The 57,671-nt window shown below is 71.8% G+C and carries 48 protein-coding genes (1 of these 48 running past the window's edge); 30 read left to right on the forward strand and 18 right to left on the reverse strand.

All coding sequences use genetic code 11. The features are described 5' to 3' along the window. The 4 genes from POF73_RS23185 to POF73_RS23200 form a co-directional block, all read left to right on the forward strand. Positions 1-709: alpha-glucosidase C-terminal domain-containing protein (locus POF73_RS23185; RefSeq protein WP_272118567.1), on the forward strand; the 709-nt coding region annotated here is incomplete at its 5' end. Between the two features lie 34 nt (positions 710-743). Beyond that, a complete protein-coding gene (locus tag POF73_RS23190; RefSeq protein ID WP_272118569.1) occupies positions 744-2,105 on the forward strand; it encodes a maltokinase N-terminal cap-like domain-containing protein in 1,362 nt (453 codons plus the stop codon). 4 nt (positions 2,106-2,109) lie between these two features. Continuing rightward, positions 2,110-4,317, forward strand: coding sequence for a 1,4-alpha-glucan branching enzyme (gene glgB, locus POF73_RS23195; RefSeq protein ID WP_272118571.1), 2,208 nt, complete (start codon positions 2,110-2,112; stop codon positions 4,315-4,317). A gap of 133 nt (positions 4,318-4,450) precedes the next feature. Continuing rightward, entirely contained in the window at positions 4,451-6,355 is a 1,905-nt protein-coding gene (locus tag POF73_RS23200) for an AMP-dependent synthetase/ligase (RefSeq protein ID WP_272118572.1), read from the forward strand. Between the two features lie 6 nt (positions 6,356-6,361). Here the strand turns inward: POF73_RS23200 and POF73_RS23205 are convergent, their stop codons facing one another. Both POF73_RS23205 and POF73_RS23210 read right to left on the reverse strand, forming a co-directional pair. Next, entirely contained in the window at positions 6,362-6,913 is a 552-nt protein-coding gene (locus tag POF73_RS23205) for a hypothetical protein (protein ID WP_272118574.1), read from the reverse strand. A 7-nt stretch (positions 6,914-6,920) separates the two neighbouring features. Next, the gene (locus POF73_RS23210; RefSeq protein WP_272118576.1) at positions 6,921-7,523 is read right to left on the reverse strand and encodes a hypothetical protein; all 603 of its coding nucleotides are present in this window, start codon (positions 7,521-7,523) and stop codon (positions 6,921-6,923) included. Positions 7,524-7,845: 322 nt separating this feature from the next. Here POF73_RS23210 and POF73_RS23215 point away from each other — a divergent pair, with 322 nt between their 5' ends. From POF73_RS23215 to POF73_RS23230, 4 genes are all read left to right on the forward strand, one after another. Further along, positions 7,846-9,231 (forward strand): NAD(P)/FAD-dependent oxidoreductase, encoded by a 1,386-nt coding sequence (locus POF73_RS23215; RefSeq protein ID WP_272118578.1) that lies wholly within the window; start codon positions 7,846-7,848, stop codon positions 9,229-9,231. An 84-nt stretch (positions 9,232-9,315) separates the two neighbouring features. Continuing rightward, positions 9,316-11,559 carry an FUSC family protein gene (locus POF73_RS23220; protein WP_272118580.1) on the forward strand — a complete coding sequence of 748 codons (2,244 nt, stop codon included), beginning with the start codon at positions 9,316-9,318 and terminating at the stop codon, positions 11,557-11,559. A 35-nt stretch (positions 11,560-11,594) separates the two neighbouring features. Then, positions 11,595-11,837: a hypothetical protein gene (locus POF73_RS23225; RefSeq protein ID WP_272118582.1), complete on the forward strand. Its 243-nt coding sequence runs from the start codon at positions 11,595-11,597 to the stop codon at positions 11,835-11,837. A 304-nt stretch (positions 11,838-12,141) separates the two neighbouring features. Then, positions 12,142-12,597, forward strand: a complete 456-nt coding sequence (locus tag POF73_RS23230; RefSeq protein ID WP_272118584.1) for a cyclic nucleotide-binding domain-containing protein — start codon at positions 12,142-12,144, stop codon at positions 12,595-12,597. 18 nt (positions 12,598-12,615) lie between these two features. Here the strand turns inward: POF73_RS23230 and POF73_RS23235 are convergent, their stop codons facing one another. Continuing rightward, complete coding sequence (locus POF73_RS23235) at positions 12,616-13,914, reverse strand: MFS transporter (RefSeq protein ID WP_272118586.1); 1,299 nt, start codon at positions 13,912-13,914, stop codon at positions 12,616-12,618. 86 nt (positions 13,915-14,000) lie between these two features. Further along, the gene (locus POF73_RS23240; protein ID WP_272118588.1) at positions 14,001-14,615 is read right to left on the reverse strand and encodes a LysE/ArgO family amino acid transporter; all 615 of its coding nucleotides are present in this window, start codon (positions 14,613-14,615) and stop codon (positions 14,001-14,003) included. A gap of 66 nt (positions 14,616-14,681) precedes the next feature. Between POF73_RS23240 and POF73_RS23245 the strand changes: the two genes are divergently transcribed. After that, complete coding sequence (locus POF73_RS23245; RefSeq protein ID WP_272118590.1) at positions 14,682-15,590, forward strand: LysR family transcriptional regulator ArgP; 909 nt, start codon at positions 14,682-14,684, stop codon at positions 15,588-15,590. Positions 15,591-15,657: 67 nt separating this feature from the next. Here POF73_RS23245 and POF73_RS23250 read toward each other — a convergent pair whose 3' ends face one another. Then, complete coding sequence (locus POF73_RS23250; RefSeq protein WP_272118592.1) at positions 15,658-16,380, reverse strand: TetR/AcrR family transcriptional regulator; 723 nt, start codon at positions 16,378-16,380, stop codon at positions 15,658-15,660. A 109-nt stretch (positions 16,381-16,489) separates the two neighbouring features. Between POF73_RS23250 and POF73_RS23255 the strand changes: the two genes are divergently transcribed. Together POF73_RS23255 and POF73_RS23260 are read left to right on the forward strand one after the other, a co-directional pair. Then, positions 16,490-17,707, forward strand: coding sequence for a saccharopine dehydrogenase family protein (locus POF73_RS23255; RefSeq protein ID WP_272118594.1), 1,218 nt, complete (start codon positions 16,490-16,492; stop codon positions 17,705-17,707). 106 nt (positions 17,708-17,813) lie between these two features. After that, complete coding sequence (locus POF73_RS23260; RefSeq protein WP_272118596.1) at positions 17,814-18,047, forward strand: WhiB family transcriptional regulator; 234 nt, start codon at positions 17,814-17,816, stop codon at positions 18,045-18,047. A gap of 33 nt (positions 18,048-18,080) precedes the next feature. On the opposite strand, the gene POF73_RS23265 is transcribed toward POF73_RS23260, so the two are convergent. The 3 genes from POF73_RS23265 to POF73_RS23275 form a co-directional block, all read right to left on the reverse strand. Next, positions 18,081-19,904: a sensor histidine kinase gene (locus tag POF73_RS23265; protein WP_272118598.1), complete on the reverse strand. Its 1,824-nt coding sequence runs from the start codon at positions 19,902-19,904 to the stop codon at positions 18,081-18,083. Next, positions 19,901-20,596, reverse strand: a complete 696-nt coding sequence (locus POF73_RS23270) for a response regulator transcription factor (RefSeq protein ID WP_272118600.1) — start codon at positions 20,594-20,596, stop codon at positions 19,901-19,903. Before POF73_RS23270 ends, POF73_RS23265 begins: the two co-directional genes overlap by 4 nt. Before the next feature lie 92 nt (positions 20,597-20,688). Next, positions 20,689-21,444, reverse strand: a complete 756-nt coding sequence (locus POF73_RS23275) for a L,D-transpeptidase family protein (protein WP_272118602.1) — start codon at positions 21,442-21,444, stop codon at positions 20,689-20,691. Positions 21,445-21,503: 59 nt separating this feature from the next. Between POF73_RS23275 and POF73_RS23280 the strand changes: the two genes are divergently transcribed. Then, positions 21,504-21,854, forward strand: coding sequence for a DUF488 domain-containing protein (locus POF73_RS23280; RefSeq protein WP_272118604.1), 351 nt, complete (start codon positions 21,504-21,506; stop codon positions 21,852-21,854). Between the two features lie 22 nt (positions 21,855-21,876). On the opposite strand, the gene POF73_RS23285 is transcribed toward POF73_RS23280, so the two are convergent. Both POF73_RS23285 and POF73_RS23290 read right to left on the reverse strand, forming a co-directional pair. Beyond that, positions 21,877-23,550, reverse strand: a complete 1,674-nt coding sequence (locus tag POF73_RS23285; protein ID WP_272118606.1) for an FAD-binding dehydrogenase — start codon at positions 23,548-23,550, stop codon at positions 21,877-21,879. Positions 23,551-23,566: 16 nt separating this feature from the next. Further along, complete coding sequence (locus POF73_RS23290) at positions 23,567-24,193, reverse strand: TetR/AcrR family transcriptional regulator (protein ID WP_272118607.1); 627 nt, start codon at positions 24,191-24,193, stop codon at positions 23,567-23,569. A gap of 115 nt (positions 24,194-24,308) precedes the next feature. On the opposite strand from POF73_RS23290, the gene POF73_RS23295 reads away from it, so the two are divergent. The 4 genes from POF73_RS23295 (at position 24,309) to POF73_RS23310 (ending at position 28,298) form a co-directional block, all read left to right on the forward strand. Continuing rightward, a complete protein-coding gene (locus POF73_RS23295; protein WP_272118608.1) occupies positions 24,309-24,935 on the forward strand; it encodes an alpha-ketoglutarate-dependent dioxygenase AlkB in 627 nt (208 codons plus the stop codon). Between the two features lie 109 nt (positions 24,936-25,044). Further along, complete coding sequence (locus tag POF73_RS23300; protein WP_272118609.1) at positions 25,045-26,226, forward strand: acyltransferase family protein; 1,182 nt, start codon at positions 25,045-25,047, stop codon at positions 26,224-26,226. Between the two features lie 49 nt (positions 26,227-26,275). Beyond that, a complete protein-coding gene (locus POF73_RS23305; protein WP_272118610.1) occupies positions 26,276-27,022 on the forward strand; it encodes an MBL fold metallo-hydrolase in 747 nt (248 codons plus the stop codon). A 40-nt stretch (positions 27,023-27,062) separates the two neighbouring features. Then, on the forward strand, positions 27,063-28,298 hold the full coding sequence (locus POF73_RS23310) for a DUF4032 domain-containing protein (RefSeq protein ID WP_272118612.1): 1,236 nt from the start codon (positions 27,063-27,065) through the stop codon (positions 28,296-28,298). Positions 28,299-28,589: 291 nt separating this feature from the next. Here the strand turns inward: POF73_RS23310 and POF73_RS23315 are convergent, their stop codons facing one another. Beyond that, on the reverse strand, positions 28,590-29,471 hold the full coding sequence (locus POF73_RS23315) for a universal stress protein (RefSeq protein WP_272118614.1): 882 nt from the start codon (positions 29,469-29,471) through the stop codon (positions 28,590-28,592). A 61-nt stretch (positions 29,472-29,532) separates the two neighbouring features. Here POF73_RS23315 and POF73_RS23320 point away from each other — a divergent pair, with 61 nt between their 5' ends. The 5 genes from POF73_RS23320 to POF73_RS23340 all read left to right on the forward strand — a co-directional run bounded on the left by POF73_RS23320 (position 29,533) and on the right by POF73_RS23340 (position 36,477). Then, positions 29,533-29,889, forward strand: coding sequence for a VOC family protein (locus tag POF73_RS23320; protein ID WP_272118616.1), 357 nt, complete (start codon positions 29,533-29,535; stop codon positions 29,887-29,889). A gap of 133 nt (positions 29,890-30,022) precedes the next feature. Beyond that, entirely contained in the window at positions 30,023-31,699 is a 1,677-nt protein-coding gene (locus POF73_RS23325; protein WP_272118618.1) for an FAD-dependent oxidoreductase, read from the forward strand. Continuing rightward, positions 31,696-33,135, forward strand: a complete 1,440-nt coding sequence (locus tag POF73_RS23330) for an ATP-binding protein (protein ID WP_272118620.1) — start codon at positions 31,696-31,698, stop codon at positions 33,133-33,135. The genes POF73_RS23325 and POF73_RS23330 overlap by 4 nt, the downstream gene beginning before the upstream one ends. Next, the gene (locus POF73_RS23335; RefSeq protein WP_272118622.1) at positions 33,132-33,485 is read left to right on the forward strand and encodes a UBP-type zinc finger domain-containing protein; all 354 of its coding nucleotides are present in this window, start codon (positions 33,132-33,134) and stop codon (positions 33,483-33,485) included. The genes POF73_RS23330 and POF73_RS23335 overlap by 4 nt, the downstream gene beginning before the upstream one ends. A 52-nt stretch (positions 33,486-33,537) precedes the next feature. Next, entirely contained in the window at positions 33,538-36,477 is a 2,940-nt protein-coding gene (locus POF73_RS23340; RefSeq protein WP_272118624.1) for a helix-turn-helix transcriptional regulator, read from the forward strand. Here the strand turns inward: POF73_RS23340 and POF73_RS23345 are convergent. From POF73_RS23345 to POF73_RS23360, 4 genes are read right to left on the reverse strand one after another with little or no spacing between them, the layout of a single operon-like run. Beyond that, on the reverse strand, positions 36,452-37,687 hold the full coding sequence (locus tag POF73_RS23345) for an SGNH/GDSL hydrolase family protein (protein ID WP_272118626.1): 1,236 nt from the start codon (positions 37,685-37,687) through the stop codon (positions 36,452-36,454). The two genes, POF73_RS23340 and POF73_RS23345, sit on opposite strands and share 26 nt — an antisense overlap. Further along, on the reverse strand, positions 37,684-40,059 hold the full coding sequence (locus POF73_RS23350) for a glycosyl hydrolase family 95 catalytic domain-containing protein (RefSeq protein WP_272118628.1): 2,376 nt from the start codon (positions 40,057-40,059) through the stop codon (positions 37,684-37,686). Before POF73_RS23350 ends, POF73_RS23345 begins: the two co-directional genes overlap by 4 nt. A 25-nt stretch (positions 40,060-40,084) precedes the next feature. After that, positions 40,085-41,893 carry an alpha-galactosidase D gene (locus POF73_RS23355; protein WP_272118630.1) on the reverse strand — a complete coding sequence of 603 codons (1,809 nt, stop codon included), beginning with the start codon at positions 41,891-41,893 and terminating at the stop codon, positions 40,085-40,087. 31 nt (positions 41,894-41,924) lie between these two features. Continuing rightward, positions 41,925-43,103, reverse strand: coding sequence for an ROK family transcriptional regulator (locus tag POF73_RS23360; protein ID WP_272118633.1), 1,179 nt, complete (start codon positions 43,101-43,103; stop codon positions 41,925-41,927). A 225-nt stretch (positions 43,104-43,328) separates the two neighbouring features. On the opposite strand from POF73_RS23360, the gene POF73_RS23365 reads away from it, so the two are divergent. From POF73_RS23365 to POF73_RS23395, 7 genes are all read left to right on the forward strand, one after another. Beyond that, positions 43,329-44,579, forward strand: a complete 1,251-nt coding sequence (locus tag POF73_RS23365) for a serine hydrolase domain-containing protein (RefSeq protein WP_272118635.1) — start codon at positions 43,329-43,331, stop codon at positions 44,577-44,579. A gap of 89 nt (positions 44,580-44,668) precedes the next feature. Continuing rightward, positions 44,669-46,081 carry a CAP domain-containing protein gene (locus POF73_RS23370; RefSeq protein ID WP_272118637.1) on the forward strand — a complete coding sequence of 471 codons (1,413 nt, stop codon included), beginning with the start codon at positions 44,669-44,671 and terminating at the stop codon, positions 46,079-46,081. 105 nt (positions 46,082-46,186) lie between these two features. After that, entirely contained in the window at positions 46,187-46,864 is a 678-nt protein-coding gene (locus tag POF73_RS23375) for an AIM24 family protein (RefSeq protein ID WP_272118639.1), read from the forward strand. Positions 46,865-47,065: 201 nt separating this feature from the next. Beyond that, complete coding sequence (locus tag POF73_RS23380; RefSeq protein ID WP_272118814.1) at positions 47,066-48,172, forward strand: tetratricopeptide repeat protein; 1,107 nt, start codon at positions 47,066-47,068, stop codon at positions 48,170-48,172. A gap of 353 nt (positions 48,173-48,525) precedes the next feature. Further along, a complete protein-coding gene (locus tag POF73_RS23385) occupies positions 48,526-49,461 on the forward strand; it encodes a polyprenyl synthetase family protein (protein WP_443049616.1) in 936 nt (311 codons plus the stop codon). 151 nt (positions 49,462-49,612) lie between these two features. Further along, positions 49,613-50,572: a threonine/serine dehydratase gene (locus POF73_RS23390; RefSeq protein WP_272118643.1), complete on the forward strand. Its 960-nt coding sequence runs from the start codon at positions 49,613-49,615 to the stop codon at positions 50,570-50,572. 157 nt (positions 50,573-50,729) lie between these two features. Further along, entirely contained in the window at positions 50,730-52,358 is a 1,629-nt protein-coding gene (locus POF73_RS23395) for a serine/threonine protein kinase (protein WP_272118645.1), read from the forward strand. On the opposite strand, the gene POF73_RS23400 is transcribed toward POF73_RS23395, so the two are convergent. Continuing rightward, positions 52,359-53,795, reverse strand: a complete 1,437-nt coding sequence (locus POF73_RS23400) for a serine hydrolase domain-containing protein (RefSeq protein ID WP_272118647.1) — start codon at positions 53,793-53,795, stop codon at positions 52,359-52,361. 119 nt (positions 53,796-53,914) lie between these two features. Here POF73_RS23400 and POF73_RS23405 point away from each other — a divergent pair, with 119 nt between their 5' ends. Further along, complete coding sequence (locus POF73_RS23405; RefSeq protein ID WP_272118649.1) at positions 53,915-54,958, forward strand: hypothetical protein; 1,044 nt, start codon at positions 53,915-53,917, stop codon at positions 54,956-54,958. A gap of 28 nt (positions 54,959-54,986) precedes the next feature. Here POF73_RS23405 and POF73_RS23410 read toward each other — a convergent pair whose 3' ends face one another. Together POF73_RS23410 and POF73_RS23415 are read right to left on the reverse strand one after the other, a co-directional pair. Next, entirely contained in the window at positions 54,987-55,469 is a 483-nt protein-coding gene (locus POF73_RS23410) for a DUF6328 family protein (protein ID WP_272118651.1), read from the reverse strand. Positions 55,470-55,554: 85 nt separating this feature from the next. After that, a complete protein-coding gene (locus POF73_RS23415) occupies positions 55,555-56,538 on the reverse strand; it encodes an aldo/keto reductase (RefSeq protein ID WP_272118653.1) in 984 nt (327 codons plus the stop codon). 138 nt (positions 56,539-56,676) lie between these two features. Here POF73_RS23415 and POF73_RS23420 point away from each other — a divergent pair, with 138 nt between their 5' ends. Continuing rightward, on the forward strand, positions 56,677-57,671 hold the 5' portion of the coding sequence (locus POF73_RS23420; RefSeq protein ID WP_272118655.1) for a cholesterol oxidase substrate-binding domain-containing protein. It continues 697 nt past the right edge of the window; the window shows 995 of its 1,692 coding nt (coding positions 1-995); the start codon lies at positions 56,677-56,679; its stop codon lies off the right edge, out of view.

The raw sequence follows: 57,671 nt of genomic DNA on the forward strand, positions 1-57,671 counted from the left end.
TGAAGAGCGCGACTACATGTGGGCCGAGTACGCCAAGGACCCGCGAATGCGCGCCAACATCGGCATCCGGCGCAGGCTGGCTCCGCTTCTCGACAACGACCGCCATTCGATCGAGCTGTTCACCGCGCTGCTGCTCTCCCTGCCGGGCAGCCCGATCCTCTACTACGGCGACGAGATCGGCATGGGCGACAACATCTGGCTCGGCGACCGCGACGCCGTCCGCACCCCCATGCAGTGGACCCCCGACCGCAACGCCGGCTTCTCCTCCTGCGACCCCGGACGGCTGTTCCTGCCCACGATCATGGACCCCGTCTACGGCTACCAGGTCACGAACGTCGAGGCGTCCATGGCGTCCCCGTCCTCGCTCCTGCACTGGACCCGCCGCATGATCGAGATCCGCAAACAGAACCCCGCCTTCGGACTCGGCACCTACACGGAACTCCAGTCCTCCAACCCAGCCGTACTCGCCTTCCTGCGCGAATACGAGGACGACCTCGTGCTGTGCGTGCACAACTTCGCGCGCTTCGCACAGCCCACCGAGCTCGATCTGCGCGAGTTCAGCGGACGTCACCCGGTGGAGCTGTTCGGCGGGGTGCGATTCCCGGCGATCGGCGAACTGCCGTATCTGCTGACCCTCGGGGGCCACGGCTTCTACTGGTTCCGGCTCTCCCGAGTCGCATCCCGCATCGGCCAACGGCTTTCAGCCTGAGCTTCGAGCGAGCGCCGAGGAAAGGAAGCGTCCCATGCAGAAGATGGCATCTCCCCGACCGAGCCGTACGGTCGACGCCGGCCCGATGGCGTCGCTCACCGGGCTGCTGCGCGAGTGGCTGCCACGGCAGCGCTGGTTCGCGGGCAAGGACCGGCCCGTCACCGATCTCGCGCTGCTGTCGATGACGGAGCTCTTCCCGGGCTGTCTGCATCTGCTGGTGCACGCCGGTCACTCTGCGGTGCCCTCACCGGGCAACACTCCCCCGGCCGGCGACTGCTACCAGCTGCTGATCGGCGTACGGCAGCATCTGTCGCCGCGGCTGGGCCGGGCGCTCATCGGCCGTGCCGAGGAGGGGCCGCTGGCCGGTCTGACAGTGTTCGACGCGCTGCAGGACCCCCGATCGGCCCAGCTGCTCCTGGAGCGGCTGCGGCATCCCGGTACGGCGGGCCCGCTGCGCTTCGAGGCGGACCCCTCGGTGTCGGTGCCGGCCGGACTGGTGCCGCGGCTGCTGGACGCCGAGCAGTCCAACTCCTCGCTGGTGTACGGCGACGCCTTCATCCTGAAGCTCTTCCGGCGCATTCAGCCCGGCGTCAACCCCGACCTGGAGGTGCCGGGCGCGCTGGCCGAGCAGGGCTGCCGCCGGGTGCCGGCCCCCGTGGCCTGGTTCCGCACGACGCATCCCCGGGAGGCGACGCTCGGGGTGCTGCAGCCGTTCCTGCGGGACGCCTCCGACGGCTGGACGCTGGCGCTTCAGGCACTGGCCTCGGGCGGTGACTTCACGGCGGAGGCCCGTCAGCTGGGGCGGGCGACGGCCGAGGTGCATCTGGCGTTGGCGTCGGCCTTCCCCTCCCGGGGGCGCGGGGAGAACGGCCGTAACGCGGCCGCGATGACCGAGCGTCTGGAGAACGCCGCGCACTTCGTGCCCGCGCTCCAGCCGTACGTCCCCGGCCTGCGCACCGCGTTCGGCGCCCTCGCCGGCTGCGATCCCGGTCCGCCGGCCCAGCGCATCCACGGCGACCTGCATCTGGGTCAGGTGCTGCGGGCCGGGCGTGAGTGGTTCGTGATCGACTTCGAGGGCGAGCCGTCCCGGCCGCTCGCCGAGCGGCGCGGGGTCCACTCGCCGGTGCGGGACATCGCCGGCATGCTGCGCTCCTTCGACTACGCCGCCCGGCAGCGCCGCCCGTGGCGTCCGGAGTGGGCGCGCCGCTGCCGGGAGGCCTACTGCGCGGGCTATGCCGCCCTCGCGGGGTGGGACCCGCGCAAGAAGCACGGGTTGCTGCGTGCTTACGAAACCGACCGTGCCGTGTACGAGGTGCTGTACGAGGCCCGGCACCGACCCGACTGGTTGCCCGTACCCATGGCGGCGATCGAACGCCTCGCCGTGAGAGGAGCCTGACCGCATGGCCCTGCACGAGACCTCGCGCCCCGAGTCGGCCGGACCGGGCCGGTGCGCTGCCGCGCCCGCCCTGGACCCCGGCGACCGTGATCGCCTGCTGTCGGGCGCCCACCACGATCCGCATGCGCTGCTCGGCGCCCATCCGGTGCCGGGCGGGATCGCCTTCCGGGCGCTGCGTCCCTTCGCGCGTGCGGTGAGCGTGGTGGTGGACGGCGAGCGCACCGGGCTGGTCTCCGAGGAGGGCGGCCTCTTCTCGGCCGTACTGCCACTGGACACGGTCCCCGCGTACACACTGCTGGTGTCGTACGCGCAGGACGGGTCCGACGAGCGCGAGATCCACGACCCGTACCGCTTCCTGCCCGCTCTCGGCGAGCTCGACCTGCACCTCGTCCGCGAGGGTCGGCACGAGGAGCTGTGGCGGGCGCTCGGTGCCGAGCCGATGACCCACCAGGGCGTGGCGGGCACCCGCTTCACCGTGTGGGCGCCGAACGCCCGGGGGGTGCGGGTCGCCGGGGACTTCACCTGCTGGGACGGGACGGCGTTCCCGATGCGCTCGCTCGGGGCGTCCGGGGTGTGGGAGCTGTTCCTGCCGGGCATCGGCGAGGGCACCCGGTACAAGTTCGAGATCACCTCCCGGCACGGTCACCGCTTCCTCAAGGCCGATCCGATGGCCCGCCGGGCGGAGGTCCCGCCGGACACGGCGTCGATCGTGCACGCCTCGCACTACGAGTGGGGCGACGAGCACTGGATGGCCCACCGCGGCGACGTCCCGGTGCACCAGGCGCCCTTCTCGGTGTACGAGGTTCACCTGCCGTCCTGGCGGCCGGGGCTGACGTACCGCCAACTCGCCGACGAACTGCCCTCGTACGTCAGCGACCTCGGCTTCACGCACGTCGAGTTCATGCCGGTCGCGCAGCACCCCTTCGCCGGTTCCTGGGGCTATCAGGTCACCGGCTTCTACGCGCCGACCTCGCGGCTGGGCACGCCCGACGACTTCAAGTACCTGGTCGACGCCCTGCACCGGGCCGGCATCGGGGTGATCGTGGACTGGGTGCCGGCCCACTTCCCCAAGGACGACTGGGCGCTGGCCCGGTTCGACGGGGAACCGCTGTACGAACCCGGGGATGCCCGGCGGGCCGAGCATCCGGACTGGGGGACCTTCGAGTTCGACTACGGACGTACCGAGGTGCGCAACTTCCTCGTCGCCAACGCCACGTACTGGTGCGAGGAGTTCCACATCGACGGGCTGCGGGTGGACGCCGTGGCGTCGATGCTCTACCTCGACTACTCGCGGGACTGCGGGCAGTGGGCGCCCAACGAGTTCGGCGGGCGTGAGGACCTGGACGCGATGCGGTTCCTGCAGGAGATGAACGCGACCGTGTACCGCCGCAACCCGGGGGTCGTCACGATCGCGGAGGAGTCGACCGCCTGGGACGGGGTGACGCGGCCGACCGACAGCGGGGGTCTCGGGTTCGGGCTGAAGTGGAACATGGGGTGGATGCACGACTCGCTGGAGTACATCGCGAAGGAGCCGGTGCACCGCAAGTACCACCACAACGAGATGACCTTCTCGATGGTGTACGCCTACAGCGAGAACTACGTCCTGCCCATCTCCCACGACGAGGTCGTCCACGGCAAGCAGGCGCTGGTCTCCAAGATGCCGGGCGACTGGTGGCAGCGCCGCGCCAACCATCGCGCGTATCTGGGCTTCATGTGGGCGCATCCGGGCAAGCAACTGCTCTTCATGGGGCAGGAGTTCGCCCAGGGCGCCGAGTGGTCGGAGGCGCACGGTCCGGAGTGGTGGCTGCTGGATCCCGGGTACGCGTCCGCGGGTGACCATCGGGGCGTGCGGGACCTGGTGCGTGACCTCAACGCCTTCTACCGGGCGACCCCGGCCCTGTGGGAGCGGGACACCGATCCCGGCGGCTTCCAGTGGGTGCTGGGCGACGCGGCCGACGACAACGTCCTCGCCTTCCTGCGGTACGGCGCCGACGGCGACGTCCTGCTCGCCGTCTCGAACTTCTCGCCCGTCGTCCGTCACGACTACCGTCTCTGGGTGCCGGACCACATCGACATCTGGCAGGAGACCCTCAACACGGACGCCGCGCACTACGGCGGGAGCGGGGTCATCAACCCCGATCCCCTCAAGCCGGAGGACGGGCACCTTCGGCTGACGCTGCCTCCGCTCGCCACGGTGTGGCTGTCGCCCTGACCACGCCGAGATCACCGATCGGGGTCAATTGTCAGTTCTCGACACCATGCGCTCTGCACTGGGCTAGATTCGGGCACCGCCGATAACGGAACTCATCGGCAATGTCACACCCGGTACACAACAGGAGCAGCGCATGCGCGACCTCGGCCTCGCTCCCCCGCCCGTCACGACCCAGACCGGTGGGCTCGCCGACAGCGTCTTCGAGACGGCGGTCCTCGATCCCACGCTGCCGATGCTCGCGCGCCGTCCCGATCCCTCCTCCGCTCTGTGGGAGGAGGTGACCGCCGTCGAGGTCCGCGACGAGGTGGCCGATCTGGCCAAGGGGCTGATCGCGTCCGGGATCTCGCCGGGGCACCGCGTCGCCATCATGGCGCGCACACGGTACGAGTGGACGGTGTTCAGCAACGCACTGTGGACGGTGGGCGCCGAGGTGGTGCCGATCTATCCGACGGCGTCGCGCGACCAGGTCGAGTGGATCCTGCGGGACGCCGAATGCGTGGCCGTGGTGGTCGAGGACGAGCAGGCGGTCATGACGGTGGGCTCGGTGTGCGGATCGCTGCCGCGGCTGCGCCATGTCTGGCAGCTGGACGCGGGCGGGCTCGGGCAGCTCGTGGAGCGGGGTGAGTTCATTCCGCTGACGACGGTCGAGTCACTGCGCCGGATCGTGCTGCCGGACTCCACGGCCGTCATCGCCTACACGTCCGGCACGACGGGCCGGCCCCTGGGCTGCGCGCTGAGTCACCGGAATCTGGCGAGCACCTGCGACACGCTCCTCGCGGGCTGGGGCCACAAGGTGGTGCCCCCGGGAGGGCAGGCGTCCGTACTCGCCTTCCTGCCCTTCTCCCATGTGTACGGCCTCCTGGTGCAGACCCTGTGCATGCGCGGCGGCATGCTGATGGGCCACGAGCCCGATCTGAGCGAGGAAGCGCTGTCGGCCGCCCTGCGCGCCTTCAGGCCGACCTACTTCTGCGCCGTGCCGTCGATCTTCGAGAAGATCTACAAGAACGCCCTGCGCAAGGCCCAACAGGCGGGCCGGGGGGCGTTGTTCGAGCGGGCCGCCGACACGGCACGGGACTTCGCGGCGGCCCTGGAACGGCAGCGGCTGGGCGGCGGGCCGGGTCCCGGCTTCGACCTGCGGCTGCAGCACGCCCTGTACGAGCGGACGGTGTACCGGAAGTTCCGTGCCGCACTGGGCGGCAGGGTGCTGCTGGGGACGTCCGGCGGCTCGTCCCTGAACCGTGAGCTGTCACTCTTCTACGAGGGCATCGGCATCTACGTGAACGACGGTTACGGGCTCACCGAGACCAGCGGCGGTGTCACGGCCCAGCCGGTGGGCCGTGAGATGTCGGGGACCGTAGGTCAGGCGATCCCCGGCATGGACATCCGGGTGGCCGACGACGGGGAGATCCTGGTGCGGGGGCCGTCGGTGTTCCAGGGCTACGTCAACGACGACGCCTCGACGCGGGCGGCGCTGCGCGGCGGCTGGCTGGCTACCGGGGACCTCGGACGGCTGGACTCCGACGGCTATCTGACGATCACCGGGCGCAAGAAGGACGTCGTCGTCACCAGCAGCGGCAAGAGCGTCTCCCCGGCGCTCCTGGAACAGCGGCTCAGGATGCATCCGCTGGTCCACCAGGCGGTGGTCGTGGGCGACAACCGGCCCTGTGTCGGGGCCCTGATCACGCTGGACCCCGACTTCCTGGCGTTCTGGCGCGACAACCTCGCGGCGCGCAGCGACGCGCGCATGCGGGAGGCGCGGGAGGAGAACGCGTTGCGGGAGGAGATCGCCCGGGCGGTGGCCGCCGCCAACAGCGCGGTGTCGCGGCCCGAGTCCATCCGGGTGTTCCGGGTGCTGCCGGAGCCGTTCGACGTGGCCAGCGGTCTGCTGACGCCGTCGATGAAGCTGCGCCGGGACGCGATCGTGCGGCACTACGCGCTGCAGATCGACGCGATGTACCAGGCACGCTCGCGTGTACCCCGGGAGCATCTGTCGGACGAGTTCGCGCACTGGGACGACGCGGACAACGTCTTTCGCTGAGCGCGGCTACTCGCCCGAAGTGAGACGTACGACGTTGGACTGCTCGCCGAGGACGAAGGCGCGGATCCGGAAGGAGGCCTGTTTCTCGCCGGGCAGGGTGATCAGTGTCGTGACGGTGGCGTCCGGGTCGACCACGGCGACGGGGTCGTAACTCTTGCTGTTCTTCCTGCGCATCTCCAGGAGGAATCCGTCCTCGTGCGTGGAGTCGTCGGTCCAGGTGAAGCGGATGCCGTCCGGCAGTTCGGTGCGCGTCGGCCGGGACACCGAGCCCCGGTAGGCGCGCAGGCGGTAGAAGAACGTGGTGTGCGGCATCAGGTCGGGGTGGCGGTAGGTCGACACCTGCCGGGGCAGATGGTCGAGGACGGTGTAGGGGCCCGCCTCGTCGGTGGCGAACTCCAGTACATGGCCGTCGACTCCCGGCCGGGCCTCGGTCCAGTCGAGGTCGATGTCGGTGGGTGTGGTGAGGACACCGCGCAGGGGTTGCCGGGTGTCGGCCGAGCAGGCCGGCAGCGCCAGGATCAGCGCTGCCGACACCGCGATGCACGTCTTTCCTCGCATACGGCGCCTACTTGCGCCAGAAGCGGATGCCGCTCCACTCAACGGTGGCCGTCCCGTTGCCGCTGCTGGTGCGGTAGGCGCCGAACTTGTCGTAGAAGCTGCCGCCGGGGCTGGCGTAGGTGTGCTTGAGGGAGCCGTTGATGTAGGTGCGGTGCTCGGCGCCGACCTGGTGGACGGTGTTGACGCGGACGGTCGCGCCGACGGTCCCGGCGCCCGAGAGCGTCGCGCCGCCGTGCACCGCGTACAGCCTGCCGCCGCGCTCGACGGCGAGCATGAAGTACGGGCCGGAGCCCGACTCGTGGAAGGTCTGCTTGAGGCTGATCCGGGTGCCACTGAGGCCGGTGATGCGGAAGTAGCCCTCGAACTGCCGGGTTCCTCCGGTGTAGGTGGCATAGCGGCGTTCAGCCCGTTGGTCGCCGCCGGCGGTGGAGCAGGTGAGCCGGAAGGTCAGGCCGTCGATCTGGCCGCAGCCCCGCTCCTGCTCGCTGTAGCCGGGTGACACCGACTGCCAGCCGCCGGGCTCGACTTCGGCGAAGGCATGCGGGGCGGCGAGCAGCGATGTGGCGCACAGCATCGTGGTGACGGTGAGGGTGCGCAGGCGTGGGAACATCCTGCCTCCTGTCGGATGTGGGGGGTGGGCCGCATCCCACACGGTTGGACACGTATGTGAACTGCGCCCCCTTATTTGGACGGGCGATTCGGAAGATAGGTTCAGACCAATCACCCGTCAAGAGATCGCGCGTACACGTCTTTCACCTCCGAACCGGTGTGCTGGCGCGCGCGTTGGGGCAGGGTGGCTGTCGACGGGTTCATCTGCCTGCTGCTCCCGGCTGGCGGAACGACCGGTGGCGCGGTGGGATCGAGGTGTGCGAAGCCGCGATCCAGGGGCAGGCGAACGTCGTCGAGGCAGACGGCCTGGAGCCGCAGAAGGGATGATCACCGTGACACGACCCAGGATCCTGGTGGTTGGCGCAGGCTTCGCCGGAGTCGGCTGTGTGCGCCGGCTGGAACGCAAACTCTCCCCCGACGACGCCGAGATCACCTTGGTGACACCGTCGTCCTACCAGCTCTACCTGCCACTGCTGCCCCAGGTCGCCTCCGGCGTCCTCACCCCCCAGTCGATCGCCGTGTCCCTGCGCCGCAGCCGCAGGTACCGCACCCGGATCATCCCGGGCGGCGCCATCGGCGTGGACCTCGCGGCCAAGGTCTGCGTCGTCCGCACCATCACCGACAAGATCGTCAACGAGCCGTACGACTACATCGTGCTGGCCCCCGGCAGCATCACCCGCACCTTCGACATCCCGGGGCTGACCGACAACGCCTACGGCATGAAGACCCTCGCGGAGGCCGCCTACCTGCGCGACCACGTCATCTCCCAGCTCGACCTGGCCGACGCCAGCCAGGACCCGGACGAGCGCGCGCGACGGCTGCAGTTCGTGGTCGTCGGCGGCGGTTACGCGGGCACGGAGACCGCCGCGTGTCTGCAGATGCTGACCCACAACGCGGTCAAGCGCTATCCGCGGCTCGACCCGAGCCTCATCAAGTGGCATCTGATCGACATCGCGCCGAGGCTGATGCCCGAGCTCGGCGAGAAGCTCGGCACCGACGCCCAGGAGATCCTGCGCAAGCGCGGCATCGAGATCTCCCTCGGTGTGTCCATCGCGAAGGCGGGTCCCGACGAGGTCACCTTCACCGACGGCCGGGTGGTGCCCACCCGCACGCTGATCTGGACCGCCGGAGTCGTCGCCAGCCCGCTGATCGCCACGCTGGGCGCGGAGACGGTGCGGGGGCGGCTCGCGGTGAACGCCGAGATGAACCTGCCCGGGCACGACGGTGTGTTCGCGCTCGGCGACGCCGCCGCGGTGCCCGATGTGGCGAAGGACGAGGAGGGCGCCGTCTGCCCGCCGACCGCCCAGCACGCCATGCGTCAGGGCAAGGTCGTGGCGGACAACGTCATCGCGGCCCTGCGCGGCCGGCCGCTGCGGCAGTACCGGCACAAGGACCTCGGGCTGGTCGTCGACCTCGGCGGCTTCGACGCCGTCTCCAAGCCCCTCGGTGTCGAACTGAAGGGCCTGCCGGCGATGGCCGTCGCCCGCGGCTACCACTGGTCGGCGCTGCGCACCAATGTCGCCAAGACCCGGGTGATGACGAACTGGCTGCTCAACATGGTGGCCGGGGACGATTTCGTGCGTACCGGATTCCAGTCCCGCAGCCCGGCCAAGCTGAAGGACTTCGAGTTCGTGCACGCCTATCTGACGCCGGAGGAGCTGCGGGCGCGTGTCGCCGGGAAGGGCGGGGCCGGCGGGACGGGCGGATGAGGGGACGGCCGGGTGACGTGACGGCCTCGGCCGATCCGCGGAACAGGGCGTGAACGGGGACAGCGCGGGAGAGAGTGCGGAGGCGTGAAGGCAGCGGCAGGGCCGGTCCGGGCGCGACTGCGGGACCGTGCCGCGGCGTCGGACCCGGGCCTGCTGCGGCTGACCGCGGGGCTGCGCACCGCCGGCTCGATCGCCCTCGCGGTCGCCGTGCTCGCCCTGCTGGGCACCGATGTCCGCCACTTGGTGGCCGGGGCGCTGGCGGCGATGGTCTCCACCTTCGCGATCCGGGAGAAGCAGCGTGGGCAACAGGCCGTCACGCTCGCGCTGGGTCTGCCGGTGGCCCTGGCGTCCATGTCGCTGGCGGCGGTGCTGCACAGCCATGTCGTGGCCGGGGACCTGTTCTTCGTCGCGCTCATCTTCTGTGCCGTGTACGGGCGCAGATTCGGCGACCGCGGCACCGCGCTCGGTCTGATCGGTTTCCAGATCTACTTCGTGTCCCTGTTCGTCGGCGCCAGCGTCGCCGAACTGCCCGAGCTGTGCGGCGTGGTCGCGGTGGCCTTCGCGTGCAGCGCGCTGCTGCGGTTCGTGCTCGTCCCGGAGACGCCGACGGGGGTGCTGCAGCGGTTGCGTGAGGCCTTCCGCGCCCGGCTGGCCCAGCTGCTGTCCGCGCAGCTCGATCTGCTCGACGCCGGTCCCGAGGACGCGGACCGGGCCCTGGAGCACGTGCGCGAGGGCACCGCCCGGCTGCACGAGACGGCTCTGCTGATCCAGGGCCGGCTGGCGCAAGGGACCGCCGACGAGACGGTGGCCCGGCTCGTCCAGCGGCGTGTCGCGGACGCCGAGATCGCCGCCGAGCGGCTGGGGCTGACGCTGCTGCGCGTACGCGGCGCCGAGCGGGTGGACACGCTGGCGCTGCACCTGCCGGGCGCGCCCGTGCCCTCGGGCGGACGGGAGCCGCTGCGGGACGAGGCGACCGTCATGCTGCACCGCGACCTCCAGGCGCTGCGCCTGCTCGTCCTGCGCCCCGTCGACCAGACCGGCGGGACCTCGGTGGCCGTTGTCCGCAACCGGCTCCTCGGCTACCGCGACGAGGAGAACCTGCCCGACGTCTCGCCCGCCGAGCAGGACGTCTTCCGGGCGATCGGCGAGGCCGCCCGCGCCGTCCTCGGGCTGCGGATCGCGCTCGGCGGGGCCCAGGACGAGGCCGACGACACGCCCGCCACGGCCCGTTCGCGTGAGGAGCTGGACGCGGAGGACGCCGTGCTCGACGCCGGCGAGGAGGAGCCGGCTCAGGAGCCCACGGGGCTGCGGCGGCCGACCACGCGGGCCGCCGTGCAGGTCGCCGTGGGGTCGTCGCTGGCCATCGCCGGCGGCGAGCTGCTGTCCCGGGACCGCTGGTACTGGGCGGTGCTGACCTGCTGGATCGTGTTCCTCAACACCGCCTCCACGGGCGAGATCCTGGTCAAGGGCTACCGCCGTCTGCTCGGCACCGTTCTGGGCGTCCTGGCCGGCATCGTGCTGGCCGGCGCGGTCGGGCGCCACACCTGGACGGCGTTCGCGCTGGTGCTGCTGTTCGTCTTCGCGATGTTTTATTCGGCGCCGCTGTCCTACACGCTGGTGTCCTTCTTCGTCACGGCGGCCCTGGGTCTGCTCTACACCCTGCTGCACACCTACAGCCTCTCGGTGCTGGTGCTGCGTATCGAGGAGACTGCGCTCGGCGCGGCCTGCGGGGTGATCGCGGCCGCGTTCGTGCTGCCGGTGCAGACGGACCGCCGTACGAACGAGCTCCTCGCCACCGTGCTGCACCGGCTCGCAGACGTCACCCACAGCGCCGTCGACCAGCTCAGCGGCGGACCGCCCGTGGAACTGCTCGACGAGGCGCGCGACCTGGACCAGGCGCTGGCCGACCTGCGGGCGGCCGTACAGCCGCTCACCCACCCGGTGACGCCGCTGCGGGCCCGGCGGGAGACCGCCCGCTATGTCGTCGCGCTGCTGGAGACGTGCGCGTACCACGCGCGCTCCCTGGCCGCGACCGCCGAGCTGCTGCCCACACACCCCTCGATCGCGGCGGACCCCCGACTGCGCCGGGCCGCGGCTCGCATCCAGCACAACATCGAGGCGCTCTCCGTCCACGTCACCGAGGAACACGCGACCGCCGAGCTCCACACCGGCCCGAGCATCGCCTCACTCCTGGGCCCGGCCGCCCCGGGCACCCCGCGCTACGGCCGGGTCACCGATCGTGTCCTTCGGCATCTGCAACGCCTGGACGAGGGCGTGGCGGGGCTGGCGCGTCCGCTCGGGGTGCCGGTGAAGGCGCCCGACGGGTGAGGGCTCACCCGGGCGAAAGCGGGTACGCGGAGGTCATGACCGATGTCGTGGACTCAGACGAACTGCTGCGGCGGATGCAGCGTGCGAGGGCCTGTGCGCGACAGGAGGAGCGGAAGTGGCGGGTGCAGAGCGAGGAGCTGAGGGCGGCCGATCCCGACGGTGCGCGCGACGCCGCCGTACGGACACTGGCCTACGAGACCGTACTGACGGTACTGGAGGAGATCCTGACTCCGGGCAAGCACTATGAAACCCGGGCAAGCACCACGAACCGGACCTGAAACCCGGATCGGAGTGAAACAGGTCACGTACAGTGGTTCGGGGTACGCAGAATCCCCAAAGATGGTTTACGGTTCATCCATAAGTGGTCACGGGGTAGACCGTATTCGTCCCCCGCGCACCACCGCATACGGCCCTGGCTGGTCTCCCCCGTCCAGCCAGGGCTTTTTCATGCCCACGGCGGCCCGCCGCAGGAGATTCCCGGCCGAAACCGCGCTCCGCCGAGGTGCTCACCGGGCCCGCAGCGGCTGAAATGGACGCAGGGAAGCACCTTCAGGCCCAGTTCCCGGCGAGGAGCCCCGTGCCATGACCAAAGCGATCAAACTGCTCACCGCCCTTCCACCGCCTCAGCGTGAGCGTCTGATGTCGCTCGCCCGGGAGGTCTCCTTCCCGGAGGACACCCGGATCTTCGAGGCGGGCGGCACGGCCGACCGCTTCTGGGTCATCCGCTCGGGCGCCGTCTCCCTCGACCAGCGGGTGACCTCCCTGCAGCGGGTCACCGTCGCCAGCCTCGGCGCCGGCGATCTGCTCGGCTGGTCCTGGATGTTCCCGCCGTACCAGTGGGACTTCGGCGCGGAGGCCTTCAGTCCCGTGCGCGCCTACGAGTTCGAGGCCGCGGCGGTGCTCCGGCTGTGCGAGGAGGACACACAGCTCGGCCTGTCGCTGGTGCGGCATGTCGCCGAAATCCTCGCGCACCGGCTGGAGATGACCCGGGGCAAGCTGATGGAGCACTACGGGACGTCCCGGCGCAGTGTGCTCTGAGCGGCAGCGCGCGCCCGGTCAGACGCGGTAGCGGCGCAGGGCCGGCACCGCGGCGGCCAGGGCCAGCATGAGGACGACGACCAGCAGCCCGCCGCCCACGGTGGCCGCGCGCGGGCCGAAGGCCGAGCCTGCGGTGCCGTGCAGGACGTCGGCGAGGCGCGGGCCGCCCGCGACGACGACCGTGAAGACGCCCTGCATCCGACCGCGCATCTCGTCGCTGGCGGCGGACAGCAGGATCGCCCCGCGGAAGACCATCGAGACCATGTCGGCGACCCCGGCGAGGGCCAGGAACACCACCGCGAGCCACAGGCTGCCGCTCAGCCCGAAGCCGGTGATGGCGGCACCCCAGGCGGCGACCGCGCCGATCACCATCCAGCCGTGCCGGCGGGCCCGGGAGAACGTACCGGAGAACAGCCCGCCGGCCACCGCGCCGATGGGGATCGCCGCGAACAGCAGGCCGAGGGCGAGCCCTTCGCCGTACGAAGCGTAGGTCTGGCTGGACAGTTGCGGGAACAGGGCGCGGGGCATGCCGAAGACCATCGCGATGATGTCGGCCAGGAAGGACAGCAACAGCACCTTGTGCAGGGCGATGTAGCGGAAGCCCTCCGCGATCTCCCGTACGCCCGCGCGGCGTTCGGCCGCGGCCTTCACCGGCGGCAGCGCGGGCAGCCGCACGACCGCCCACACGGTGACGCACAGGGCCAGCGCGTCGATGAGGTACAGCTCGGCCAGGCCGATGACCGGTATCAGCACGCCGGCCAGCAGCGGTCCGACCACCTGGCCGGTCTGCATGACGGTCGAGCCGAGGGCGTTCGCGGCGGGCAGTTCGCCGGCCGGGACCAGGCGGGCGATGGAGGCATTGCGGGCCGGGGCGTTGATGCCCCAGAACGCCTGCTGTACGGCGAGCAGCACCATCAGTACGGCCACCGAATCGAGGCCGGTGACGGCCTGGAGCCAGAACAGCACCGAGGTGACGGCGATGCCGCTGTTGGTGATCAGCAGCAGCTTGCGGCGGTCCATGCTGTCGGCGATGGCCCCGCCCCACAGCGCGAACACCACCAGCGGCAGCAGTCCGGCGACGCTGGCGGCGCCGACCCAGGCCGAGGAGCCGGTGATGTCGTAGATCTGCTTGGGGACGGCGACCGCGGTGAGCTGGCTGCCGACGGCCGTGACGATGGTCGAGGACCACAGGCGGCGGTAGGCCGGGCGGCGCAGGGGCCGGGTGTCCATCGCCCAGCGACGCCAGCCGCGCCGGTGGGGAGGCACCGGGGAGGGGTCCTTCTCCTGGGGTTCGGTACTGCTCTCGCTCGTGTCCACGCGCTTCCTGGATGCTCGCTACATCTTTCTCGTCCGGGGATCACTATGGCAGCAGCGGCCAGGAGTTCGGATCGGGGTCGCGGCTTTCAGCCTCCGGCGATGAGGGAGACGCCGAGGGCGATCATCGTCGCGGCGATCACTCCGTCCAGCACCCGCCACGCGACGGGCTTGGCGAGGTGGCGGCTCAGCAGCCGCGCGCCGAAACCGAGCGCGGCGAACCAGCACAGGCTGGCGAATGCGGCACCGAGGCCGAAGGTCCAGCGCAGCGGGCCGCGGTCGGCGGCGATCGTACCGAGCAGGAAGACGGTGTCGAGGTAGACGTGCGGGTTGAGCCAGGTCATCGCGAGGCAGGTCAGCACCGCCCGCCGCCGTGACCCCACCGCGGCACCCTCTGTCAGCAGGGCGCCGCCCGGCTTGAAGACCCGGCGGGCGGCGAGCGCGCCGTAGCCGAGCAGGAACGCACCCCCGATCCAGGCGACCGCCGTCAGCACCCCCGGCCACGCCACGACCACCGCGCCGACACCGGCCACGCCCAGGGTGATCAGGAGCGCGTCGGACAGGGCGCAGATGCCGACGACGGCGAGGACGGCGTCGCGCCGGATCCCCTGACGCAGGACGAAGGCGTTCTGGGCGCCGATCGCGACGATCAGCGAGAGGCCGGTGCCGAATCCGGCCACGGCGGTGGTCAAGGCGTTTGTCATGCCATTGACGCTAAGGAAGCGATCTCTTGACGTACAGCTAAAGATTCTTACGTACCTTTAGCTGATGTGAAGACTGAACTGACCGAGCTCCCCCTCGACCAGGTGCGCACCCTGCTCGCGGTGGTGGACGAGGGCACCTTCGACGCCGCCGCCGCGGCCCTGCATGTGACGCCGTCGGCGGTGAGCCAGCGCGTGAAGGCGCTGGAGCAGCGCACGGGGCGGGTGCTGCTGGTGCGAACCAAGCCGGTGCGGGCCACCGAGTCGGGCGAGGTCGTCGTCCGGTTCGCCCGGCAGCTGGCCCGGCTGGAGCGGGACGCGCGCGCCGAGCTCGGCATGAGCGCGGCCGGGGAGCCGACCCGGGTGTCGATCGCGGTCAACGCGGACTCGCTGGCGACGTGGTTCCTGGGGGCGCTCACGCGCGTACCGGAGGAGCCGCCGCTCTGCTTCGAGCTGCGGCGGGAGGACGAGAGCCGTACGGCGACGCTGCTGCGGGAGGGGCTGGTGATGGCCGCGGTGACGTCGTCGCCGGATGCTGTGGCGGGGTGTTCCGTGCGGCCGTTGGGGCGGATGCGGTATCTGGCGGCGGCGAGCCCGGAGTTCGCCGAGCGGCATCTCGGCGGCCCTCTGCGGGACGCGCTCGTGCGGGCGCCGGTGGTGTCGTTCGACCGGAGCGACGATCTCCAGGACGGGTTCGTGCGCAGGCTGCGGCGCGGTCCGACCGGCGCGAGTGCCGTACGGCATCACGTCCCCACGTCGGAGGGGTTCCTGACGTCCGTGGTCGCCGGACTGGGCTGGGGCATGATTCCCGAAGTGCAGGCGGGGCCGCTCCTGGGAGAGGGGCGGCTTGTGCAGCTGGCGCCGGGCCGGCCGGTTGATGTTCCGTTGTACTGGCAGCAGTGGAAGCTGGATTCGCCGGCCCTGGTGGCGGTGACCGAGGCGGTGACTGCGACGGCCGGGGAAGCGTTGCGCCGATGAGAGGGGGGCGAGCGGTTGTGCGGCGCCTGCGGGTGCGTTGTGGCCGGTCGCGCAGTTCCCCGCGCCCCTAGGGCGCTGCAGTACCGTCGGCTGAAGTGCTCAGTTGGGCGGCTGCGCTGTCCAGGAGCATCTCCAGCGCCGTCGGATAGGCACTGTTCACCATCCGTGTCGCCAGCAGCGGTGCCGCCTCGGCGATACGGGGATGCGTACTGCGGGGCAGCCGGGCATACGTCGAGCGCCACATCTCCTCGTCGGCCCTCAGTGACGCGCTCGGCAGGGCCAGGGACGCGGCGTCCAGGGCCGCGAAGGCCAGGGTCTGGTCGATGAAGGCGTGGTAGATGCGGACGGTGTCGGGCAACCCGAAACCGGCCGAGCGCAGGATCTCCAGCACCGTCTCGTCGGCGGCGAGTTCGTTGGCGCGTCCCGTGACCCGGCTCGTCGTCAGGACGGCGGCCTGGGGGTGGGCGACGTACGCGGCGTGGATGCGCAGGCCGACGGTGCGCAGGTCCGCGCGCCACTCCCCCGTCGGCTTCCATCCCTCCAGCGCCTGGCCGATGAGTGCGTCGCCGATCGCGAGGGTCAGGTCGTCCATGCCGCGGAAGTAGCGGTAGAGCGTGCTCGGGTCGGCGTCGAGGGCGAGGCCGAGGCGGCGGGCGGTGAGTCCGGCGCTGCCGTGTTCGCGCAGCATGCGCAGTGCCGTGTCGACTATCAGCCGCTCCGACAGCACCGTGCCGCTCTTCGTGGGACGCCGTCGGCGCCGCTTCTCCTCCGGTATGACCGGTTTCGGCACGACGTCCTCCATCCTTATGCCAACGCCATTGACCTTATGTGACGGTGCGGCGTTGTATCTCGGGCGGGGCCCCACCACGTCGTAGACCTTCAGCCGAGGGAGTCTTGTCATGCGTGTACTGCTCGTGGGAGCCGGCGGGGTGGGTACCGCCATCACCCGGATCGCCGCCCGGCGTCCCTTCTTCGAGGCGATGGTGGTCGCCGACTACGACCTGGCGCGCGCCGAAGCGGCCGTGGCGGCGCTCGGCGGTGACGCCCGGTTCCGGGCCGAGCGCGTCGACGCGGGCGACGAGCCTGCGGTGGCCGCGCTGCTGGAGCGGCACGCGTGCGACGTACTGCTCAACGCGACCGACCCGCGGTTCGTGATGCCGCTGTTCCAGGCGGCTCGCACGGCCGGCGCCACGTATGTCGACATGGCGATGTCGCTGTCTCGGCCGCATCCGGAGCGGCCCTACGAGGAGTGCGGGGTGAAGCTGGGCGACGCCCAGTTCGAGGAGGCCGCCGACTGGGAGAAGGCGGGCGCGCTGGCCCTGGTCGGCATGGGTGTGGAGCCGGGGCTGTCCGACGTGTTCGCCCGGTACGCGGCCGACGAGCTCTTCGACGACATCGAGGAGATCGGGGTCCGGGACGGCGCGAACCTCACCGTCGACGGGTACGACTTCGCGCCGTCGTTCAGCATCTGGACCACGATCGAGGAGTGCCTCAACCCGCCGGTCGTCTACGAGGACGGCCGCGGCTGGTTCACCACCGAGCCCTTCAGCGAGCCCGAGGTGTTCGACTTCCCCGAGGGCATCGGGCCGGTCGAGTGCGTGAACGTGGAGCACGAGGAGGTGCTCCTGATGCCGCGCTGGGTCGACGCGCGCCGGGTGACCTTCAAGTACGGCCTGGGCGAGGAGTTCATCGGCACGCTGAAGACGCTGCACCTGCTGGGTCTGGACCGCACCGAGCCGGTGACCGTGCCGGGCGCCGACGGTCCGGTGCGGGTCTCGCCCCGGGACGTCGTGGCCGCGTGTCTGCCGGACCCGGCGACGCTGGGCGAGCGGATGCACGGCAAGACCTGCGCGGGCACCTGGGTGCGGGGCGTCAAGGACGGCGAGCCGCGCGAGGTGTACCTGTACCACGTGGTCGACAACCAGTGGTCCATGGCGGAGTACGGCTCCCAGGCCGTGGTCTGGCAGACCGCCGTCAACCCGGTCGTCGCCCTCGAACTCCTCGCCACCGGCGCCTGGTCGGGCACGGGCGTACTGGGTCCGGAGGCCTTTCCGGCGCGCCCCTTCCTGGATCTGCTGAGCGCGTACGGCTCCCCGTGGGGCATGCGCGAACAGTGACCTGATTCAGCTGTGTCCCATGGGGTTTCACAAGTGCGTCGACAGGCGACCCGAAAACGAGTAAGGCATCCACCGAGGGCACGTACGACGATCGCAGGTGACTTTGATGGACGACTGGCGAGACTACGCCGCCTGCCGCCATGAGGACCCCGACCTCTTCTACCCGATCGGCACGTCCGGTCCGACCCTGCTGCAGACCGAGCAGGCGAAGGCCGTCTGCCGGCGCTGCACGGTCCGGGACCAGTGTCTGCGCTGGGCACTCGACATGGACCAGTTCATCGGGATCTGGGGCGGCACGAGCGAGGCGGAACGACGGGCGCTGCGGCAACGGGCCGGATGACGGGCCCGGCGGCGCGGGCAGGGGCCGCCGCCCTCACACGGGCGGGGCCGCGCCCGGCAACCGCAGGCTGAACACGGAACCGGCGCCGGGCTCGCTCGCCGCCTCGGCCGTACCCCCGTGCGCGGCGACCAGCTGCCGGACGATCGGCAGGCCGAGCCCGCTGCCTCCGGTACGTCGGCTGCGGGACTTCTCGGCACGCCAGAACCGGTCGAAGACGTACGGCAGGTCTTCGGCGGCGATGCCCGCCCCCGTGTCGGTGACGTCGAGGACGACGTCGTCGCCGTCGCTGCGGGCGGCGAGTGTGACGGTGCCGCCGGCCGGTGTGTGGCGCAGGGCGTTGGAGACGAGGTTGCCGAGGGCCTGGCGCATGCGGACGGGGTCGGCGTCCAGCCAGCAGGTGCCGTCCGCCGTGGTGCGCAGGGCGACGCCGGCCGTGTCGGCTGCGACGCGGTGGGCGGCGGCGACCTGGGCGAGGAGTTCGTCGGCACGGACGGGCTCGCGGTGCAGGCGCAGGGTGCCGGCGTCGGCGGCGGCGAGGTCCTGGAGGTCGTCGATGACGCGCTGGAGGACGAGGGCCTCCTCGTGCAGGGAGGAGAGCAGGGCCGGGTCGGGGTCGACGACGCCGTCGCGGGTCACCTCCAGCCAGCCGCGGATGTTGGTGAGCGGGGTGCGCAGTTCATGGGCGACGTCGCTGACCATCGCCTTGCGCTGGGCCTCCAGCCGCTCGCGGCGCTCGGCGAGTTCGTTGAAGGCCGCGGCGAGGATGCCGGTCTCGTCGCGGGTGGTGACGGGCACCCGCGCATGCAGCTCGGGCGGCTGCTGGGCGGCCTCGGTCAGCGCCCGCAGCGGCCGCACGAGCCGGGTCGCGACGACGGCGGTGACGGCCACGGTGACCGCGAGGACGAGTCCGGCGGCGCCGACGACCTTGGCCTTGTTCGCCGGGGACATGTCGAAGCGGACGGCGGTCGTGTCGCCGCCGCCGAGGAAGAGTTCGGCGACGGGGGCGACGTAGGGGTCGAGTTGGGCGCGGCGTACCTCGTCGACGCAGCGGTCCGCCTCCCGCACGGCCGTACGGTCGTCGGTCCCCTTGGTCTTGCCCAGGAGGTAGCGGGTGCCGAGCCGCTGCTCGGTCACGTCGACGGTGACGAACGTCTGCGATCGGGAGTTCAGTCCGCGTCGGTCGAGACATTTCCGGGCCCGCTCGGACAGGTCGGACAGGGCCTTCCTCTCGGTCGGTGTCGGGGTGTTGAGCAGACCGTCGGCGCACTCGTCGGGCACGACCCCGCCCGCGACGGGCCCGTCGTGGTCGGTGACGACCGGCCGGCCGCTCGGCGTCTGCACGACGGTGGCCTCGTAGCCGTTGCGGCCGAAGCACCGCTGCCGCGTCGTGGCGAGCTTCTCCAGCTCGGCGCGCTCCGCGTCGGTCACCCGGTACGGACCCACGACCCGGGGGTCGACGCCGCCGCGCTGCGCTCCGCGCTCCGTGTGGGTGTCGATGTGCAGGGGGTCGACGGTGGCGGCGGCACGCGGCGGCAGGGAGGTGCCGGCCGGGGCCGAGTCGGCGATCGTCCTGCGGTCGGTGGTGGTGAGGGCGATACGGCGGCCGGTGCGCGCGGACAGTTCGCGGACCGTCTGCTCGACGCCCTTCCAGTCCGGGTGGGTCGCGGCGTACCCGCTGAGCCGGGCGAGGACGTCCATGTCCTCGGCGAGGACCTGGCCCTGTTCCTCGCGCAGCGCCCGGGTGGTGGTCTCCACCGCCAGCCAGGCCGTGGCCGCCACCGAGCACACGGCGATCAGCACCGAGGCGATCAGCAGCCGGACGAGGAGGCGCTTGCGCAGCGGTACGGTCCGGGTCATCCGCGGCCGCCGCTGAGCTTGTAGCCGACGCCGAACACGGTCAGCAGCCGTACGGGGCTGCGCGGGTCGGCCTCGATCTTCTTGCGGAGGTTCATGATGTGGACGTCGACGGCGCGCTCGGTGGACGCCCGGTCGGTGCCCCGGGTGCACTCCAGCAGCTGTCGCCGGGAGAAGACCCGTTCGGGTTCGGCGACCATGGCCAGCAGGATCTCGAACTCGGCCGGCGTGCACTCCACCGGCGCCCCGTCGCAGCGCACTTCGTGCCGCTCGGGGTCGACGGCGAGCCCGGCGGCCCGTACGACGGGGTCCTCCCGCCGCCCGGCGGAACGCCCGCTGCGCCGCAGCACCGTACGGATGCGGGCCATCAGCTCGCGCGGGCTGTACGGCTTGGTCATGTAGTCGTCGGCGCCGAGTTCGAGGCCGAGCAGCACGTCGTCCTCGGCCGACCTGGCCGTCAGCATCAGCACCGGGATGTCGTCGTCCCGGCGCAGCACGCGGCACACCCCGAAGCCGTCGATCACCGGCAGCATCAGGTCCAGCACGACGAGGTCGGGCCGCAGCCGCCGGGCGGCGTCCAGGGCGGCCGACCCGTCGTGGACCACGGTCGCGGTGTGGCCCTCCGACAGCAGGGAGCGGCGTATGAGTTCGGCCTGCATCTCGTCGTCCTCGGCGACCAGCACATGTGCGCACACGCGGCGGATCCTAAGCGGTCGGGGATGTCAGAGCCTGTGAACAAACCCCCGTCGTCCGCCCGCAGCGCAGGCGGGGGTTTGTTCACAGGCTCTCAGCGGGCGAGCGACTTGGCGTCGCCCATGACGACGACGGGATGCAGATCGGGGTCGAGTGCGCGCAGCAGTTCCCTCATGTGCTCGCGTGCGATGCTGACGCAGCCCTGCGTGGGCCCGCCGTGGTCCACGTGCAGCCATATGCCGCCGCCGCGCCCGGCGCCGAGCGGGCGGGTCCAGTCGAGGGGCGTGGTGCCCGGCCGGCGGTTGTAGTCGACGGCGATGACGTAGTCGAAGGAACCGGCGAGGGGCTCGCCCTCGAAGCCGGTGCCGTTGATGGTGAATCCGGGGCCGTGGTCGTACGGCAGGCGGGTGCCGGGGTCGCGGAGCAGGCCCCCGGCGTCCGTGAGCGTGAAGACCCCGATGGGCGAGCGCAGGTCGCCGGCCCGGTGCTGGTCGGTCCAGCCGCGCAGGGCGTTGTGCGCGGGCCACTCGGCGCGCGATTCCCAGCCGATGTCGCTGCGCTCGTACAGGACGGCCGTGGACTGCGAGGAGTTTCTGCCGCTCCCGGTGACGACGACGGCCTGCCGGGCCTTTGGGGGCACGGCACCCCAGGTCTTCGGGCCGAGACCGGGCAGTTGCCGCGGGGCCACCTCCAGTGCGACCTCGGGCATGGGGGCGGCGGTCGTGGGCGCCCCGGCCGTGGGCCCGGTGGCGGCCGGCTCGTGGTCCGGCGTCACCGCGGCACCGCCGCCGCAGCCGGTCAGCAGCAGGGCGGCGGCGAGCAGGGCGACACGGGGCTTGTACGCGATCATGCGTCGACCTTGACCGACACTTGTGAGGAACTCGTCAGGTCCACCGGAAAGGCCCGGCCATGAGCATCCGCATCCGTCGCGTCTACGAAGCACCCGAGCCCGAGGACGGGGTGCGCGTCCTGGTCGACCGGCTCTGGCCGCGCGGCCTGTCGAAGGACGCGGCCCGCGTGGACGAGTGGCCCAAGGGGCTGACCCCGTCGACCGAGCTACGGCGCTGGTACCACGCGGGCGAGAGGTCGTACGAGGAGTTCGCGCGCCGTTACGAGGCGGAGCTGGCCGCGCCCGAGGCGACGGAACTCCTTGACGAAGTACGGGCGTTGGCGGCCAAGGGTGAGGTGACGCTGCTGACCTCCTCCAAGACCCCCGAGCAGAGCCACGCCACGGTGCTGGCCCGCCTCCTCCAGGAGTGAGGAGACGGGCCGTGGGCCGCTGTCAGGCGGTCTGGCGCGCCGCGGCCCGTCCCGCCGTCCGGCCCGAGAAGAGGCATCCGCCGAGGAAGGTGCCCTCCAGGGCGTTGTAGCCGTGGACGCCGCCGCCGCCGAAGCCGGCGACCTCGCCGGCCGCGTACAGGCCGTCGATGGGCGTGCCGTCGGCTCCCAGGGCGCGGGAGTCGAGGTCGGTCTGGATGCCGCCGAGGGTCTTGCGGGTCAGGATGTGCAGCTTGACGCCGATGAGGGGGCCGGCCGCGGGGTCGAGGATGCGGTGCGGGGTGGCGACGCGGCCGAGGCGGTCGCCGATGTAGCGGCGGGCGTTGCGGATGCCCTGGACCTGGGCGTCCTTGCTGTACGGGTTGGCGATCTGGAGGTCGCGGGCCTCGATCTGGCGCCGGACGGTCTCCGCGTCGAGGAGCGCCTTGTCCGTCAACTGGTTCATCTTCTCCACCAGTTGCTCCAGGTTCGGAGCCGTCACGAAGTCCGCGCCGTTGCGCAGGAACGCCGCCACCGGGCCCGGGGCGCCCTTGCCGAGCACGCGCTCCTTCAGGAATCCGGCGCGGTCCTTGGCGGTGATGTCGGGGTTCTGCTCGGAGCCCGACAGCGCGAACTCCTTCTCGATGATCTTCTGCGAGAGGATGAACCAGGAGTGGTCGTAGCCGGCGATGTCGGGGTCGGTGCGCAGGTGCTTGAGGGTGCCGAGGGTGTCGTAGCCCGGCAGGCACGGGTCGGGCAGCCGGCGGCCCAGGGCGTCGAACCACATGGAGGACGGCCCTGGCAGGATGCGGATGCCGTGGCCGGGCCAGATCGGGTCCCAGTTCTGCAGGCCCTCGGTGTAGTGCCACATGCGGTCGCGGTTGACCAGGCGTACGCCTGCCTGCGCGCTGATGTCGAGCATGCGTCCGTCGACGTAGGCGGGGACGCCGGTGACCATCTCGGTGGGCGGGGTGCCGAGCCGTTCGGGCCAGTAGCGGCGGACGATGTCGTGGTTGGCGCCGATGCCGCCGGTGGTGACGACGACCGCCTGGGCGGTGAGTTCGAACTCGCCGACGCGGTCGCGGTTGGAGGCGACACCGCGGGACGAGTGGTCGTCGGCCAGGACCGTGCCCCGCACTCCGCGCGCGGCGCCGTCCTCGATGACCAGCTCGTCGACCTGGTACCGGTGGTAGAAGGTGAGCAGTCCGTCGCGCGCGGCCTGTTTGGCGTACCGCACGAACGGCTCCACCACGCCCGTGCCGGTGCCCCAGGCGACATGGAAGCGGGGCACGGAGTTGCCGTGGCCGTCGGCACGCAGGTCGCCGCGCTCGGCCCAGCCCACCGTGGGCAGGAACTTGATGCCGTGCGTGTCCAGCCAGGCCCGCTTCTCACCGGCCGCGAACTCGACGTACGCGCGCGCCCAGCGCACCGCCCAGGAGTCCTCGTCGTCCACCCGGTCGAACTGGGCGCTGCCCTGCCAGTCGTTCCAGGCCAGGTCCAGGGAGTCCTTGATGCCGAGGCGCCGCTGCTCCGGGGAGTCGACGAGGAACAGCCCGCCGAAGGACCAGAACGCCTGCCCGCCGAGGTTGGCGGCGTTCTCCTGGTCGACCAGCGCGACCCTGCGGCCCCGGCTGGTCAGTTCGCTCGCGGCGACCAGGCCCGCGAGTCCCGCTCCGACGACGATGACGTCGGCATCCATGGCGACCGTCCCCTCTTCATCCGGTGCTGTCGCTGCCGTCGGTCAGCAGCGCGGTGAGCAGTTGTTTCAGCCAGGCACGGGCGTGCTCCACGTCCTTGTCCAGCAGCAGTTGGGTGGTGACGCCGTCGTAGGCGGCGACCACGGCGTGCGCGGCACCTTCGATGTCGCCGAGCACGGCGGGCAGCGCGGCGCGGCCCCGGGCCCGGGCGAGCCGGTCGGCGATCGCGCCGCGCAGCCGGGCGCGGTGTTCCAGCAGGGTCCGGGCGACGGCCGGGTCGCGGGCGGCGTGCACCAGGAAGTCCGTCTTCACCAGCAGCCAGTCGCGGTCCAGGAGCAGCGCCTCGGTCACCCGGTCCACGGCGGCGGGCACGTCCAGGTCCGGCCCGTCGAGCGCGAGCGCGCCGGCGACCTGGTCGGCGATGAGGTCCGCGCGCTCCCGGTAGAGGGCGAAGAACAGCTCGTCAAGGCTGTCGAAGTTGGAGTAGAAGGCGCCCCTGCTGTAGCCGGCGGCCTCGCAGACCTCCTCGATGGAGACCCGTCCGAAGCCCTTGGCCGCGAAGACCATGAAGGCGGCGTCCAGGAGATTGGCGCGCGTACGGACCCGGCGCTTGGTGACGCGCTTGGTCGTTCCGTGGACCGCCATGTCAGAACCTCCGTTCGATACAGGAATGTATCGGATACGTCGATGTATCAAAAGAGGCCGACGCAAACCCCCAAGAGATGGGAACATATTTTCGAATTAGGAGTACGCTGAAGCCATGAGCACGCACCTCCAGGCCTCCCTCTTCGACCAGACGGACCAGCTGCGACTCGGCCCCCTCGACGGGATCCGCCGGACCGAGCTCGGCTTCGGCGCCTGGCTCGATGTGCTGCCCGGCTGGCTGGCGGGCTCCGACGCACTGTTCGAACAGCTCGCGGCCGAGGTGCCCTGGCGGGCGGAGCGACGCAAGATGTACGACCAGGTCGTGGACGTGCCCCGGCTGCTCGCGTTCTTCGGCCGGGACGACGTACTGCCGCACCCGGTGCTGTCCGAGGCCCGCGAGGCGCTCAGCGCGCACTACGCCGATGAGCTGGGCGAGCCGTTCACCACGGCCGGGCTCTGCTACTACCGCGACGGCCGGGACAGCGTCGCCTGGCACGGCGACCGGATCGGCCGGGGTGCCCGCGAGGACACGATGGTCGCCATCCTCTCCGTGGGAGCCCCGCGTGATCTGCTGCTGCGGCCGATGCGCGGCGGCGACAGCGTGCGCCGACCGCTGGGGCACGGCGACCTCGTCGTGATGGGCGGCTCCTGCCAGCGGACCTGGGAGCACTGCGTACCGAAGACCGCACGGGCCGCGGGACCGCGCATCAGCGTGCAGTTCCGCCCGGACGGCGTGCACTGAGGCGGAGAGGCGGCCGCTTCGGGTGCGCGCGGGGGCTGCCTCCGGCGGACGGTGCCGGAGGCAGCCCTTCCTCTGGGCGAGGCCCCGACGTGCCTCCACACTGGGGCGGGTGTGCGCGCAGACGCAGGCACCTCCCCCCGCTTCCCGGCGCAGCGAGCTGGATGCGCTGCGGGTCTTCGTGGTCCTCGGGCTGGTCTTCTTCCACTCGGCTCTCGTCTTCTCGCCGGACGACGACTTCTACGTCAAGAACGCGGACACGACCGTCGCGGTGACCGTGCTGGCCGGCTTGGCGGTCGTGTGGGCGATGCCCGTGCTGTTCCTGGTCGCCGGGCTGGGCTCCCGGTACTCGATCCGCCGGCGCGGGCCCGCCCGGTTCACCCGGGAGCGGCTGCTGCGGCTGGGCGTTCCGCTGGTCTTCGCGACGCTCGTCCTGTGCCCGCTCCCCCAGTGGCTGCGGGTGCGGGCCGCCGACCCCGGCCACCACGAGTCGTACTGGCACTTCTGGCCGCGCTTCCTCACCGTCCGCCCGGACCCGGCCGACTTCCCCTTCGTCCTGGAGGGGGAGCACTTCGAGACCGGCCATCTGTGGTTCGTGGTGCTTCTGCTGACCTTCAGCCTGCTCCTCGCACCGGTCGCGGCGCCGCTCGCCGCGTGGGCCGAGCGCGTGGGGCGGACGGTGGAGCGGCGTCCGGCCCTGCTGCTCCTGCCCGTGCTGCCGCTCGCCGTGATCAACGCGTTCCTCGGCATGGAGGAGGGCTTCGCGGGCTGGAACCGCTGGGCCTACCTGGTGTTCTTCCTGTTCGGCCACGCCCTCGCCGACGACGGACGCGTCCGTGTCGCGCTGCGCCGACTCGCCGTGCCGGTGGGCGTGGCCGGGGTGGTGCTGTTCGCGGGGACCGCGCCCGGGTTCCTGTCCCTGGACGACCCGTTCACCGAGCGGAGCCCGCTCGCGCTGGTGACGCGGGCGGTGTTCGGGGCGGCGGGCTGGTGCTGGGTGGTGGCGATCCTCGGGCTGCTGGACCGGCCCCGCGAGGTCCGGGCGCCGTCGCGCGTGATGGTGTACCTCGGGATCGCCGCACTGCCGGTGTACGTGCTGCATCAACCGGTCGTGGTCGCCGTCGCGTACGGCGTGGTGGGCTGGTCGGCGCCGGTCGTGGTCAAGTACGCGGTGATCGTGACCGGTTCGCTGGTGGTGATCCTCGCCCTGTACGAGTGCCTGGTGCGCAGAACGCGGCCGGCGCGGTTCCTGTTCGGTATGCGTCCGGCGCCGACGAAACCCATTTCATCGTGATCTGCTTTGCTGTCTGCGTCGGGCACGGACCTCACCAAGCGGGGCGATCATGCGGGCAGATGTGCAGCAAGTCGCGGACGGCACCTACCTGGTGCACGGCAGCAACACCAACTGGGTGATTCTCACCGACGGGGACGCGGTCACCCTGATCGACACCGGCTACCCCGGGGACCGGGCCAGGCTGCTCGCCTCGCTCACGGAGGTGGGGAGTGCGCCGGAGGCGGTCAGGGCCGTACTGATCACCCACGCGCACACCGACCATCTGGGCAACGCCGAGTATCTGCGTGCCATCTACGGCACGCCCGTATACCTCCACGAGGCCGAAGTGCCCCACGCCCGCCGGGAGTTCCTGCACCAGGTCGACGTCGGCACCGTCCTGAAGAACGGCTGGCGGCCGGGCGTGCTGCCCTGGGCCGTGCACGCCATCCGCTCCGGCGGCACCGCTCACGTGCCGGTCACCTCCCCCGAGCCGTTCCCGTCGGCGGGCCCGCTGGACCTGCCCGGCCGACCGGTCCCGGTGCACACGCCGGGCCACACCGACGGCCACTGCGCCTACCACCTGCCCGACGCCGGAGTGGTGATCGCCGGGGACGCCCTGGTCAGCGGGCACCCCACCTCGCGGATCAAGGGGCCGCAGCTGCTGCCGGACATGTTCCAGCACGAAAAGGCCCGCGCCGTGGCCTCGCTGGACATCTTCGAAGGACTCAAGGGCGACCTGCTGCTGCCCGGGCACGGACCCCTGCACCGCGGTTCGGTGCGCGAAGCAGCCCTTCAGGCCCGGGAACGCGCGCTCTAAGGTGAGGTGACGATCACCGCGAGGCGAGGACGAACGGCCCATGGCACTGCAGATCAGCGCGACGAATCCGGAGCACCCCGCGCTCCTGCTGGAACTGCCCTGGCAGCTGCCCCTGGAGCAGTGGCCGGAGGAGGTCCTGGTCCCCCTGCCGCGCGGTATCTCCCGCCACATCGTGCGCTACGCCCGGGCCGGCGACGAGGTGATCGCCGTCAAGGAGCTCGCCCAGCGCCCGGCGTTGCGCGAGTACGAGCTGCTGCGCGACCTGGACCGGCTCGGCATCCCCGCGGTGGACCCGCTGGCGGTGGTCACCGGCCGCACCGACGCAGCCGGCGGCCCGCTGGAGTCGGTACTGGTCACCCGGCATCTGCGGGGCTCGCAGCCGTACCGCTCGATGTTCGAGACGACCATGCGCCCGGCGACCATGCACCGCCTGATGGACGCGCTGGCCGTGCTGCTGGTCCGCCTCCACCTCGCCGGGTTCGCGTGGGGCGACTGCTCGCTGTCCAACACGCTGTTCCGGCGAGACGCGGGCGCCTTCGCCGCGTATCTGGTGGACGCCGAGACCGGCGACCTGCACCCGCGGCTCAGCGCCGGGCAGCGCGACTACGATCTGGAGCTCGCCCGGGTCAACATCAGCGGCGAGCTGCTGGACCTGGAGGCGTCCGGGGCGCTGCACCCCTCGGTGGACCCGATCGAGTTCGGCACCCAGATCTGCGCCCGCTACCAGGGCCTGTGGGAGGAACTGACCCGCACCTCGGTGTACCCGGCGGGCAAGTACCACTACATAGAGCGCCGGATACGCCGACTGAACGAGCTCGGTTTCGACGTGGCCGAGATGCAGATCGAGCACGCGGCGAACGGCGACACGGTCACCTTCGTGCCCAAGGTCGTGGACGCCGGTCACCACCAGCGGCAACTGCTGCGTCTGACGGGCCTGGACACCGAGGAGAACCAGGCCCGCAGGCTGCTGAACGACCTGGAGAGCTGGATGGCCACCCAGGACGACTACGCCCCGGGCGACCCGCTCGGCGCCCGCCCCGAGGTGCTAGCCCACCGCTGGGTGCGCGACGTCTTCCGCCCCACCGTACGGGCCGTACCGCTGGAGCTGCGCGGTTCGGTGGACCCGGCCGAGATCTACCACGAGCTGCTCGAACACCGCTGGTACCTGTCCGAGCGGGCGCAGCACGACATCGACCTGGACACGGTGGTCGCGGACTACATCGAGAACATCCTGCCCAAGGCCCGCGAGACGCTGCAGCCCACCACGTCCGACTGAGAGCCTGTGAAGAAGCCCCCGTCGTCCGCCCGGAGGGCGGGCGCCGCGGTGTCGTGGGGGTACCTCCCGCCCGAGCCGTGCGAAGCGCGGTTCGAGGGTGGGGGAGCGTGCGATCGCAAGGCGCCGGAGTCGCCCTCGATGGGGGTGCCCTCGCCCGAGCCGTGCGAAGCGCGGTTCGCGCGTGGGGGAGGAGCCACGTGGGCGGTTCGGCGACGCGGCTGGGGGTCCCCCTCTCGGGGAGTGCGTGCCAGACGCCGCGGCGCAGGCGGGGGCTTCTTCACAGGCTCTGGCTCACTGGTGCGGCACCACGGCCACCGGGCAGGGCGCGTGGTGCAGGACGCCGTGGGCCACCGAACCGATCCGGGCGCCCACGGCCGTACGGCGGGCCCGGCGTCCGACGACCATCAGCTGGGCCCGGTCGGCGACCGACAGCAGCACCTGCCCGGCGCTGCCCATCTCGACGTGCTCCACGACATGGACGTCCGGGAACCGTTCCCGCCATGGTTGCAGCGCCTCGCCCAGCGCCTTCTTCTCGAACGGCTCCAGTCCCCCGGCGTCATCGAGGAGCTTCAGGGAGGTCGGGCTGTAGGCGAACAGCGGCGGCAGCGTCCAGGCCCGCACGGCACGCACGGTCGCGCCGCGGGCCGCGGCCGTCTCGAACGCGAGGCGCAGCGCGGCGGCGCTGTCGTCCGGGTCGCCCTGCTGGCCGACGACGATCTCGCGTCCGGCGGCCTCGGCGGACGGCTGGTCCCCGGCGCGTACGAGGACGACGGGCCGGGTGGCCCCGGCGATGACCTGCTGTCCGACGGAGCCCAGCAGGAACCCGACGACCGCGGCGTGGCCCCGTGATCCCAGCACCAGCAGCTCGGCGTCCGCCGCCGCGTCGACCAGCGAGTCGGCGGGCCCGCCGTCGAGGACGTCGGTGGTGACCTCCAGCCCGGCATGCCGCTCGGTGACGGAGCGGGCGCCCTGCGCGAGCCCGTCTCGCACCCACTGGGCCTGGGTGTCGGCGTCCTTGGCGTATCCCGCGTCGATCGCCTCGTGCGGCTGGAACCGCCAGGCGTGCACCACCCGCAGGGCGAGCCCCCGGCGAACCGCCTCCCGGGCGGCCCAGGCCAGCGCGGCGAGGCTCTCCTCCGAGCCGTCCACCCCTGCCGTGATCGAACGCGTCATTCCGGCTGCCCCCTCGTGCGGTGGTCATGTCGTCGGCTCCAGTCTTCACTACCCTGCGGGCATGGCACTGGAGTGGGAGCAAGTGGTGGTGGACGCGGCCGATCCGGTGGCCCTCGGCCGCTGGTGGGCCGAGGCTCTGGGCTGGGTCGTGGTGGGCGATGCGCCCGACGAGTTCGAGATCCGGCCCGAGAAGGAGCGGCTGCCGGGCCTGCTCTTCGCACCGGTACCGGAGGGCAAGACCGTCAAGAACCGCCTCCACCTCGACTTCCGGCCCGACGATCAGGAGGCTGAGGTCGCCCGCCTCCTCGCCCTCGGCGCGCGCCCCGCGGACGTCGGGCAGAGCGGCGAGGAGTCATGGGTCACCCTGGCGGACCCCGAGGGCAACGAGTTCTGCGTGCTCGCCCCGCGGCGCCGCTGAGCACTGCCGCCTCCCGCATACCCGAGCGAAGCGGGCGGATCGAACATACGATGGGGCCGAGTCGACGCGGCGCCGATGCCATCCGGACACCTTCGCCGCGCCGAGAACGCGAACTCTCGGGGTGGGGAGACGTATGGCACAGGCCGCCGACGCAGCGCGGACCGTCATCCTGACCGTGGACGACGACCCGGGAGTGTCCCGGGCGGTCGCCCGTGACCTGCGGCGACGCTACGGCCAGTCGCACCGGATCGTGCGCGCGGAGTCCGGTGAGTCCGCGTTGCAGGCGCTGCGCGAGCTGAAGCTGCGCGGCGATCTCGTCGCCGTGATCCTGGCCGATTACCGCATGCCGCAGATGAACGGCATCGAGTTCCTCGAACAGGCCCTGGACGTGTACCCCGGCGCGCGGCGGGTGCTGCTGACCGCGTACGCGGACACCAGCGCGGCGATCGACGCGATCAACGTCGTGGACCTCGATCACTATCTGCTCAAGCCGTGGGACCCGCCGGAGGAGAAGCTCTATCCGGTCCTGGACGACCTGCTGGAGGCGTGGCGGCGCAGCGACTACCGGCCGGTGCCCAGCACCAAGGTGGTCGGACACCGCTGGTCGGCGCGCTCCTCGGAGGTGCGGGAGTTCCTGGCCCGCAACCAGGTGCCGTACCGCTGGTACTCGGCCGACGAGCCCGAGGGGCAGCGGCTGCTGGCCGCCGCGGAGCAGGACGGTCAGCGGCTGCCGCTGGTGGTCACCCCGGACGGGACGCCCCTGGTGGCACCCGAGGCTCCCGAGCTGGCCGCGAGGGTGGGGCTGGCGACGACACCGACGGCCGACTTCTACGACCTGGTCGTCATCGGCGGCGGACCCGCCGGGCTCGGCGCGGCCGTGTACGGGGCGTCGGAGGGGCTGCGGACCGTGCTCGTGGAGCGGTCGGCGACCGGCGGACAGGCCGGGCAGAGCTCCCGGATCGAGAACTACCTCGGCTTCCCGGACGGTGTCTCGGGCGCCCAGCTCACCGACCGGGCCCGGCGGCAGGCGGCGAGGTTCGGCGCCGAGATCCTCACCGCGCGCGAGGTCACGGGACTGGAGGTCAGCGGCGCCGCCCGGATCGTACGGTTCTCGGACGGCTCCGCGGTCGCCGCGCACAGCGTGATCCTGGCGACCGGCGTGTCGTACCGGCAACTGCAGGCGCCCGGCTGTGACGACCTGACCGGCTGCGGGGTGTACTACGGGTCGGCCCTGACGGAGGCCCCGGCCTGTCAGGGCCAGGACGTGTACATCGTCGGCGGCGCCAACTCCGCCGGGCAGGCGGCGATGTATCTGTCCCGGGGCGCGAAGTCGGTGACGCTGCTGGTGCGCGGGGAGTCGCTGTCGGCGTCCATGTCGCACTACCTGATCCAGCAGATCGAGGAGGCGCCGAACATCTCGGTGCGCGCCCGCACGGTGGTCGAGTCCGCGCACGGCTCCGGTCATCTGGAGCAGCTGACGCTGCGCGACGTGGACAGCGGGCGGACCGAAGAGGTCGACGCGCAGTGGATGTTCGTGTTCATCGGCGCGGCCCCGCTGACCGACTGGCTGGACGAGACGGTGCTGCGGGACGAGCGCGGGTTCATCCTGGCCGGGCCCGACCTGACCGCCGACGGACGGCCGCCGTCCGGCTGGGAGCTGGACCGGCCGCCGTACCACCTGGAGACCAATGTGCCCGGTGTGTTCGTGGCGGGCGACGCGCGCGCCGAGTCCGCCAAGCGGGTCGCGTCCGCCGTCGGAGAGGGAGCCATGGCCGTGATGCTCGTCCACCGTTATCTGGAGCAGTCATGAGCGGACGGTTGATGCCGTGCGAGCCCGCGGAGATCGGCTCGCTGTTCCTGTTCGAGAAGCTCTCCTCCGAGCAGCTGGGCCGGCTGTGCAGCGAGGGGCGGGTGGAGAAGTTCGAGCCCGGGCCCGTGTACACCGAGGGCGACCCGGCCACCTGCTTCTATGTGATGGTCGAGGGCACCGTCGTACTGTCCCGGCGGGTCGGCGGGGACGACGTGGAGGTCAACCGCACCTCCCAGCGCGGGGTGTACTCGGGGGCCTGGCAGGCCTATCTCGGGGACCGGGTGCCGCAGGTCTACAACAGCTCGATGAGGGTCACGGAGCCGACGCGGTTCTTCGTACTGCCCGCCGAGACCTTCGCGTCCGTGATCCAAGAGTGGTTCCCGATGGCCCTGCATCTGCTGGAGGGCCTCTTCTTCGGCCAGAAGAGCACCCAGCTGGCCATCAATCAGCATGAACGGCTGCTGGCGCTCGGCTCGTTGTCCGCCGGTCTCACCCACGAGCTCAACAACCCCGCCGCCGCGGCCGTACGGGCGACCTCGACACTGCGCGAGCGGGTCGGCAAGATGCGGCACAAGCTGGCCGTCATCGCGCAGGGGTCCTACTCCCCCGAGGTCATGGCGAACCTCATCGACATCCAGGAACGCACCGCCGAACGTGTCGCCAAGGCGCCCACACTGAGTCCGCTGGAGGCCTCCGACCGGGAGGACGCGGTCACCGACTGGCTCGACGACCACGACATCCCCGACGGCTGGCGGATCGCGCCCACCTTCGTCCAGGCCGGGCTCGACGTGGACTGGCTGGACCAGGTCGCGACGACCGTGGACGAGGAGATCCTGACGAACGCGATCGGGTGGCTCAACTACACCGTCGAGACCGAGCTGTTGATGGACGAGATCAACGACTCGACCACCCGCATCTCGCATCTCGTCGACGCCGCGAAGCAGTACTCCCAGCTGGACCGCGCGCCGTTCCAGAACGCCGACGTCCACGAACTCCTCGACAGCACCCTCATGATGCTGTCGGGCAAGATCGGCCCGCAGATCAAGGTCGTCAAGGAGTACGACCGTACGCTGCCGAAGATCCCGGCGTACCCGGCGGAGCTCAACCAGGTCTGGACGAACCTGATCGACAACGCGGTATCCGCGATCAGAAGCGCGGGCGGCGAGGGGACGTTGACGGTGCGGACGGCGCCGGAGCACGACCGGCTGCTGGTCGAGTTCCGGGACACCGGGGTCGGTATCCCGCCGGAGAACCGGGGGCGGATCTTCGATCCCTTCTTCACGACCAAACCCGTGGGCGAGGGCACCGGACTCGGCCTCGACATCTCCTGGCGGATCGTGGTCAACAAGCACCACGGCACCATCCAGGTGGAGTCGGAGCCGGGTGACACCCGGTTCCAGGTGCTGCTTCCGCTCACGTCCGAGGAGGCTTCATGAGCAGCGTCAACGGCATCGACGCCGGTGTGCCGCCGAGTGGCAGCGGGTGTGTGGAGTGCGACGAGGCCGGCGGATGGTGGTTCCATCTGCGGCGGTGTGCGCAGTGCGGACATGTGGGGTGCTGTGACAGTTCGCCCGCGAAGCACGCCACCGCGCATTTCCGGGAGACCGGGCATCCGTTGGTGCAGAGCTTCGAGCCGGGCGAGATGTGGTTCTGGGACTACGGCTCGAATGAACTGTTCGAGTCGGGGCCCGATTTGGCGCCTCCGGCGAGTCATCCCGCGGATCAGCCCGCGCCGGGGCCCGCTGGGCGGGTACCGGACGACTGGGCGAAGACGTTGCGTGCCTGACGGCTCGAACGGGGCCAGAGGCGCTGTCAGTGGCAAGTGACAGGATGTCTCCGTGTCGCAGACTTCATTCAGTACGCCGCTGATCGGGCGGGAGGACGAGCTCGTCCGGCTTTCCGGGGTGCTGGAGCGTGCCCGGGGCGGGGAGGCCGGGGCCGTACTGGTCGCCGGGGACGCCGGGGTCGGCAAGACCCGGGTGCTCGACGAGGTCGCGGGGCGGGCCGTCTCGGACGGGATGATCGTGCTGTCCGGGCACTGTGTCGATCTCGGTGATGTCGGGCTGCCGTATCTGCCGTTCACCGAGGTGCTGGGGGTGCTCGCCGGTGACGAGCGGTTCGCGGGGGTTCTCGGTGCCCACCCCGTGGTCGAGCGGCTGCTGGGCGGCGGGACCGACGCCGTGAGCGACCGGCTACGGCTGTTCGAGGGCATCGCGGGGCTGCTGGCCGAGCTCTCCGGCATCGCGCCGGTGCTGCTCGTCCTGGAGGACCTGCACTGGGCCGACCAGTCGTCGCGGGATCTGCTGCGGTTCCTGCTGAGCCGGGGCATCCTGCAACGGCCCGCGAGTGGGGCACCCCCGTCCCGGCTGGCCGTGTTCGCGTCGTACCGTGCGGATGATCTGCATCGGCGTCATCCGCTGCGGCCGCTGCTGGCCGAGCTGGTGCGGCTGCCCGCGGTCGAGCGGCTGGAGCTGCGGCCCCTGGGCGATGCCGAGGTGGCCCGGCTGGTGCGGTCCGTGCAGGAGCGGCCGCTGCCGGACGGCGCGGTGCGGCGAATCGTCGAGCGGGCCGAGGGCAACGCCTTCTACGCGGAGGAGCTGGTCGCGGCCACGGACACGGAGCTCGGCGGGGTGCCCAGCGGGCTGGCCGACGTGCTGCTGATCCGGTTCGAGCAGCTCTCCGACACGGCCCAGCAAGTGCTGCGTACGGCCGCCGTCGCGGGGCGCCGCGTCGGGCACGATCTGTTGCGGGAGGCCGTGGGCATCCCGGAGGACGAGCTGGAGTCGGCGTTGCGTGAGGCGGTCGGGCGGCAGCTGCTCGTGCCCGGCGACGGCGACACATACGCCTTCCGGCACGCGCTGGCGCGCGAGGCCGTGTACGCCGACCTGCTCCCCGGCGAACGGGCCCGGCTGCACGGCACGTTCGCCCGGCTGCTCGCCGGGCGCGGCCGTCCGGCCGAGACGGCGGCGGAGCGCGCCCACCACTACCGCGAGAGCCACGACCTGGCCGAGGCGCTGGCCGCCTCGCTGGAGGCCGCGGGCCACGCGCACGGCGTGGGCGCGCCCGCCGAGGAGCTACGGCATCTGGAGGCGGCCCTTGACCTGTGGTCGTCGGTGGAGCCGTCGGCGCGGCCCTCGGGCGAGGGCGACGACCGGGTGACGGTCACCCTGCGCGCGTCGGCGGCGGCCGCGCACGCCGGGGAGGCGCACCGCGCGGTCGCGCTCACCCGGTCCGCGCTCGCCGGCGTCGACCAGGACACCGACCACGAACTCGCCGCCCGCGTGCGGTACACGCTCGCCGGCAATCTGATGAGCGTCGACAGCCTGACGGCGGCCTACGCCTACAGCAGCGAGGCGCTCGCCCTGATCCCGGCCGACCCTCCGTCGCGGACGTGGGTGTGGGCGGCGGCCACCCATGTCCTGGCGGCCCGCCACGTCGGGGAGAACGGGACGGCGCTGCGCGTCGCCCGCGAGGCCCTGCGCATCGCCGAGCAGCTGCAGGTGACGGATGCCCGGGCGGATCTGCTCATCTCGCTGGCCACGCTGGAGGGCGGCCGGCGCAGGCCGGAGGGGCGTGAACGGCTCCGGGAGGCATGGGAGCTGGCGCGGGAGGCGGGCACCGCGCCGGTGGAGATGCGCGCCCTGTTCAACCTCGCCGTCGGCTGCTTCGAGTCCGGCGACCTGGAGGAGTGCCTGCCCTGGCTGACGGAGGGGCTGGACCGGGCCCGGCGTGCGGGGTTGCTGTCGTCGCTGTATCCGCTGGAGATGCGGTATCTGCGCCTGTTGGTGCTGTACACGCTGGGCCGCTGGGACGAGTGCCTGCGCTTCGCGGCGGCCGACGCCGAGGTGCTGCCCACGGCGGGTGGTTACACGGCCGCTCCGGCGCTGTACGTCGCCCTCGCGCGCGGTGACTTCACGGCCGTCGAGCGGGCCCGTGCCCTGCTGGAGGGGCCGTTCGACTGGATGGGCACCCTGGTCGCGGGCATCGCGCTCACCGACGCCGCGGCGCTGCGGGGTGACGCGGAGGCGGCGGTGGAGCGGATGCGGTCCACGGTCGAGGCCCTCACCGACGACAAGGGGACACTCCCCCATGTCACGGTCCGCCTCGCCGCGCTCGCGCTGTCCGCGGTCGCCGACCGGGCCGCCGAGCTGCGTCTGACGGGTGATGCGGCTGGGGCGCGCCGCTGGGCGGACACGGCGACCGAGCTGGTCGAGTCGGCGCGGACGATGGCCCGGTGCGGCGAGGACGGCATACCGCAGGGCCCGGAGGGCATGGCGTGGCTGGCCCGCGCGGAGGCGGAGTGGACGCGGGCCGTCACCGGGCCGGACGCCCGGGCGTGGGCCGAGGCGGTGGAGGCCTTCGAGCACGGCGACGAGTACGAGCGGGCTCGCTGCCGACTGCGCCTGGCCGAGGCCCTGTTGGCGGCCGACGACCGCGAGGGGGCGGCCACCGAGGCCCGGGCCGCGCGCGACACCGCGGTCCGGCTCGGGGCGACTCCCCTGCTGGAGCGGCTGAACAGCCTGATCCGCCGCGGCCGTCTCGCCGAGTCCGGCGCCGACGGCTCCTCGCCGCTCACCGCCCGCGAGCAGGACGTGCTGCGGCTCCTCGCCCTCGGCCGCAGCAATCGGCAGATCGGCGAGGAGCTGTACATCACCGGCAAGACGGCGAGCGTCCATGTCTCCAACATCCTCGCCAAACTGGGCGCGGCGAGCCGTACGGAGGCGGTGGCGATCGCCTATCGGCAGGGGCTGATCACGCGCGAGGAGACGGTGGGCTGACGACCTGTCCCCGCCCGGTCCCGCAGTCCAGGGCGGTCAGGTCGACGGCGTCGGCCATCGCCTGCATGCCCTTGTCGTTGGGGTGTATGTGGTCGCCGCCGTCCAGCGCGGGAAGCATCCTCGCCCGGTCGTAGGGGCTGCGCAGAACGCGGTCGAAGTCGGTGACGGCGTCGAACCGGCCGCTGGTGCGGATGAAGGCGTTGGCCTCCTGGCGTACGGCCTCGGCGGCCGGGTCCCATTCGTGCCAGCCCTTGAAGGGGCCGACGGTCGCGCCGACGACGCACTTGCCGGCCGCGCGCACCCGGTCGGCGATCTCGCGGTAGCCCTCGATCAGGTCCTCGGCGGTGACGCCGGCGTGGGCCTTGATGTCGTTCACGCCCTGGAAGAGGAACACGGTCCGCACACCCGGCTGGGACAGCACGTCCCGCTCCAGCCGGTTCAGGGCGCTCTGGCCGGGGCCGTCCGCGAGGACCTTGTTCCCGGAGATCCCCGCGTTGGCCATGCCCTTCACCGCCGTGTCCGCCCGTTGCAGACGGCGGGCCAGGTAGTCGGGCCAGCGGCGGTTCAGTTCCGAGGTCGAGTGCCAGCCGTCGGTGATGGAGTCGCCGAGCGCGGCCACGGCTCCGATGCCCGCGGGGGCGCGCACGGACACGGCGTCGAGGTAGAACCAGGAGCCGGTCGGGACGGTCCAAGCGGCACCGCTCTCCTCGGCGGTGTGGTCGCCCCGGCTGGCGTACGACGTCTGCATGGCCATCCAGTGGCCGCTCGTCGGGCCGCCCGCGTCGGGGCTGTGCAGGCTGACGACGAGGTTGGTCGCGGCCGGCAGTCTGCCGGGCAGCGGGTCGCTCCACATGGTGCTGCCCGCGGGCAGGGTGACCGTGCGGGAGCCGTCGAAGGTCAGGCGCCTGTTGCTGCCGGGCCGCAGCTCGGCGCCCTGCTTCTGGCGTCCGGCGTAGACGCTGTCGAAGGTCAGCGGCCGGTCCCCGAAGGCGTTGGAGAGCCGGACCCGGACGCCGGTTCCACCGACGCTGGTGTGCACGACGAGCCGGTAGCCGCGGCCCGCGACACCGTCGCCCATACGGTCGGCGCTCGCCGCCCAGGTGATGACGCCGCTCGTGTCGGCGGGCGCCGCGGCGGGCGCCTTCGCGGGCGCGGGCTGGCAGGCGACGAGCGTCAGCAGGACGGCGGCCGACGGAAGTGCGGCCCTCACCGGGCGAAGTCCTTCAGCGTGACGGACGCGCCGGGCCGCAGGGTGACCGTGCGGGACACGCCGCCGTACGCGACCGTCGTGGTGCCGCCGCCGGCGCTGTGGATGCGGGCCTCGGTCGGTCTCCCGTCGCGCCAGCGCAGGTCGACCTCGAAGCCGCCCCGCGCGGGGACGCCCCGGACGAAGCCCGAGGCGGACCAGGCGCCGGGAAGCGCCGGGAGGAGTTCGATGTGTCCGGGTCGTGAGTACAGCAGCATCTCCACCATCGCGGCGGGCGTGCCGAAGTTGGCGTCGATCTGGAAGATGCCCCGGCCGCGTTCCACCTCGTAGATGTCGAACAGGTTGGGGGCGGTGCCGTTGCTGCCGTCGGTCGAGGGGCGCAGGTTGTTCACGACCAGTCGGTAGGCGTTGTCCGCGTTCTTCAGTCGGGCCCAGCACAGGCTGCGCCAGGCGTTGGCCCAGCCGAAGCTCTCCATGCCGCGTGCGGTGAGCAGGGCGGTGGCGCCGGCCACCACGTCGGCCGGGGTGGAGCCGTCGGGGCGGATGCGGTCGCCGGGAAACAGGCCGACGAGCGGGGACAGGTGACGGTGCGTGGTCTCACCCAGGTTGTCCGGCGACATCCACTCCTCCAGCCAGCCGGTGGTCGGGCTGACCTGCGGCAGGTACAGCTTTCCGCGCAGTGCGGCGATCGTGTCCGCGTAGTCGGGGTCCCGCCGCAGCTCGGCCGCCGCGGTGAGGTAGTTCCCGAACAGCGCCCACACCAGTTCCTGAGCATAGGTGATGCCCTTGGCGTCGAGCGGGCCGTGCTCGGGCGACCAGTCGCTGTCGGCGACGAGCACCTCCCGCGAGCTGCCGGGGAGGGTGGTGGTGAGCAGCCGCGCCTCCCAGAACTCGCACGCTCCCTTGAGCAGCGGGTAGATCTTCCTCAGGTGCGCTCGCGACCCGGTGTACTCGTAGTGCTCCCACAGGGTGGTGCACAGCCAGGCGTTGCCCGCCGGATGCCACCACCAGCCGCCTCCGCCATGGGGGTTGGTGGAGATCGCGACGGTCCAGCCGGCGTTCCTGCCGGTGGAGTTGCGGTAGCGGTTGCGCGGGTCGTCGAAGGCCCGGCGGGTGAGGTCGGTCCAGGACGGGAGCTGGGCGAGGCAGTAGTCGGTGAGGGCATCGAAGCACGGCGACAGGCCCGTGCGGTCGGCCATCCAGTAGTTCATCTGGATGTTGATGTCGGTGTGGTAGTCGCCCATCCAGTCCGGGTCGTTGCCGTCCAGCCACAGGCCCTGGAGGTTCAGCGGCAGGCTGTCGCGTGAGCCGCAGATCATCAGGTAGCGGCCGAACTGCAGGTAGGCCGCCTCCAGTTCGGGGTCGGGTCCGGGGTCGCGGGTGCGGGCGTGCAGGCGCTCCCAGGTGTCCAGCTCGCGTTGCGCGTCCGTGGACGTGCCGAGGGAGAGGTCGAGCCGTCCGTACAGGGCTCGGTGGTCGGCGACGTGGGTGCGCCGCAGGGCGTCGGCCGGCTCCGCGGCGGCGGCGCGGACCTTGGCACGGGCGAGGCGCTCGGGGTCGAGGGAGGGGTCGCGGAAGTGGGCGGCGGCATCGGGCGCGTAGTTGGTTCCGGCGCTCACGACCACGGTGAGGTCCCTGCAGCCGGTGAAGTCGATGCGGGTGCCGTTGACGGTGACCTTGCCGCCGCTGCTCCGGGCGGTGACGGCGGCGCCGTAGCGCAGGCCGTTGGGGAGGGCGGCGCCGAAGGACTCGGCTGCGGTGGGCTGTTCGCCGTGGGTGCCGGTCAGGGTGATGGTGCCGGTGTAGTGGCCGCCGCCGCTCTGGGTGAAGTGCAGGACGATGACGTCGTCGGGGTGGCTGGCGTACATCTCGCGGCGGTAGGTGACGCCGGAGCGGACGTAGGAGGCGGCGACCAGGCCCTGGGCGAGGTCGAGGGTGCGGCGGTAGCCGTTGACGGCGCCGAGGTCGTGGTCGGGGATGTCGACGGTGAGCCGGGCGAGCAGTGTGAACGAGCCGAAGTCGGAGCGGCCGTAGGGGAATTGGCCGTCCTTGTCGAGGGTGTCGTTGAGGCCGCCGGTCCACATGGTGGCGTCGGTGATCAGCAGCAGCTCGCGGCCGGGGACGTTGCTCGCGAGGGCTCCGATACGGCCGTTGCCCAGGGGCAGGCCCTGTTCGATCAGCGAGCCCTCGTCGCCGGGGGCCCGCCACCACAGCCGGTGTCGGGAGGCGTCGGCGGGCAGCGGGACTTCGGCGGGGCGGGCGGGCGAGGCGGAGGCGGTGAAGGCGGGGAGGGTACCGAGGGCGGCGGTGAGGCCCGCGGCGGTGGCGAGCGAGAGGAGGGTCCTTCGGCTCGGGTCGTTGGGGCTGGGGTTCATGGCGGCTCCGGGGCCGGGGGGGAGGTCAGAGAGACTTCTGTACGTCGATCCGGTCGATGTCCGGCGCGTAGCCGGTCCCGCTGTCGAACGTGATCGTGTTGGCCCCGGCCTTCAGCCGCACCGGCACATGGACGCTGTTCACCGTCCCCCAGTCGCCCGTGGCCGGGAACCTGTGCGAGGTGGCGCCGCCCGCGTTGGCCGAGACCAGGACCGAGCGGGAGTCACCGCTGACGTAGGCGACCTTGAGTTGATAGGTGCCGGGCTCGGGCACGACGACGTCGTCGAGGGTGACCTTGCCGCCGACGTAGAGGTTGCCGACCTTGCGGCCTCCGGAGCAGGCGGCGCAGTCGGCGACGGAGGCGTTGCCGCTCAGGGTGCCGGCCTCGGCCTCGTGGGCGGTCCAGGCGAGGTTCGTGCCGCGCGGGGTGACGGTGAACAGGCGGGAGCCGTGCGCCGGGAGCGCCTGGGTGATCTTGTCGGTGTGGGTGCCGAGGTTCTCCCTGTTCCATACGTCGCGCACCGAGGCCTTGCCCTTGAAGCCGAGCGTGGGCCAGTTCGCGGTCACGGCGGCGGGTGCGTCGGAGAGGTTGAACAGCGCCACGGTGTAGGTCCCATCGGGGTTCTTCGCGGCCCACACCTGCTGCGGGTCGGAGGCGGTGACGGGCTCGGCGGGCGGGGCGCTGCTCTGGTTGATCGCGATGACCTCGCGGTTGGTGAGCAGTGACAGGCCGTAGGAGTCGAGCCTGGTGAGGTCGTCGCCGGTGAAGAGCGGGGACTTGGCGATCGCCCACAGGGTGGCGTAGCTCTGCCGCTCGGCCTTGGTGAGGCCGTCCATCTCGCCGTTGCCGACGTTGAGGGAGTCCAGGTCGTTCCAGCCGCCGGGGCCGGCGTGGTCGATCCAGGCGGGGGCGTCGTCCCAGCGGTCGTCGACCGAGTTCTCCCAGCTGACCAGGGTGTTGCAGTAGCACTCGACGTCGGTGTCGATGCGCCAGCCGTTGGAGTACTTCTTCCAGTCCCCGACGTGCCCGCGGTCGAGGGACCAGGACAGCTCCAGGTGGATCGGGCGGCCGGCGGCGCCGATGGCCTTCTGCCAGGCGGCGACGTCGGCGACGTTGTTGTAGTTGTCGCCGCTCTTGGCGGAGCCGGGGCCGACGCCGTCGAGCTTGAGGAAGTCGTAGCCCCAGTCGGCGAACAGCTGCGCCTGGGAGTCGATGTACTTCTGCGCGCAGGGGTCGGAGAAGTCGATTTTGTAGGCGCTGTCCCAGCCGTTGGTGGTGCGCAGGTCGCCGTGGACGATGTCGCCGGTGGTGCAGCCGTCGGCGTTCCGGATCGGTGTCCTTCCGTCGCCGTAGGCGCCCTTCTCCAGGCCGACCGGAAGGTAGATCCCGGCCTTGAGGCCCCTGGCGTGGATGCGGTCGGCGACGGCCTTCATGCCGCTGGGGAAGCGCTCCGGGTCGGCCTTCTGCCGCCCGTACTCGTCGTACCGGGGCTTCCAGGACCAGTCCATCCACCAGCCGGCGTCGATGTTGACGTACTCGTAGCCGTGATTCTTCAGCTTCGCGGCCATGGCGTCGGTCTGCTTGGCGACGTTCGCCTCGGAGAGGTAGCTGTAGTCGCCCTTCGGGTTGAGTCCCGGGTACTTCGACGACTGCATGGTCCAACTCGTCCAGCCCAGGTAGGGCTTGGCGGCCACGATGGGGGTCGGGGCGGCCGGGGGCTCGGGGGTCTCGGCCCGTGCGGCGGGGACGGCGGTGGTGACACCGGCAGTGAGGGCCAGGACCACCACGGCTCTCAGCGCGCGTGCGGGCATGACGGAGTACGAGGATGACCGCATGGGCCGTACCTCCTGGGGTCGTTCAGCGGGCCTACCGCTGGTCGTCGGCTCTGATGAAGGACTGGATCGCGGTGGCCGCGGCACCGCGCGCCCACTCCTCGAAGGGCAGCGGGCGGGTCTGTACGTCGCACCGGGCGGCGGAGCCGAACGCGGCCGCGGCGAAGGCGTCGCGGATCTGTTCGGCGAACAGGTCGTGGGCGGCGAGACCTTCGCCGGAGATGATCACCCGCTCGGGGCCGAGCAGGTTGGCCACGGTGGCGATGCCCCGGCCGATCGCCTCACCGGCCCGGGCGTATGCCTCCCGCGCCCCGGCGACACCGCGGTGGGCGAGGGCCACGGCCTCGGCGGTGTCGGCGACCTCGGCGCCGGTCGTCTCGCGGATCCGCCGGAGGATCGCGGCGTCGCCCGCGACGGCTTCCACGCAGCCGCGGTTGCCGCAGTGGCAGGGCGGTCCGGCCGGGTCGACGGTGACGTGGCCGATCTCGCCGGCGACCCCGTGCGCACCGGCGACCACCCGGCCGTGCACCACGAGGCCGCAGCCGATGCCCGCGCCGACGGTCACCACGGCGAAGTCGGACAGTCCCACGCCGGCACCGAACCACTGCTCGGCCACGGTGAGGGCGCGTACGTCGTTGTCGACGGTGACCGGCAACCCGGTGGTCGCGGCGGCGAGTTCGGCCAGGGGCACCTCCCGCCACTCCAGGAACGGCGAGTAGCGGACGACGCCCGCGCCCCGGTCGACGTCGCCGGAGACGGCGATGCCGAGGCCGAGGACGGGTACGCCCAGGTCGCCCGCCTCCGCGAGGAGTCCGCCCACCAGCTCGGCGGTCGAGGCGAGCACGCCCTTCGGTTCCCGGTCGCGGAGCGGGGCGTGGCGGGCGACACGGATGCGGCAGCACAGGTCGGTGAGCACGGCGATGATCTCGTCGCCGGTCACCTTGACGCCGATGAACAGGGCCCGTCCCCCGTCGACCCGTACCGGGTTGGCGGGGCGGCCGAGCGCGGGGCGGGCCGACTCGTCCGCGTCCTCCACCAGGTATCCGGCCTCGATGAGCGGCCGTACCGCCTTGGTGACGGCGGCCGGTGACAGTCCCGCCCGCCGGGCCACCTCCAGGCGGGTGAGGGGCCCGTGGGACAGAACCGTGGTGAAGATCTGCGAGGCGGCCGGCGTGTTCGCCGGGAACGTCTCTGCACGACCGATCGAGGGCATGCCCGGAACCTAGAGCCCTTATTTTCCGCCGTCAATAAAAGAAGCAGGATTCATCCGAGGACTCCCACCCGGTGATCCGGGACTGTCCAACTGTGCGTCGTCCGTGGCGATGTGACGGGATGCGAGAAAGTTGCCCAGCGCAGGGGTGATCGTTCACGAGGGTGATCGTTCTCGTATCGGCAGCACATCGACTGCGACGAATCGACAGCAACGAGAGGAAGCCGGATGGTCTCAGCAACGGTGGTCCGAGGTACGGCGGTGGCGGCGGCCCTGGTGTCGCTCCTGGCGGTTCCCGCACATGCCGCGCCCCGGGAACCGGGCACCCCTGCGGTCCGCGCTTCGGCGGGCGGTCTGCCCGATACGGACGTCAAGGGCCTGTGGAATGTGCTGCGCACGGTGAAACGGCAGGGCGCGCCCGGCGCAATGGCGCGGGTCGACGACCACGACTCGGTCCACTGGGCGGCCACCGGGGTCGCGGACCGCGGAAGCGGACGGAGCATCAGCAACGCCGACCGGTTCCGCATCGGGAGTGTCACCAAGGTCTTCTCGGCCGTCGTCCTGCTGCAACTGGCCGACGAGCGGAAACTGAAGCTCGACGCGCCGGTCAACCATTATCTGCCGGGTCTGCTGCCCGACGACCGCATCACGGTGCGGCATGTGCTCAGCCATCGCAGCGGCCTGTACGACTACACCAACGACATGTTCGCGCGGAGCGTTCCCGGCTTCGAGGCGGTCCGCAAGAAGGTCTTCACCTACCGGCAGCTGGTGGACCGGTCCCTGGACAAGCCGCGGACCACCGGGCCGGGCGGGGCGTACTCCTACTCCAACACCAACTTCGTGGTCGCCGGGATGCTCATCGAGAAGCTGACCGGGCACTCGGTGCGGATCGCGTACCAGAGGCGCATCATCGACCCGCTGCAGCTGCGCGACACCTTCTATCTGCACCCCGGCACGAAGATCCCCGGTCGGCACGCGCGCGGGTATCTCACTCCGGACACCGCCGGGGCGAAGCTCGTCGACGCCACCGAGCAGACGGCGTCCTGGGCACAGAGCGCGGGCGCGATCATCTCCAGCACCCGTGACCTCAACACCTTCCTGTCGGCGCTGCTCGGCGGCCGGCTGACGTCGCGGGCGCAGCTGACGCAGATGCAGCGGTGGGTGCCGGCGGGCACCTCGCAGGCGTACGGCCTGGGGCTGCGGCGGCGCGACCTGTCGTGCGGGATCTCGGTGTACGGCCACACGGGCGCCGTCCAGGGTTACTACACGTACGCGTTCGCGTCCAAGGACGGCAGGCGCAGTCTCGCCGCGCTCGCCAACACCTCCAACAACGGCACGGTCCTGAACTCCCTGCGGGGCGCGCTGGAGTCGGCGTTCTGCGGCAAGGAGGCGAAGCCCCGGAAGAGCTCCGCGCGCATCGAACGGCACGAGGACATCGCGCCGGGGACCCTCGTCGCCCCGGGCCCGGACCGGAGCTGAGGGCCGGCGCCGGGCGGGAACCCGGGAGATCCGGTGGACGTTCTCAGGGCATCCCCACCGGATCTCGAACCACCCACCAGGACGGCCCGATGAGCGAGTTGGTTCCCGGGGGCAATCTGCCCCTCCCGGGCGGCAGCGTGACCGTCCGGGTGCCCGGCCCCTTCGACGTGTCCGCACTCGTCACCGACGACAGCGGCAAGGTCCGGGGCGACGCCGACTTCGTCTTCTACAACCAGCCGTCCGCTCCGGGCGCCCGGCTCCAGGGCGGGACCCTGACCGTCGACCCGCCGGGACTGCGGCACGGAGCCACCCGGGTCACGGTGGTCGTCAGCCCCGCCGACCCCGGCACGCCCCTGGGCCGACTGCCGGCTCCCGTGCTCCAGGTCACCGGCCCGGGCGGTCGTGCGATCGCCCGGTTCGTCCCGCCGCGCCCGCGGCAGGAGACGGTGCTGCTGCTCGCGGAGATCTACCGGCGGGGCGACGGCTGGAAGCTGCGGGCCCTGGGGCAGGGGTACGCGGACGGGCTGGCGGGGATCGCACGTGACTTCGGGGTGGACGTCGTCGAGGACGCGACTCCGTCCCCGGTCCCGTCGACGCCCCCGCCGCCACCGCCCCTCCGCCGCCCCTCCCCCAGCGCTCCGCCGATGCCGACCGCACGGCCCACGATGCAGACCCTGTCCGCTGTCGCCGCCCCGAACGGGGGCACGGCGGGCGCGCCCTCCCCCGAGGCCGACGGTTTCCTCGCGCTGGTCAACTCCGCCCGTACCAGGGCCGGTTCACCTCCGGTAGCCCATGACGCCCGCCTCGCCTCCGCCGCTCAGGCCCACGCCGCCGCCATGGCGGCGGCCGGACGGCTCGGTGTCGAGGGCCACGACGGCGTCTCCGTGTACCAGCGCATCACGGCCACCGGGTACGCGTACGTCACCGTCGGCGAGCACCTGGTCTCCGGCCCCCGCACCCCCGCCGAGTTCGTCGCGTACTGCATGCGCACCGACCAGCCCCGCAGCACCTTGCACGACCCGTCCTTCACCCACGCAGCCGTGGCCCATGTCACGGGCGGCCGCTCGGGAGACACGTACTGGACGGCGTTGTGGGCCAGGCCGCTCACACCGGGCGACCTGGCCCGCACCGGCACCGACGTCGTCGACCTCACGAACCGGGAGCGGGCCCGGGCCGGGCTGCGCCCCCTGTCTGTCGACCCCGTGCTCACCACCGCCGCGCAGGCGCACAGCGCGGACATGGTGGCCCGGGCCTTCTACTCCCACACCTCGCCCGAGGGGAGCCAGCCCTGGGACCGGGCCGCCGCCGCGGGCTCCACCCGGCGTTCGATCGGCGAGAACATAGCCTGCGGCCAGCGCTCCCCCGCCGAAGTCGTGGAGGGCTGGATGAACAGCCCGGGCCACCGCGCCAACATCCTCAAGCCCGACTTCACACACATAGGCATCGGCTACGCGGGCGGCGGCCCGGCCGGCACGTACTGGACACAGCTCTTCGGCGCCTGACGGGTCGGGGCGGCGGGAGGCGGCCGTCCGGCCGGAACGGGAACGTTCAGGACGCGGGCCGCCGCGATCTGGTCGGAACGGGACCGTCCGGGACAGGATGCCCGTATGAAGGGTGACCTCTTTTCCAGCGAGCACATGGTCCAGCCCGCCACCGCGCCGGGCATGACGATCGAGAACGCCAAGTGCATCAAGTACGCGGTGAACGGCGAGATGCAGGCCCGCCAGGGCGCGATGGTCGCCTACCGCGGCAACCTCCAGTTCGAGCGCAAGGGCCAGGGCATGGGCGGCATGCTCAAGCGGGCGATGACCGGTGAGGGGCTGCCGCTGATGGCGGTGCGCGGGCAGGGCGAGGCCTGGTTCGCGCACGAGGCGCAGAACTGCTTCATCGTCGACGTCGACCCGGGCGACGAGTTCACGGTGAACGGCCGCAACGTCCTGTGTTTCGACGCCTCGTTGTCGTACCGGATAGCGACCGTCAAGGGTGCGGGCATCACCGGCGGCGGCCTGTTCAACAGCGTCTTCACGGGGCACGGCAGGCTGGGTCTGATCTGCGACGGCAATCCCCTGGTGATCCCGGTCTCGCCGCAGTTCCCGGTGTACGTCGACACGGACGCGGTGGTCGGCTGGACCGCCGGCCTGCAGACCTCGCTGCACCGCTCGCAGTCCCTCGGCTCGATGCTGCGCGGCGGTTCCGGGGAGGCCGTGCAGCTGATGCTGCAGGGCCAGGGCTATGTCGTCGTACGGCCGAGTGAGGCGACGCCGCAGAAACCCCAGCAGCACTGAAGCCGACAACGTGATCTACGCCTCACGAGCAACCTTGGTGCGCGGTGCCGGCGTCTTGACCGACAACAGATGAACATCATCGCGTGACCGACCACGGATGAAGCCCTGGCCCTCTGGGTCAGGGCTGGCTTTCGACGCACTATACCCTCCATGTATACACGGCATGTATAGATGCCGTGTATATCGGACCGAAAGGCATCGATGTACGGCAAGGCATTTGCCCCGGAGTACCAGGGCGCCCTGACCAATCTGTCCGTCAACTCCTCGCTCAGCGATGTGCTGGCCGCGGGCACCGAGCAGCTGCGGGCGGCAGAGCGCGCCGGGGAGCACGGCGAGGCGGCGCGCTCCGGGCTCGCGGTCGCCGAGGCGCACCGCCGACTGGGGCAGGTCGGGGATGCCGACCGGGCGTGGAAGGCGAGCTACCGCGCCGCCCGCGAGGCCGGTGACACGGCGGCGATGGCCTGGGCGCTGTGGAGCGGCGGCACGCTGGCCCGGCAGCGAGGCGCGTTCCCGCTGGCCCGGCGGCTGCTCCAGCTCGCGGCGGATCTTGGCGAGCGCGGCGGCGACATCGTCGTACGCGGCTACTCGCTGGCGGGGCTCGCGGAGACCGGCCGGATCCAGGGCGACTACGAGGCCGTGCACCGGCTGCACGAGCAGCTGCTGGCCGAGGCGCGGCGGCGCGGTGAGGCGCGGCACACGGTGTGGGCGCTGGAGGGCATCGCGCAGATCCATCGCAACACCGGGTCGTACGACACGGCGTACGACCTGTTCGAGGAGGCGGCCGGGATAGCGGAGCGTGCCGAGGACCGGCGCGGTCATGCCTGGGCGCTGCGCGGGCTCGCCGATATCGTCTCCGTGCGCGACGGGGACGTGGAGCGGGCGCTGGCCCTGCTGTCCGAGGCGGAGACCACGTGCCGTGCGATGCGGCTGACCAGCGCCCTGGCCTACAACCACAAGATGCGCGGCAACGTCCTCTATCGCGCCGGACGTCACGCCGCGGCCCGCGCCCTGTACGAACAGGCGCTCGCGGAGTTCCGCGCGATGAGCGAACCGCGCGGGGAGGCGCTGTCCCGGCTGGGCCTGGTCAAGTCGCGGGCCCAGCTGGGGCGCGACCGTGCCGAGACGGCCGCCGAACTGGCCGAGCTGGCCGGGGTGTTGGAGCGCATCGGGCTGCGGCACGCGCGGGAAATGGTGGCGCGGGCACAGGAGGAGTTCTGCGGCACGGAGGGCGTTGCGGCCGGGTCGGGCGCCTCGGAGATGGCCGCCGCGGGTGCCGGGGCAGGCGCCGGAGCGGTGGTCGTACGGTGACCGCGTTCCCCTCGCCGGTCCGGGCTCCACACGACGCCCGCGAGGCCGCCTCACCGACGCACTCCGCGTCCGACACCCGCCAGACCGTCTCCCCGCCCCACACCGCCACCGACACCGACAGCAGCCGGACCACGTCCGCCTCCCCTCAAGCCGCCCCTTCAACCCACTCCGCCTCCGACGCCCACCAGGCCACCTCCCCGCCCCACACCGCGTCCGACACCCCTCGCCCCGCCTCCCCGCCCCAGGCTCCGGCTGACGTCCGCCGGGCCACCGCGTCCGCGCACGCTTCGGTCGATGCCCGCCAAGTCCTCGGCCGCTGCCGGGCATTGGTGCAGCCCGCGCTGCGGGAGGCGGTGGGGCGGACCCACTCGTGGGTCGGTGAGATGGCGGCGTACTCCTTCGGCTGGTGCGAGGTGGGCGGGGCGCCGACCACCGGTTCCGGCGGGAAGGGCGTACGGCAGGCGCTGGCCGTGCTCGGTGCCGAAGCGGTAGGTGCGTCCGGCGGTGTGGCGGTCCCCGGGGCGGTCGCGGTGGAGCTGGTGCATGCCTTCTCGCTGCTGCACGACGACATCATGGACGGCGACACGGACCGGCGCCGCCGCCCCACCGTGTGGAAGGCGTACGGCACGGGGCCCGCCGTCCTTGCGGGCGACGCGCTGTTCGCGTTGGCCGTCGAGACGCTCGCCGCGGCGCCGGCCGGACCTCGGGCGGTGCGGCAGCTGTCCGTGGCGTTGCAGGACCTGGTGCGCGGGCAGGCTGACGACCTGCTGTTCGCCACGCGCCCGTGGACGGGACCGGAGCGGGTGCGGCCGGACGAGTACCGGGCGATGGCCGAGCACAAGACGGGCGCCCTGCTGGGCTGCGCGGCCGCGCTGGGCGCCCTGCTCGGCGGTGCGCCGCCCGCTACCGTCTGCGCTCTCGACCGTGCGGGACGGCATCTGGGCGTCGCCTTCCAGGTGGTCGACGATCTGCTGGGCATCTGGGGCGACCCGGCCGTGACCGGCAAGCCGGTGTTCGGCGATCTGCGGGAGCGGAAGAAGACGTTCCCCGTGCTGGCCGCGCTGGACTCCCCCGCGGCCGGGCGTCTGCGCGCGCTGCTGGAGTCGGACGCCGGTCCCGGTGAGGTGGCCGCGCTGATCGAGGAGTCGGGCGGCCGGTCGGCCGCGCTGGCGGAGGCTCGGCGCCAGGTGACCGCCGCGCAGGCGGCTCTCGCCGATGTGCCGCTGGAGGCGGAGACCGCAGAAGCACTGAGATCGCTGATCGACTTCTTGGTGCGGCGCGATCAGTGAGACCCTGAAGGCTCGGTTCACATCCGTACGGCGGTGATGTCAGCGGCACCGTCTGTGCCTCCGGTGGCGGAACCCGGTTGACCGGCGGGCCCGCCCGCGTCAGGGTGCGAAGCGGCGCGGATCACCGCCCCGCGCCGGGAAGGTGACTGCCTTGATCGGGATCCCGGACGTCGAAGCCGCGGCCGACGTCATCGCCGGACATGTCGTGCGCACCCCGACGGTACCCAGCCCCGGTCTGTCGGCCCTGCTCGGTGTGCCGGTCACGGCGAAGCTCGAACTCCTCCAGCGCACCGGCTCGTTCAAGGCCCGCGGCGCGACGGCGAAGCTGCTCTCGCTGAGCGACGCCCAGCGCGCCGCCGGGGTCGTGGCGGTCAGCGGCGGCAACCACGGCATCGCCCTGGCGATGACGGCCGCCGTCCTGGATGTGAAGGCCACCGTGGTGATGCCGCGTTCCGCGCCCGCACGGGCCGTCGAGATCGCCCGGGACGCCGGAGCCTCGGTACGGCTGACGGAGGACATGGCCGGCGCGTTCTCCCTCGTCACGCGGCTGCGCGACGAGGGGCTGACGCTGGTCCACCCCTTCGACGACCCCCTGGTGATCGCCGGGCAGGGCACGGTCGGTCTGGAGCTCGACGAGGACGCCGGTGACCTCACGGACGTCCTCGTCAGCGTCGGGGGCGGCGGGCTGATCGCCGGTGTCGCGGTGGCGCTGCGGGCCCGCCGTCCGGACGTACGGATCTGGGGCGTGGAGACCGAGGGCGCCGAGGCGATGTCCCGGGCGCTGGCGGCGGGCGGTCCGGTGCCGGTGGCGCTGTCGTCGATCGTGTCCACGCTCAGCGCGCCGAGCGTGTCACAGCTGACGTACGACCATGTGTCCGCCCTGGTCGACGAGGTGCTCGTGGTGCCGGACCGGGAGGCGGTGCAGGGCGTGCTCGATCTCGCCGAGCACGCCAAGCTGTGGACCGAGCCGGCCGCCGGCTGTCTGCTTCCCGCCGCCCGGCGGGTGCTGGCGCGGGTCGGGAACGGCGCCCGGGTCGGGCTGGTCGTGTGCGGGGGCAACGCGACGACCTCGGACGTGTCGCGCTGGGCCGCGGATTTCGAACTTCGCTGAATCGTCCCGGCTCAATTCCTGCGCCTTTTCACGAGCTTACTCGGGCGTCAGATAGCAAATGAAAAGAAACGCACCTTGGTTGAAGTTTTCGTTGAACGCTTCCCGTGACGCCTCGCGTACTTCCTGTGGGAAATGAGAACACGGGGTTCAGCGAGGGATGACCATGGTCAAGGCAGGTGTCTCCACAGCCGAGTTGGTCGCCGGAAGGTATCGGCTCGTCGATGTCGTGCATCGCGAGACGAACCGCGTCAGTTACTACGGCGAGGACATCGAAACCGAACGCACGTGCCTCCTCACCCAGGTCGGTCTGCCCGAGGATCCCGGCCCGGACGACCGGCGCCGGGCGGCCTCCCGGATCCTGCGGACGTCCGAACGGATCGGGCTGCTGCGGCCGGGCCGGGTCGCCACCGCCCTGGACGTCGTCGAGGAGTCCGGGAGTCTGTGGATCGTCACCGAGTGGGTCGACGGCACACCGCTGGGCGAACTCCTCGCCCAGCAGGGCGCGTTCAACTACGTGCGGGCCGCCCGCATCGGCCTCGAACTGCTCGACGTGCTGGAGGCCGCGCATGTCGCGGGCATCACGCACGGCGAACTGAGCCCGGGCCAGGTGTTCGTGCGCCACGACGGCTCCGTCGTCGTCACCGGCTTCGGGCTGGCCGGCGCGACCCTCGCACCCAGGGTCGCCGCACCGTCGTACGCGTCCCCGGAGCAGGCCCGCGACGAGCGCATCGGGCCGGCGTCCGATCTGTGGGCGCTCGGCGCGATCCTCTACACGATGGTCGAGGGGCGCCCGCCGTACCGCGAACGGGACCGGCCCGAGGCCACGTTGAAGGGCGTGGACCGGCTTCCGCTGCGCGCCCCGGTGCGGGCCGGGCCGCTCACCCAGGCCGTGCAGGGGCTGTTGCGCAAGGACTCCCGGGAGCGGCTGAGCAGACCGGTGGTCCGCGACGCGTTCGTGCGGGTCCTCAGCGAGGACCCCGAGGGCGCCCTGCAGGAGATGCCGCGGCCCCGCATGCGCGGCCGGTGCCCGGTCGGACCGGCCTGGAGCAGACGCGCCATGGTCGCCGGAACGGCGCTGGCGGTGGTGACCGTCGCGGCGGCCGTCCTTGTCGCGACCAACGACTGGCAGGACGACCCGGGCCCGTCGGCGGCGGGCACGGCGCCCAGTCCGTCGGCCTCCGCCGGGGCGCCGACCGGCTCGTCGGCCACTCCCCCGACCGGCTCGTCCGCCACTCCCACGGGCACCCCGTCCCCCACGGGCAGCCCCTCCCCCACCCGGGAGCCGGGGACCCCGACCGCTTCCCCCACGGGCAACGCCCTGCCGCCCGGCTACCGCACGTACAAGTCGCCGGAAGGCTTCTCCGTCGCCCTGCCCGAGGGCTGGCAGCCGCTGCGCACCAAGCGCGCCTCGGACCTGGCGTACCGCGTGTTCTTCAGTGCCGACGACGATCCGCGCAAGCTGGCGATCACCTACAGCGAGCGAGTGGGCCCGGACCCCGTCGCCGTGTGGCGTGACGACGTCCAGCCGGGCCTTGAGGAGTGGAGCGGGTTCCGGCGGATCGGCGACATCGAGGCGACCACGTATCAGGGGTACAAGGCCGCCGACATGGAGTGGCTCTCCGAGAAGGACGGCACCCGGGTGCGCACCTTCGGCCGCGGTTTCGTGGTCGCCGAACACCGCGGATACTCGCTGCGCTGGACGACCCCGGAGGACGACTGGGACGACCCCGGGAACCGGGAGGCCCTGGATGTGTTCCTGCGGACCTTCCGGGTTCCCGGGGACTGATCACCTCGGCCCGCGGGGTGCGCGCATCGCCCGCAGGGGCAGGGAGTGCAGCGGGTCCGTGCGCCAACTCGCCTTGAACGTACGGTCCTTGAGCGAGCAGGTCACATCCAGGTGGTGCGGGGTCTCCAGGAAGGCGACGTCCACGGCGAGGGTGTCCGTGCCGGTCCAGCCACCGCTCACCGCGGTGGGCACGGGCTCCTCGGTGACGGTCCAGCCGGCCTCGCCGAACCGCACCGGCAACGGGTGACCGTCCTCGGTGAGCGTCAGCGTCCAGCCGTCCGCGCCCGGTGCGAGGTCGATCGCGGTCAGCTTGGGCAGGTGCCCGCAGACACCGCCGTCCGGGGTGAACGCGGCGGCGGACCAGGCCTCCGCCCGCTCCGGCGGTGCGGGCTTGCCGACCGCGGGTTGCAGTGCGAGGCCGGCCAGCCGCTCGGCCAGGGCCGCGTCCGCCTCCTCGCCGCCGGTCACGGGCGCGGCTCGGAACGCGGGCAGCAGATGTTCCCAGACCATGTTCAGCAGGGTCTGCATGTCCCAGGTGTCCGCGGTCGTCGCGATCACGACGTCCTGCTCGGGCAGCACGATGCAGAACTGGCCGAAGGCGCCGTCGCCGCGATAGCCGTGCCGGGACATCCAGAACTTGAAGCCGTACCCGCGCTGCCAGTCCTCCCCGGGCATCGCTCCGGCGTTCGGGATCTGCGGCCGGGTGGCCTCGGCCACCCACCACTCGGGCAGCAGCCGCTCGCCCTCCCACACCCCGCCGCTCAGATACAGCTGGCCGAGCCGGGCGATCGCGTCGGTGGTGGCGTGCAGTCCGCTGAAGCCGAGCTCCCGGCCGGAACGGTCCGTCAGCCAGGCGACGTCGCCGATGCCGAGCGGATCCAGCAGGCGCGGCCGCAGATACTCGGTCAGCGACTGGCCGCTGACGCGCTGGATGATGGCCGAGAGGGCGAAGGTGGCGGACTGGTTGTACGCGAAGACCGTGCCCGGGTCGTGGGGCGGGGGTACCAGGAGGAAGCCGCGCACGAGGTCCTCGCGGTCCCGTTCCCGCGCCTCGAAGAGGGTGTCGGTCTCATGTCCGCTGGCCATGGACGCCACGTGCCGCACGAGCATGGCGCGGCTGCGCGGATCGGTGATCTCGGCCTCGAACTCGGGGAAGTACGAGATCACCGGGTCGTCGAGCCGAATCAGCCCCTCGCCGGCGGCGATACCGACGGCGGTCGAGGTGAAGCTCTTGCTGATCGAGTAGAGCAGATGCGGACGGTCCTCGGCGTAGGGCGCCCACCATCCCGAGGCGACGAGGCGGCCGTGCCGCAGGATCATCAGGCTGTGCGGCTCGATGTCGGGGGTGGTTTCGAGGTCGTCGAGGAAGGCGAGGACACCGGAGGCGTCGACACCCTGGGCGGCGGGAGTACTCGAAGGCAACGGGCGAACACTCATGCGGGCATCCTCTCTCGGGACCGGGCGCCGATCGAGGGAATAAACGCTGCAGGGCCGTGGATATAGGCTGCGTCTCTGCACTTCTGCAGTCCGACCAGCCCTTTCCAGGAGAGTCATCCGTGACCCTTGCGTTCGTTCCGCCCGAGACGTCCCCCGCGACCCAGGCCCCGCTGTCCGACCTCGTCGCCCGGGACGCGCGTGAGTTCGGGGTCTACGCGCGGACCGGAGGGTGGGCCTTCGGGCTGATGGTGGCGCGCAGCGTGCGGCCCGGCGGGCAGGGTGCGGGCGAGACGCCGAAGGTGTCCGCGAAGGAGTTCGCCGAGCTCGCCGGATGCTCCCCCGACCGTGTCATGCGCTACTACAAGGCCTGGGACCGGGCCGCCGACGACGGTCTCGTCCCGCACTTCGAGGCGCTCGCGCCGGGCCAGGAGGTGGAGCTGCCGGACGCCGACGTGTGGCTCAGCTACTACGTCTCCCGCAACAGCGCCACCTCCGAGCGCGGCACCGCCATCACCGAGGCCGCCGAGGCGGAGGGCATCCGCCCGACCAAGGCGCTGGAGGTCGCCGAGAACCCCACCGCGCTGCGCGCCGCGATCCTCGCCGACCCCTCGACGGCCCGCGCGGCCCGTCAGGCGCTCCTGGACCGGGTGCGCGAAGACCCGGACCTGCAGGCCGAGTTGGCGCGTGACGTGGTCCGCACCGAGGAGCTGAAGAAGGCCGTCGCCGGAGAGAACCGGGCCGCCGACCGGATCGACTACGTCCGCCAGATCGCCGAGTCCGGACAGATCAAGACGCCCGCCGGGCAGACGGTCGACGCGCCCGTCGACCTGCGCCAGGAGGCCGAGCGGCATCTGTCGCTGATCGACGAACTGGAGGACGACGAGGACACCGGCGAGTGGGCCACGGAGGCCTACGGCGCCATGAAGTCCCTGGTCGTCGAGGCCGTGGAGGCCGACCCGGAGCTGCGGGTGCAGGAGCGGCGGACGAAGTTCTACAGCAGCCTGCAGAAGGCGACGAAGGTCTTCGAGGAACTGACCTTCGACGATGTGCAGGAGTTCGTCGAGGACGACATGGTCCAGCAGCTGGAGGAGCTCCAGCAGGCCATCGCCACCTGCATCTCGGCATTGCGCGGGACGCAGCCAGGCCCCGCGCGGGCGGAGTAACCGGCTCGGACGGCCGAGGCGCCGCCGTTCACTGCGTGTGGCGGTGGCGCACCCACAGCGGGACCACGAACCAGCACACCAGGTACCAGACGACCACGCCCGCGACCAGCCAGGGCACATAGCCGTCGTGTGTCGCGACCCGCAGGATCAGCAGGAGTGCGCCCACCATCACGGCGAGCAGCAGAAGCAGGCCGACGACGGTCAGCCGGGAGGCCCATTCCACGGCCTGCGGCTTGATGCGGCGCCCGGACACCAGACGGTGCAGGGACACGGGGCCGATCAGGGCGCCGGTGGCGGCGGCGCCCAGGACGACGGTCACGATGTAGATGACCTGGTCGGTGTCGGCGAGGGTGTCGTACTTCGTCGTGAACACGACGGTGAGCAGGAAGCCGAAGAGGATCTGTACGCCCATCTGGGCCACGCGGACCTCTTGGAGGATCTCTCCCCACATGCGGTCGGCGCGCTCCTCCTCGGTCTCGTCGCGGCCCGTGCGCTGTTCCTGCTCGGTCATGCGGGTACGGGTAACCCCGGCGCATCGCGCTCAAACGGCGGGGCTCCGGGACCAGCCGGGTGGCCGTTCCCGGAGCCGTACGCGTCTACCAGCGGTTTTCCACCTGGTCCTTGATGCGCCGGTCGTAGAGGTCCTGGATCGCGGCGAGTGTCTCGTCCGACAGGTCCGGCAGTGCGGCGGCGGCCGCGTTCGCGCGGGCCTGCTCCGGCGAGCGGGCGCCCGGGATCACCGTGGTCACGCCGGGCTGCTGGATGATCCAGCGCAGCGCCAGCTGGGCCGGGGTGAAACCCCCGGGGGCGAGGGCGGCGAACTCGACGGCGGCCTCCACTCCCGACTCGTAGTCGACGCCGGAGAAGGTCTCGCCCTGGTCGAAGGACTCGCCGTGCCGGTTGTAGGTGCGGTGGTCGTTCGCCGGGAAGACGGTGTCCTTGGTGTACTTGCCGGACAGCAGGCCGGAGGCCAGCGGGACGCGGGCGATGATGCCGACTCCGGCCTCCCGCGCGGCGGGCAGCACCTCGCGCAGCGGCTTCATGCGGAACGGGTTGAGGATGATCTGCACGCTGGCCACGCCGGGCCGGGCGATGGCGGTCAGCGCCTCCTCGCAGGTCTCCACGCTGACGCCGTAGTGGGCGATGCGCTCCTCCTCGACCAGGGTGTCCAGGGCGTCGAACACCTCGTCCGTCGAGTAGACCGGCGTCGGCGGGCAGTGCAGCTGGACCAGGTCGAGGCGGTCCACGCCGAGGTTGCGCCGCGAACGGTCGTTCCAGGCGCGGAAGTTGTCGAGGACGTAGTTCTCGGGGATCTGGTCGACCCGGCGGCCCATCTTGGTCGCCACGAAGATGTCCAGCTCGGGCCTGCCGCGCAGGAACGTGGCGATGGTCTGTTCGCTGCGCCCGTCGCCGTACACGTCGGCGGTGTCGAAGAAGGTCACCCCCGACTCGACCGCCGCCTGAAGCACCGAAAGGGCTTCCTTCTCGTCGACGTCTCCCCAGTCGGCGCCCAGCTGCCACGTTCCGAGACCGACGACGGATGCCCGCTGACCCGACCTACCGATTACACGCTCGTCCATGGCGTCAGTGTGTCATTCGCCGGGGCGGATGCGCGGAGCGGCCCCCTCCACTCCGCTTCCTGTGAATCCGTCACCCACAAGAGTGAATCAGCTCGGCGGGCAAGCGCTTGCCGTCCGGGCCGATCCTAGCTTGGGCCTGTGATCGACGACGTCAGCCGCAGAGGCTTCCTGCGCACCACCGCCGCCCTGGCCGCCATACCGGTCCTGCTCCCGGCCGATCCGGCCGTCGCCGCACAGGAGTTACCGGACTTCCCGACGGAGGTGGCGCTGTACCGCTCGGCGTACCGCAACTGGGTCGGCGAGATCACCGCCGACGGGCTGTGGGCCTGTGCTCCGGCCGACCCGGACCAGGTGGTCGCCGCCGTCAACTGGGCCTGGCGGCACGGCTGGCGGGTCCGCGCGCGGGGCGCCTCGCACGGCTGGTCACCCCTGACGATCACGCGGGGCACTCCGTCGGACGCGCCGGTCCTCCTCGTCGACACCGCCTCCCATCTCACCGGGCTGTCCCTGGAGTCGGCGAACTCCGTGCGCGCCTCCACCGGCGTCACTCTGGAGGCCCTGCTCACCCACCTGGAGGGGCACGGCCTGGGCGTCACCGCCGCGCCCGCGCCCGGCAACCTCACGCTGGGCGGCGCCCTGGCCATCGACGCGCACGGCACGGCCGTACCGGCGCGGGGCGAACACCGGCTGCCCGGGCACACGTACGGCTCGCTGAGCAATCTGGTGCTGTCGCTGACGGCCGTCGTCTGGGACGAGGCCAGTGGCGCCTACGTACTGCGGACCTACGACCGTGCCGACGCGGACTGCGCGGCGCTGCTCACCCATCTGGGCCGGTCCCTGGTCACCGAGGTCGTGCTGCGGGTGGGCGCGAACAGCAACCTGCGGTGCGTCAGCCGTACGGACATCCCGGCCGGTGAACTCTTCGCCGCGCCCGGCGACGGGGGACGCACCCTGGCGAGCCACCTGGACCGGGCCGGGCGGGTCGAGGCGATCTGGTTCGCGTTCACCGAGTTCCCGTGGCTGAAGGTGTGGAGCGTCTCCCCCACCCGGCCGCTGACTTCACGGCATGTCACGGGGCCGTACAACTACCCGTTCTCGGACAACGTCCCGCGCCCGGTGGCGGAACTGGTCGG

Source organism: Streptomyces sp. HD, assembly GCF_028369295.1.
In the GTDB taxonomy this organism is placed as follows: domain Bacteria; phylum Actinomycetota; class Actinomycetes; order Streptomycetales; family Streptomycetaceae; genus Streptomyces.

Bases quoted from the DNA above. Each gene is read 5' to 3' on its own strand.
- POF73_RS23275 (WP_272118602.1), bottom strand. From the start codon at position 21,444: ATGATCGCGTACAAGCCCCGTGTCGCCCTGCTCGCCGCCGCCCTGCTG.
- POF73_RS23200 (WP_272118572.1), top strand. From the start codon at position 4,451: ATGCGCGACCTCGGCCTCGCTCCCCCGCCCGTCACGACCCAGACCGGT.
- POF73_RS23255 (WP_272118594.1), top strand. From the start codon at position 16,490: ATGCGTGTACTGCTCGTGGGAGCCGGCGGGGTGGGTACCGCCATCACC.
- POF73_RS23320 (WP_272118616.1), top strand. From the start codon at position 29,533: ATGGCACTGGAGTGGGAGCAAGTGGTGGTGGACGCGGCCGATCCGGTG.
- POF73_RS23230 (WP_272118584.1), top strand. From the start codon at position 12,142: ATGACCAAAGCGATCAAACTGCTCACCGCCCTTCCACCGCCTCAGCGT.
- POF73_RS23190 (WP_272118569.1), top strand. From the start codon at position 744: ATGCAGAAGATGGCATCTCCCCGACCGAGCCGTACGGTCGACGCCGGC.
- POF73_RS23280 (WP_272118604.1), top strand. From the start codon at position 21,504: ATGAGCATCCGCATCCGTCGCGTCTACGAAGCACCCGAGCCCGAGGAC.
- POF73_RS23265 (WP_272118598.1), bottom strand. From the start codon at position 19,904: ATGACCCGGACCGTACCGCTGCGCAAGCGCCTCCTCGTCCGGCTGCTG.
- POF73_RS23295 (WP_272118608.1), top strand. From the start codon at position 24,309: ATGAGCACGCACCTCCAGGCCTCCCTCTTCGACCAGACGGACCAGCTG.
- POF73_RS23210 (WP_272118576.1), bottom strand. From the start codon at position 7,523: ATGTTCCCACGCCTGCGCACCCTCACCGTCACCACGATGCTGTGCGCC.
- POF73_RS23370 (WP_272118637.1), top strand. From the start codon at position 44,669: ATGAGCGAGTTGGTTCCCGGGGGCAATCTGCCCCTCCCGGGCGGCAGC.
- POF73_RS23205 (WP_272118574.1), bottom strand. From the start codon at position 6,913: ATGCGAGGAAAGACGTGCATCGCGGTGTCGGCAGCGCTGATCCTGGCG.
- POF73_RS23240 (WP_272118588.1), bottom strand. From the start codon at position 14,615: ATGACAAACGCCTTGACCACCGCCGTGGCCGGATTCGGCACCGGCCTC.
- POF73_RS23415 (WP_272118653.1), bottom strand. From the start codon at position 56,538: ATGGACGAGCGTGTAATCGGTAGGTCGGGTCAGCGGGCATCCGTCGTC.
- POF73_RS23325 (WP_272118618.1), top strand. From the start codon at position 30,023: ATGGCACAGGCCGCCGACGCAGCGCGGACCGTCATCCTGACCGTGGAC.
- POF73_RS23400 (WP_272118647.1), bottom strand. From the start codon at position 53,795: ATGAGTGTTCGCCCGTTGCCTTCGAGTACTCCCGCCGCCCAGGGTGTC.
- POF73_RS23305 (WP_272118610.1), top strand. From the start codon at position 26,276: ATGCGGGCAGATGTGCAGCAAGTCGCGGACGGCACCTACCTGGTGCAC.
- POF73_RS23225 (WP_272118582.1), top strand. From the start codon at position 11,595: ATGACCGATGTCGTGGACTCAGACGAACTGCTGCGGCGGATGCAGCGT.
- POF73_RS23410 (WP_272118651.1), bottom strand. From the start codon at position 55,469: ATGACCGAGCAGGAACAGCGCACGGGCCGCGACGAGACCGAGGAGGAG.
- POF73_RS23375 (WP_272118639.1), top strand. From the start codon at position 46,187: ATGAAGGGTGACCTCTTTTCCAGCGAGCACATGGTCCAGCCCGCCACC.
- glgB (WP_272118571.1), top strand. From the start codon at position 2,110: ATGGCCCTGCACGAGACCTCGCGCCCCGAGTCGGCCGGACCGGGCCGG.
- POF73_RS23380 (WP_272118814.1), top strand. From the start codon at position 47,066: ATGTACGGCAAGGCATTTGCCCCGGAGTACCAGGGCGCCCTGACCAAT.
- POF73_RS23360 (WP_272118633.1), bottom strand. From the start codon at position 43,103: ATGCCCTCGATCGGTCGTGCAGAGACGTTCCCGGCGAACACGCCGGCC.
- POF73_RS23335 (WP_272118622.1), top strand. From the start codon at position 33,132: ATGAGCAGCGTCAACGGCATCGACGCCGGTGTGCCGCCGAGTGGCAGC.
- POF73_RS23395 (WP_272118645.1), top strand. From the start codon at position 50,730: ATGACCATGGTCAAGGCAGGTGTCTCCACAGCCGAGTTGGTCGCCGGA.
- POF73_RS23285 (WP_272118606.1), bottom strand. From the start codon at position 23,550: ATGGATGCCGACGTCATCGTCGTCGGAGCGGGACTCGCGGGCCTGGTC.
- POF73_RS23330 (WP_272118620.1), top strand. From the start codon at position 31,696: ATGAGCGGACGGTTGATGCCGTGCGAGCCCGCGGAGATCGGCTCGCTG.
- POF73_RS23290 (WP_272118607.1), bottom strand. From the start codon at position 24,193: ATGGCGGTCCACGGAACGACCAAGCGCGTCACCAAGCGCCGGGTCCGT.
- POF73_RS23350 (WP_272118628.1), bottom strand. From the start codon at position 40,059: ATGAACCCCAGCCCCAACGACCCGAGCCGAAGGACCCTCCTCTCGCTC.
- POF73_RS23365 (WP_272118635.1), top strand. From the start codon at position 43,329: ATGGTCTCAGCAACGGTGGTCCGAGGTACGGCGGTGGCGGCGGCCCTG.
- POF73_RS23310 (WP_272118612.1), top strand. From the start codon at position 27,063: ATGGCACTGCAGATCAGCGCGACGAATCCGGAGCACCCCGCGCTCCTG.
- POF73_RS23215 (WP_272118578.1), top strand. From the start codon at position 7,846: ATGATCACCGTGACACGACCCAGGATCCTGGTGGTTGGCGCAGGCTTC.
- POF73_RS23260 (WP_272118596.1), top strand. From the start codon at position 17,814: ATGGACGACTGGCGAGACTACGCCGCCTGCCGCCATGAGGACCCCGAC.
- POF73_RS23355 (WP_272118630.1), bottom strand. From the start codon at position 41,893: ATGCGGTCATCCTCGTACTCCGTCATGCCCGCACGCGCGCTGAGAGCC.
- POF73_RS23315 (WP_272118614.1), bottom strand. From the start codon at position 29,471: ATGACGCGTTCGATCACGGCAGGGGTGGACGGCTCGGAGGAGAGCCTC.